Origin of the sequence: Paenalcaligenes niemegkensis, assembly GCF_022230885.1 — a bacterium.
In the GTDB taxonomy this organism is placed as follows: domain Bacteria; phylum Pseudomonadota; class Gammaproteobacteria; order Burkholderiales; family Burkholderiaceae_B; genus Paenalcaligenes; species Paenalcaligenes niemegkensis.
Genome location: NZ_JAKGCT010000004.1, coordinates 2,066,618 through 2,124,288, shown reverse-complemented (window position 1 = coordinate 2,124,288; position 57,671 = coordinate 2,066,618). Strand labels below are relative to the sequence as shown.

The following is a 57,671-nucleotide window of genomic DNA, read 5'->3' as shown; positions in this document are numbered from 1 at the left end:
AGTGTTAACTGCCTATGCCGCTCCACCCGTCCTCATGGTGGCCCAAACCTTTAATTGGGACACCATGTTCATGTTCACGCACTTTGGTTGGCGCGCTGCTACGGCGGTTATTATTAATGCGGCCCTGCTGACCTTTATATCGCGTGAGTCGCTCGTAGCCTCAGGAGCCAGTGCGCTTGAGGCAGAGCAGGCGAAGGCAGAGCGCTCATCGGTACCTCTTGGCGTGATAGCGATTCACTTGCTGTTTTTGTTGGGGGTTGTGCTGTCGGCTCACTATCCCATCATATTTCTGGCACTGTTAATGCTGTTTGTGGGTTACACCCAGGCGTATAGCGTTCATCAGAATCCTTTGATGATTCGCGAAGGTCTAATGGTCGGGTTTTTCCTGGCCGGACTGGTGGTGCTCGGCGGCCTGCAAAAATGGTGGTTACAAGATCTGCTAGGGGGCTTATCGCCAGCGGTACTGTTCTGGGGGGCGACGGCACTAACTGCCATTACCGACAATGCGGCGCTGACGTATCTGGGCTCTCTGGTCGAGGGCACCGGCGAACTGTGGCGCTATATGCTGGTAGCTGGTGCGGTAACGGGTGGTGGTTTGACAGTAATTGCGAATGCACCTAATCCGGCTGGCTTTTCTATCCTGAAAGGTACCTTCGCTAACGGCGCCATCTCTCCGCTGCGTTTACTTGGCTCGGCCGCCGTACCTACGATTATTGCTGCCGTTATGTTTTTGTTACCGACATCGTTTGTCTAAATCTGAACAGGGCCCGTTTTGAACGAAATGCAACGGGGCCGTGGACCGCTTTACTGCTCAAATCGTGCGGTAAGTTGGTAAACGGGCTAAAATTAGCGTTTTAGGGGTTTAACGCCAGACCGATTGCGGCTTTTGCGTTAAACCTTTGGTCTTTCCTATCGTCTTTAGGTTTAAGTCGTGCCTATTTATGCTTATCAATGCAGCAACTGCCATCACGAGCAAGATGTGCTGCAGAAAATGTCTGATCCGGTGCTTGAAGTTTGTCCCGCTTGCGGGCAGCACAGCTATGTGAAGCAGGTAACTGCAGCAGGTTTCAGACTCAAGGGAACCGGTTGGTACGTGACCGACTTTCGAGATAGCGGCAAAAGTGCGGGCACCTCAGAAAGTGCAGGTGCTGCAAGCAGCTCCGCCTCTACCGACAGTAGTTCAAGCTAAGTATCATGCGTTTTTTTAAGCGTTTCTTTATTACCGGGCTATTAATCTGGGTACCGTTAGTCATAACGTTCTGGGTTATTGCTTTGCTTATCAGCACCCTCGAAAGCTTTGTGCCGTCGTTTTTAGCTTCCGAGGCCCTGTTTGGGGTAAACATACCTGGTTTTCGAGTGGCGCTTGTGCTTGTTGTGGTGCTGGCAACAGGGTTGGTAACCGCCAACTTTCTAGGCCGTACCCTAATTGAGCACTGGGAACAGCTTTTAGGTCGTATCCCGCTGGTGCGTTCTATTTACAACTCAGTAAAGCAAGTCAGTGATACTGTGTTAGCACCTGACGGACAGGCATTTCGCGAGGCGGTGTTAATTGAATACCCACGCCGGCACGCCTGGACTATTGCATTTTTAACCGGGGCACCGGGCGGTGAAGTGGCTGAAAAACTAGTGCACGATTGCATCAGTGTCTATGTACCCACGACGCCTAACCCAACCTCGGGATTTTTTTAATGGTGCCGCGTTCCGACGTTATTAAGCTCGACATGAGCGTCGACGCGGCGCTTAAATATATTGTTTCGATGGGTGTGGTGGTGCCGGCAGAACGTCGTGCTCACAAAAGTAGTCTAGCCTTGCCACACGAGCCTGATGTAGAAGCGTCGGCGCCGCGTGACGAGCAGACCTGACCCCATCCTTTTATCGTTTACTTAGGGAGTCCTCCTAGATGCGTACCTGCTATACCGGCGAGGTCAACACCCAATATTTGGGACAAACCGTAACGCTTTTTGGCTGGGTACATCGCCGACGAGATCATGGCGGTGTTATTTTTATCGACTTGCGTGATCGAACCGGCCTGGCGCAGATTGTAGTAAATCCAGAGAATGCCGAAGCCTTTCCGGTTGCCGAGCGCATTCGCAATGAATATTGCTTACGCGTCACAGGCGTGGTGCAGGCTCGTCCAGAAGGAACGGTCAATACGGATCTGGCCTCAGGCGAAATCGAAATTGTCTGTACAGAAATTGAAATTCTGAACGCTTCTGTCACGCCCGCATTCCAGCTCGACGACGACAACCTGTCTGAGACCACCCGTCTTACGCATCGGGTTCTCGATTTACGTCGCCCACAGATGCAAAAAATTTAATGCTGCGCTACCGTGTGGCAATGGAAGTGCGTAAGTATCTGGACAGCCTGGGCTTTATCGACATCGAAACGCCTATGTTGACCAAAAGCACACCTGAAGGCGCACGTGACTATCTCGTGCCTTCCAGGGTAAATCCAGGCGAGTTTTTGCATTGCCGCAGTCGCCCCAGCTCTTTAAGCAGATGCTGATGGTCTCGGGCTTCGATCGTTACTATCAAATCACCAAGTGCTTTCGCGACGAAGATTTGCGTGCTGACCGTCAACCTGAGTTTACCCAAATTGATTGCGAAGTTTCCTTCCTGGACGAAGTTGAAATTCGACAGATTTTTGAGGACATGATCCGTCATGTCTTCACGACGGTTAAAAATGTAGAACTGCCTAAGCCTTTCCCCACCATGACGTGGGCTGAAGCCATGAAACGCTTTGGCTCTGATAAGCCGGATCTACGCGTCAGGCTGGAATTTACCGACGTAGCCGAGCTCATGCGCAGCGTCGACTTCAAAGTCTTCTCCGGTCCCGCCAATGATCCCAAATCGCGGGTTGTCGCTTTGCGGGTTCCTGGCGGCAGCGCCATGTCCCGTAGCGAAATTGACGCCTACACCAAGTTTGTGGGCATCTATGGCGCTAAAGGCCTGGCCTACATCAAAGTTAATGACGCTGCGTCTATTCCCGCCGGCTTGCAGTCACCCATCGTGAAAAATATCAGCAACGAGGTGCTTGCACAGCTGATCGAACGCACGGGTGCCGAGAATGGCGATTTGATCTTCTTTGGTGCCGATAAAACCCAGGTGGTAAACGACGCGATGGGGGCTTTGCGCATCAAGATCGGACATAGTGATCTTGGCCGTGCAAATGGTCTTGTCGAGGAAGGATGGAAGCCATTGTGGGTGGTCGACTTCCCAATGTTTGAGTACGATGAGGAAACGCAGCGCTATTACGCCGCTCATCATCCGTTCACAAGCCCCAAAAATGGGCACGAAGACTTGCTCGAAAGCGATCCTGCCAATGTATTGGCCAAGGCTTATGATATGGTTCTGAACGGCTGGGAGATGGGCGGCGGGTCGGTGCGTATTCACCGCGCAGATGTCCAGACTAAAGTCTTTGCTGCGTTGGATATTGGTGCTGAGGAAGCTCGTGAAAAGTTCGGCTTCTTGCTTGATGCCTTACAATACGGTGCGCCACCGCATGGTGGGGTGGCATTTGGGCTGGATCGCCTGATCACCATGATGGCGGGTGCAGATTCCATTCGTGACGTGATCGCTTTCCCTAAAACGCAGCGCGCTCAGTGTCTATTAACTCAGGCTCCGTCGGCTGTAGACGAGAAACAGTTAAAAGAGTTGCACATTCGTCTACGTCCGCAGGAAACGAAGCCCGCTTAGGGAGTTTACCGTGGCTGTAATACGGGTTGTGAGTTACAACATCCACAAAGGCCGTACGGCCACGGGGAACCGTGAGTCAATGGATGCCCTGAAGCTGGGGCTCTATGGCCTGTCACCTGACCTGCTTTTTCTTCAGGAAGTGCAGGGGCGCAATGATTTGCGCGCCACGCTTGATGCGCAGCACGAGCTCTTGGGGGCCGTGCTGCGCATGGATAACTGTTATGGGTGTAATGCCATTCGCGAGCACACCGATCACGGTAATGCGTTGCTGTCGCGCTTTCCCATTCTGTATTACGAAAACGAAGACATTTCCGATCACAGGCTTGAGCAGCGGGGCTTGTTGCATGCCGTGGTACAAGTGGAAGATCGCCATGTGCACTGCCTCGTTGTGCATCTGGGGTTGTTTTCTGGCGGTCGCTCCCGACAAATTATGGCATTGGTCGATCGTATCAATCGCATCGTTCCTGAAGATGAGCCGTTGTTGATTGCCGGTGACTTTAACGACTGGAACAATCGTCTGGCCCCTATCTTTGTAAAACAGCTCGGTTTATACGAGGTGTTCTCGTTTGCCCCTGAAATGTATGCCAGTTCGCGCTTTAAACTTCGCCAGCCCATGCAGTGGCTACGTGGGGCGCGCGGACAGCCTGATTATGATGTAAGCGCTCCGGTGCTGGGCGTGGATGGTAACGCACGTCTTAGTCTGCCGCCCCGTACCTTTCCTTCGGCTTTTCCGTTTTTGCGTCTTGATCGAATCTACCAGCGTGGTTTTGCTGTGCGCAGTGCGAGAGTGTTGCAGGGTGCGCCATGGAAGCAGATTTCCGATCATTCGCCTATTCTGACCGAGCTCGAACTGCCTTAGCGTGGCAAAAAAGCGATGCCTCAGGTGTGCATTACTTTTGTCTTAATGGATACGCGCTGTAGGGGAGTTGTTGGATCTCGTAGGCAACAATGGTAAAACCAGTTGCTAGAGGCAGCGCTCGTGCCCGGTTCAGATAGAAAGTCATAGTGTGACCTTATAGATCTCGTTGCAACAACTTGAGATTTTTTATATTTACGGTACATTAAGTATATACAACTAAATTGCATAACTCAGGAGGGTTGATTTGATGAAAACCAAAGCAGCAATTGCATGGAAAGCGGGCGAGCCGTTAACCATTGAAGAAGTCGACTTGCAAGGCCCACGTGCTGGCGAGGTTTTAGTCGAAATTAAAGCGACGGGTATCTGCCACACTGACCTGTACACTCTGTCCGGAGCCGATCCTGAGGGGCTGTTTCCCGCTATTCTGGGTCATGAAGGCGCAGGGGTCGTGATGGAAGTCGGCGCTGGTGTTACGTCGCTGAAGCCCGGTGATCACGTCATTCCCCTTTACACGCCAGAATGTCGTCAATGCAAGTCTTGCCTATCGCAAAAAACCAACTTGTGTACCGCTATTCGTGCCACGCAGGGCAAGGGTCTGATGCCTGATGGTACTTCGCGGTTCAGTATCGATGGCAAGCCCATCCATCACTACATGGGTACGTCTACGTTTGCAAATCATATTGTGGTCCCAGAGATCGCACTGGCAAAGATTCGTAGCGATGCACCGTTTGACAAGGTTTGCTACATAGGCTGTGGCGTGACGACGGGTCTGGGGGCAGTGCTCTTCACGGCAAACGTAGAGGCCGGTGCCAATGTGGTTGTGTTCGGGCTGGGCGGCATTGGCCTGAACGTAATCCAGGGCGCAAAAATGGTGGGCGCTGACAAAATTATCGGTGTCGATCTGAATCCCGAGCGTGAAGCCATGGCCCGACGCTTTGGTATGACCCATTTTGTTAACGCTGCAGAAGTTGAAAATGTAGTCGATCACATTATTCAGCTGACCGATGGCGGCGCCGACTACACCTTTGAGTGCGTCGGCAATACCAAGGTAATGCGTCAGGCACTTGAATCTTGCCATCGCGGCTGGGGCCAGTCTGTCATTATCGGCGTAGCCGAAGCAGGAGCCGAGATTTCAACCCGTCCATTCCAGCTGGTAACAGGCCGGGTCTGGAAAGGTTCGGCCTTTGGCGGGGCTCGTGGTCGTACTGATGTACCAAAAATTGTAGACTGGTACATGGATGGCAAAATCAACATTGATGATTTGATTACCCATCATCTACCGCTTGATCGCATTAACGAAGGCTTCGACTTGATGCAGCGCGGCGAATCGATTCGCTCAGTGGTCGTGTATTAACCACCAGGCATTACGCGTTTGTCTAGCACGGGTTGCGTAGGATAAGTCCAGGCAGCCCGTTTTTAATGGTGGCTTGACTCCTTTACCGGGGCCCAGCTCCTATTCGTTTTACAGGGAATTCACATGCTTAGTCAGTTGGAACTTATCAGCGAACACCGTTGTTTCGATGGATGGCAGCGCTATTATCAGCACCCATCCCAGACCATTGGCTTACCCATGCGCTTTTCAGTGTATCTACCGCCTCAGGCAGGTGCGGACGCAGCAAAAAATGCAGAAAGCGATGCCAATGTTATGGGGTCAGCCAAATTACCGGTGCTCTTTTTCCTGGCAGGCTTAACGTGTACCGAGGAAACATTTATGACTAAGGCGGCTGCCCAGCAGTATGCAGCCGAGCACGGTATTATCTTAGTTACGCCGGATACCAGCCCTCGTGGCGCTGGGTTTCCGGGCGAGGATGATGGTTGGGACTTCGGAACGGGGGCTGGCTTTTATGTAGACGCAACGCAGTCGCCCTGGAGCCAGCACTATAGAATGGAAAGCTATGTGGTCAGCGAACTTTACGACATCGCCACCACGCTTCTTCCAGGTGATGCTGAGCGGGTTGGTATCTTTGGGCATTCAATGGGTGGTCATGGGGCGCTTGTATTGGCGCAGCGTTATCCGGGCAAGTTTAAGTCTGTCTCGGCGTTTGCTCCTATTTCAGCGCCCACCCAATGCCCTTGGGGCGAAAAGGCCTTCAGCGGCTATCTAGGCAATGATAAGTCCACTTGGGAGGCTTATGATGCAAGCTTGCTTATGCAAAAGCAAAGCTCTGCACCGTATCCTGAAGGGATTCTCGTCGACCAAGGCCTGGCAGACCAGTTTTTGGCCGAGCAGCTTTATCCTGAAGCCCTGGAGGAAGCGTGCCAGAAAGTAGGGCAGCCTTTAACCTTGCGCCGACACGAAGGCTACGATCACAGTTATTATTTTATTTTGAGCTTTATTGCCGATCACATGAAATTTCATGCCGAACGGCTGTGACAGTTAACTTAAAATAAAGGGTTGCGGCGCATCTTCGGATGCGCTTCTTTTTTAAGACAGCATGGCAAGCGCTTCAAAAATACATACCAAAATTAAATACGAACGTTGGTAAGTAATGTGAATTTGATGTAAAAACGCCTAAAAAACTGAACTTTTTAGTGTAGAAACTATCCTACATGACGTACTTAAGGAACTTAGCACTCTATGGCTTTGAGTGCTAAAATTGAATTATAGTTTTAGTGCAGATGTTGCCCCCTTGTACCAGTGTGAGTGCGGGAGGCAACCTTTACAGGACCATTCATGACCCAAACTTCGCAATCCTTGGCCCTCGCTCCAGCGCATCAACTGGCTGCTGCGGTATCCAATCCGGGTGCCCTGGGCACAATTGAAGCCTATATTTCTGCAGTCAATGCTCAACCCATGCTCAGCCCCGACGAAGAAGTTGAACTGGGCCGCCGCCTACAACAAGGCGCCGACCTAGAGGCCGCACGTCGGCTCATCATGTCGCATTTACGATTAGTGGTGTCAATTTCTCGTCAATATCTAGGCTACGGTCTGCCCCATGCCGATCTTATCCAGGAAGGTAATATCGGGCTGATGAAAGCCGTAAAACGTTTTGATCCCGAGCGGGGTGTGCGCTTAGTCTCGTTTGCAGTGCACTGGATCAAAGCAGAAATTCACGAATATGTGGTGCGCAACTGGCGTCTGGTAAAAATTGCCACGACCAAAGCACAACGCAAGCTGTTTTTTAACTTGCGACGTATGCGCCCAGAAGATGGACAAACCTTGAATCCCGACGAGATCGATCATATTGCCCGCGAGCTCAACGTGCGTCCGCAAGATGTCAGCGAGATGGAACTTCGCATGTCTGGTGGGGAATTCGCTCTCGAGTCACAAAATGACGACGAAGACAATTTTGCTCCTATCGCCTACCTGTCTGACGAAGGTGAGTTCGAACCTTCTCAGGTACTTGCCGAGCGGGCAGTAAAGACGCTTGAAGGTGAAGGTCTGGAGTCCGCACTAGAACAGCTGGACCCCCGTTCGCGCCGAATCATTGAAACACGCTGGCTACAAGATGATAAAGGCCTGACCTTACACGATCTGGCAGCCGAGTATGGTGTCTCTGCCGAACGTATCCGCCAAATTGAAGTTGCCGCCATGAAGAAAATGCGCGGGCTTTTGCAGTCGGCGGCTTAAGATCAAAATGAAATTTTTTTTACACTTTAAATATTAGCCTTGCTGAACTTAAGCCAAGTGCATCTGACTAACTTATATCAACAGCGCAATCGCACTTCCCTGAGCATTGCGTTGTGGTGCATCTGCTTCGGCTTCTCCTCTTCCCCTCCCTATTGAAGCGGATGCTATTGGGACACCAGCATTGGTGTCCCTTTTTTTGCCCGACTTTGGTCTGACTTGTCTGTCTGCTATCTTGATTTCACCCGCCCCCGTGTTTTTGAACATAAACACGCTGCGGGGTAAGCGGTTTTTTAACTTGCTGTGGGCAGTAATTGCTTAATGTCTTGAGATATTTCCTCTGGCGTCGCATCGCCACGTAAAAGCACGCGGGCTTCGCCCTTGCCGTCCAGAATATAGAACGAAGATGAATGATCCATGGTGTATTGCTCGGGTGTGGGGCCAGGAACCTTGGCGTAGAAGGCCTTAAAAGACTGAGCTGTTTTGTGCAATTGGGCAGGCGAGCCAGTTAAACCCAGGAAGCGCTCATCAAAGGCACGTACGTATTCTGCAATGATTTCGGGGGTGTCTCGTTCGGGATCAACGGTAATTAATAGCACTTGGACCTTATCGGCATCATTTCCGAGGAGCTCCATAGCTGCCGCCAACTGGCTGAGCGCGGTGGGGCAAATGTCAGGACACTGGGTAAAACCAAAAAATACCACTACGACTTTACCGCTGAAACTCTCAAGCGTACGCAAGTTGCCTTCGCCGTCTACCATGGTCAAATCAGCACCTAAGTTCGAGCCGCTGATATTGCTGCCGTTAAACTGCATTTCTTCAGCACTTGGGCTGCAAGCGCTGAGAATAAATACCATGGCCGCTAAGGCGAAGATCTGTGCGTAGCTTCTTAAAGAAAACGTGGGGAATGCAGACATAGAGGCAGCTTATAGTAGTAATGGACCATCCGTTTTAGAGCAGCACTGCCCAATGGTCAAGTAAAAGCGCACCAAACAGCAGGGCAAGATAAACAATTGAATACTTAAAAACTTGCCTGGAAAGCTCGTCTGAATAGTTACGGTGCAAGCGCCATGCATAATGGATAAAGCGCCCGCTTAGCAGCACTGCTGCGATCGCGTACACAGGTCCGCTCATTCTGATGACAAAGGGTAAAAGGCTAGCTGCAAATAAAATCAGGGTATAGAGCAGAATATGCAGGCTGGTAAACGGTTTACCATGCGTAACGGGCAGCATGGGCAGGCCCGACTTCTCGTAATCACGTTGACGATACAGCGCCAGTGCCCAGAAATGGGGAGGCGTCCAAATAAAGATAATCAACACAAGAAGCCATGCCTCGGCGGGCACCGCGTTGGAAATGGCAGCCCAACCCAAAGCCGGCGGCATAGCCCCGGATAAGCCGCCGATGACGATGTTCTGTGGGGTCCTGGGCTTTAGCACGACGGTGTAAATAATAGCGTAGCCAATGAATGTGCAGGCGGTGAGCCACATCGTTAGCTCGTTGACGAACACATAAAGCACAATCATGCCGCTAAGGCCTACAAGCGCAGACATGCTAAGTACCTGCGAATTGCTGATGCTTCCGCTGGCGGTAGCACGGCGGGCGGTGCGCAGCATACGAGCGTCTACCTCGCGTTCAATTAGGCAGTTAATGGCAAAGGCTGCTGCAGCCAGTAGCCATATGCCGATGGTGGCAGCTACCACGATGATGGGATCAGGCAGGCCCGGACTGGCCAGAAACATACCGATAACGGCACAGAACACGGCCAGTTGGGTGACTCTGGGTTTAGTCAGCACCCAATACTGGCGCCAGAGCGAACTTGAACTAGCAGTTACGGTCGTCATACAGCGTACCCCTTGGCTAAGGTTTTAGAGTGCGATGTTCGGACTAGCAAGGTGACACAACACAGCACCATCCCTGCGGCCCCACCATTATGCAACACAGCGATAAGCAGAGGCCATTTGAAAAATATGGTGGTGAGCCCTGTAAAAAGCTGCAGGCACAGCAACAACAATAGCAGTCTGGCGGGTCCTTGCAAGGCGGGTTTCTCCCGTATTTTCCATGCCGTTGCCCCTACAAACAAAAACACGACGAAAGCGAAATTGCGGTGGCTCCAATGAATTGCTGTCAGGGCTTCCCGGGAGATCAGTTCGCCGCTGGGTAATTTGCCTAAGCCGCGGATTAAGGAGTAACCGCTGCTGAAGTCCATTGGCGGAAATACCTGGCCGTGGCACAGGGGAAGTCCATGCAGGCTAGTGCAGCGTAATTGGTGCTGACCCAGCCACCCAGTGCAATTTGCGCCATTAGCAGCACAAAGGATACGATCACGAGCGGGCGCCATCGTCGGTCTTCTGGTTGGAGGGTATCTGGAAGGCGTTCACGAGCAGCCAGCCATGTTAGTAGTGACAGTACCGTCATGCCTCCCAGCAGATGAGTAGTGACGATCACAGGCATGAGTTTATGGGTAACTGTCCAGGCTCCAAACGCGCCTTGTACGCACACAGCGATGAGCGCAACCCACGCAATGACTGGGGTACGCTCAGTGACATGCCGGTAGCGGGTTGCCATATAGACAATGATAATAATCAATAGGCCCAGCGTAGCCCCTACATAGCGGTGAATCATTTCTATCCACGCTTTGCCGTGACTGACGGGGCCCCAGGGCATGGCTTCATAGGCCTGCTGAATTAAGGCGTTGGCGCCTATAGGACTGAGCTTTCCATAGCAGCCCGGCCAGTCTGGACACCCCAGACCTGCGTCAGCCAGACGCACGAAAGCGCCGAACATAATAAGGTCTACCGTCAGAAACCATGTGAAAAACACAAGGCGCCGGTATCGCTTGCGTATGGCGTCATCGCTCATAAATTAGCCTACGCGTGAATGATAAAGTAGTTTGCTAATGTCTTTACGTACCTTCAGCGGATCGGCATCAGGAGGAAATTCCAGCATCAGGTTGCCCATCGGATCAATGACCCACATGCCTGTTCGCAAGTGCTCTGTTTGTTGTGCTGTCGAGAGGGACGGAACGAGTAGCGCGGCGGCAGTCTGGTCGTCAGTGCGTAAAATATGCGTGCCAGTGTAAGCTTCCAGTATCTGAGGGCTGGGCGTGGCTTCATCTGTAACCAGCCAGACTCGAGTTACACGATCTACGTTTTTGCCCTGGCTTGCGTGTGAATTACGCAAAATAAACAGTTTTCGCACGCAGGCTTCATCGCAATCGCCACTGTCTACGCTGACCAGTACCCACTTGCCTCGAAGTGAGTCCATGTCGAAGCTTTCGCCCTCTAGCGTGCGAAAAGAGGTGGGGGCCACGTCTAAAACGGGGCGCTGCTCAAGCAGCTGGCCGTAGTTTGAGCTTTCTGCCGGACGCAAGCCGATTCCGGGTACGAAGTACGCCAATGCTGCAAAGGCCACAGGTGCCACGCACACCAGGGCAATGAGAACGATAGGGGTGATTGAGCGTTTTGAAGTCTCGTTATGCATCTGTGTCTCTTGAAATCATCTTTGAACGGCGCGAACGCCAAAGCAGCAAGATGGCTGCTGCTCCGGCAATCGTTGCGAAGCTGAACCACTGTATGGCATAGCCACGATTTTGGTGTGCATCTAGATTGGGCTGTGGCCAGTCCTGAATCAAGCTAGGGTTTTCGCTAGGGGGGATACTTGCTGCTGCAGCAGAACATAAGGGCGCAGCCGCAAATTCGAAACCCGTTCCAGGTCGGCAATCTGAAGGTTCTGGACAGTGGGGATTCGTCCCCCAGCTGAGGGCAGGGTAGAGGGTAAAGACTCTGCTTCAGGACCCCACAGGCGCATGAGCTCATACATCCGGGGCACGTGACTGCGCAGCTCTCCTTGTATTGATACCGCTTCTTCAGCTTGAAGGGGAGGTAAAACGGGTTGGGATGTGGTGCGTGCCAGCCAGCCGCGAAGCACCAGTACCGCTTCGTTGTCATCGGAGTCTAATATCAGGGGCGTGGCTACCCAATATCCGGGTCTGCCTTGATAATTCCGATTTTCTAGGAGTACAGTTAAGTCTGGACGCCAATAGCCGGTTGCGCGTGAGGGTTGCCAGTTGTGTGTGTTGCCCGGGGCCGAACTCAGGTCTATCAGAGGCTGATTGCGGCCAGCTGTAATTTCTTCGGTCAAAGCAACACGTTCAGCGGCCCGGCTTAATTGCCACTTGCCCAAACTCATGCAAACGGCGCTTAGTGCCAATAAAAAAACAATTGCAGCAATGTTTTTTTTACTCATCCGTTGCAAGCCGTGACGTCATCATTGTGATTAGCTGGAGGCAATATGCATGTGCTGATCGTAGTAATGTTTTTCGTGATCATTCTGAGTATGGCGGTATCCCTTGTGTTCTTGTTAAAAGACAAGCAGGGCACCAATAACCTTGCTGTAGCCTTGACGTGGCGCGTGGGGCTGTCGATTGCATTGTTTCTTGGCGTGCTAGGCGCCCATGCCCTGGGGTGGCTGCCTAGCACTGGTTTTCCGTAACTTAGAACCAATATACGTATAGATACAAGCCCAGCCAGACCACGTCAACAAAATGCCAATACCAGGCGGCTCCTTCAAAGCCGAAGTGGTGTTTGGCACTGAAGTCGCCCCGTGCCAGGCGTATCCAGACTACGCTTAGCATGGTGGCGCCGACTATGACGTGAAAACCGTGGAAGCCTGTCAGCATGTAGAACAACGCACCGTACGACCCTGAGCTAAAACGCAGATTAAGCTCAGAGTAGGCGTGCACGTATTCGTAGCCCTGGCACAGAACAAACAGAAAGCCCAGGATTACCGTTAAGCCGAGCCAGCGAACGGCCTTGCTACGATCAGCCGCACGAACAGCGTGGTGTGCAATCGTTAAGGTTAGTCCTGAGGTCAGCAGCAAGGCCGTGTTGATTGTAGGCAGCCAAAAAGGGCCTACAGTTTCGAAAGGAGCGATAATTCCGGCGGGCCCGACGTTTGGCCAGGTTCCCGCAAAGTCAGGCCAAAGTAAATGACGGTGATCCAGATCGCTTAGCCAGGGTGTGGAAATCTCTCTCGTGTACCATAGCGCGCCGAAAAAGGCCGAGAAGAACATGACTTCCGAGAAAATGAACCACGCCATAGCCCAACGATAGGAATAGTCGACCCGGCTACTGTTTAGCCCTGCTTCCGATTCGCTGATGGCCTCGCCAAACCAAAGATACAGCGAAAGAAAGAAACAGAACAGGCCTGCGAAAAAACCCATTTCCCGCCGGGGAACTGGTTGATCCATAAAGCCGCCCCCAGCAGTCCTACCAGCATGGTCAGGCTGGTACGCACCGGGTGCGAAGATAGTCCAGGTACAAAGTAGTACGGTGCCTCTTTGGTCTGAACCATTGGTTGGGCGTCCATGCTCTTCTCCTTTGTTAAGGCATCGTCTTGATGCTGCCCTCGACGCTGGTAGGGTTAGCTTAAATAGCCAATAAATAGTCGTGCGATAAATACCAGAGCCACCACAAAAAAGACGGTGGCGATTAGCGCTACGGCAATAAGCACAAGGGGGTTAAGCGTAGCAATGTCGTCAGAATGACCTTTGCCTCGACGCACACCGAGAGCACCCCATGCAATGGCCTTCACCGTTTGTTTCAGGCTCATTTTTCGTCGTGTCAAGTCGCGCATATCATTATTCATAGCATCACCCTAAGAGACTGCCGCCACGCAGGAAAGTCCAGATCATAATGGCGACGACAATCACCGCAAGAATAAAACCAGTGATGCGGTTTCGTTTTCGTTGCTCCGGGGTCATGGCGAATCTCCTCGTAAACAGAACTTCAATCATTTAAAGGGAGGTGGCGTCTCGAAGGTGTGATGGGGCGCAGGAGACGGTACGGTCCACTCTAAACCTTCAGCATACTCCCATGGGTTTGCGGCTGCAGGCTCACCTTTGCCCATCGCAGCGCGAATGACGATTGCAATCAGTATGAGCTGTGAAAACCCAAACCAGAATGCGCCAAGAGTAGCGACCTGATGGAAGTCGGTGAACTGTGCTGCGTAGTCGGCGTAACGCCGGGGCATGCCTGCCAGCCCCAGGAAGTGCATGGGGAAGAAGGTGATATTGAAGGAGATCATGGTGAACCAGAAGTGAATCTTCCCCCACCGCTCGCTATACATACGTCCGGTCCATTTGGGTAGCCAGTAATAGGCTCCGCCAAACAGCGCGAATAATGAGCCGGCCACCAATACATAATGAAAGTGAGCCACGATGTAGTAGGTATCGTGTACAGCGATATCGATGGGGGCCACCGCCACAATCAGGCCCGTGAAACCGCCAATGGTAAAGACAAAGATAAAACCGATGGCAAACAGCATTGGCGTCTCGAAGCTTAAGGATCCCCGCCACATTGTCGCGACCCAGTTAAAGATCTTTACCCCCGTAGGAATCGCGATCAGCATTGTCGAATACATGAAATAAAGCTGGCTGGTGACCGGCATGCCCGTGCTGAACATATGGTGTGCCCACACCAGAAACGACAGAATGGCAATCGCCGCCGTGGCATACACCATAGATGCGTAGCCAAACAAAGGCTTACGAGAGAAGGCAGGGACAATGGCCGAGACAATGCCGAAAGCCGGCAAAATCATGATGTATACCTCTGGGTGTCCAAAGAACCAGAATATATGCTGATATAAAACCGGATCGCCGCCGCCGGCGGCATTAAAGAAGTGCGTATCAAAGTGACGGTCGGTCAGCAGCATAGTGACTGCAGCTGCCAGCACGGGCATTACAGCGATTAACAGGAAAGCCGTAATCAGCCATGTCCAGCAAAACAAGGGCATGCGCATCATGTTCATGTTGGGTGTACGCATGTTGAGTACGGTCACAATGATGTTGATGGCCCCCATAATCGATGAGGCCCCCAGAATATGCACCCCAAAGATGACAAAATCCATCCCGGGCCCCATCTGTAGCGACAAGGGGGCGTACATGGTCCAGCCACCAGCAGGAGCACCGCCGGGAACAAAGAATGAGACCGTAAATAAGGTGGCACCCACGGGAAGCAGCCAGAAGCTGAAGTTGTTCATCCGTGCAAAAGCCATATCCGAGGCGCCAATTTGCAGGGGGATCATCCAGTTGGCGAAGCCCACAAACGCTGGCATGATGGCGCCGAAGATCATGATCAGGCCGTGCATGGTCGTGAACTGATTAAACAGTTCAGGACGGAAAAATTGCAAGCCAGGCGAGAACAGCTCGGTACGCACCAGCAAGGCCAGCACACCGCCTTCCAGCAGCATGACAAACGAGAAGATTAAATACATCGTCCCGATGTCTTTGTGGTTTGTCGCAAACAGCCACCTTCGCCAGCCTTTGGGCGCGTGGTGCGCACCGTGATCGTGGTCGTGGGTGACCGAAGGGTTATCGGCAGTAACGGTGTTCATTCTTTGCTCCTTCCTCCATGGCTGAAGCGCTTAGGCTTCAGGGGGTATGCGCATTATTTCAGGCCTGATACTCAACTCAACGCAGTGCTTTCACATCACTGGGCTGCACTACGGGATCGGGCCCTTCGCCCGCATTACCCCAGGACTGCCGTGTATAGGTAATAACCGAGGCGATTTCCACGTCATTCAATTGGTCTCTGAAAGCTGCCATAGCCGTGCCCGGATGCCCGTTCAGCACCGTCAGAATTTGTTCTTTCATGGGCGCAAGTACATATTTTTCGTCGCCATCCAGAGCAGGAAATGTACCGGGCAGACCTTGGCCGTTAGCCTGGTGACAGGCAACACATGTCTTGGTATAGACTTCCTGGCCGCGGCTGACCAGTGCGTCTTCGTCCATGGTGTCTACGTTGCTGTCGTCTTGAGCGCTGCCGGCCTGGGTCTGGTCGGCTGCCCACTGCTCGTAGTCCTCTTGGGATACGACCTTGACGACAATCGGCATAAAGGCATGGTCGCGACCGCAGAGCTCAGCGCATTGACCACGATAGGTGCCAATTTTCTCTGCTGTGAACCAGGCGTCTCGCAAGAAACCAGGGATGGCATCTTGCTTGACCCCGAAGTCGGGAACCATCCATGCGTGTATGACGTCAGCCGCTGTCACTACAACACGAATTTTTTGTCCACCGGCACCACGAGGGGATTATCCACTTCCATGAGGTAGGTGTTGGATTTTGGCTCACGGTTTTCGATTTGAGCTCTGGGGGTAGAGAGATTCGAAAAGAAGCTGACCCCTGATGCAGGGCCATCAACATATTCGTAGCCCCAATTCCATTGGTAACCCGTAGCCTTGATCGTCAGGTCGGAACTGGTGGTGTCTTTCATGGCGACCACCGCTTTTGTAGCAGGTAGTGCCATGCCTATCACAATAATGAAAGGAATGACTGTCCAGGCGACTTCAACTCCCAGGTGTTCATGGAAGGTAGCTGGTTTAAACCCCTTGGACTTACGGTGCACAACGATGGAGTAAAACATGACTCCGAATACACCGAGGAAAATCACGGTGCAGATGACGAGCATCATCCAATGCAGCCATGCAATGTCGCGTGCCATTTGCGTGACTCCCGGAGGGAGATTTAGCTGGTTGACACGGGGCCCACCCGGCATATCTTCAACTTGAGCGCTGACAGTAGTGACAGCACAGAGGGCGATTAACCCTGTAAAACCTCTCCACATCTTCATGTAGTCCCTCGTTTTATGCTTGTTTATCACCATGAGCGGTGTACTGACTGCAACGGCAAGGAGAACGACTGGAAAATTACGGCTTGGTATTCATGTTCAGCTAGACACAAGGCCTGACTGTTTGGATTTTTATAGTTGGAGCTTCAGGGAAATTATAGCGAACAAGTTGAAAGCATCAAGGGCAGGGTATGCCCTACGATGCGGATAGTACAAATACATGGTTTGACTTGGCATCAGTTGGGTAGGCATGAACTACAATCCGGATCATGACAATTAAAACTACTAAATCGTTGTCGATAGCGCTGCAGAAGCGCTTTCAGGAATTGCTACTACTCACTCAAGAGTTGCCGCCTGTAGGCTGCCGCCCTCTGACCGTCTGCGGCCGGGTCTGTGGCTGGGCGCACGATGCCGCGGCAAATGTATTGTCCAGGCTTCCAGGTGTTGCTGTCGATGGCGAAGCCGTGCATATCGCGTCTAATCAGTCTCCTTCGGCGAAAGTTAATGCACGCTTAGCTGAGATTGCTGTCGCGTTAGATGCAGCAGGGTGTGTAAAGTCATGGAGAAACGAGCTGTTGGATGTAGTCGGTGAAGGCCAGCATTTAGGTGCTATTGAGCGGGGCGGTGTACGTCCGCTAGGGCTACTTACACAAGCTGTGCATCTGAACGCCTGGACACCCGACGGTCACCTGTGGGTGCAGAAAAGAGCTTCTCACAAATCAACAGACCCAGATAAATGGGATACTTTGGTTGGAGGCTTGTCCAGCGCTAACGAAGATTTACATGTGTCGTTAATACGCGAATGTGAGGAAGAGGCGGGGCTATTTATTGACCAGCTTCACGCTCTGGAGCCCATGCGCTTGATTTTACGCATGCACAGGCGTTTGCCTGAAGGCTATCAGGTAGAGAATGTGTGGGTAAATGACTGTGTCTTAGATGAGACTACGACACCTAAGAATCTTGATGGTGAAGTCAGCGAGATACGCTCAATCAGTATTGATGAGTATTGGGAAATGGCGCAGTTAGGTATGTTCACTTTAGAGGCCGAGATTGTCATACTGGACAGCATCCGTCGACGCATTGAGAATTCTAACGGTGGATAATTTGTTTTAATCCCTGGATCTGGCTCATATTATTAGGAGTACGACTATGCAAAACCCTTTTGACATACCGGGCATGATGGGGACAGGCGGCACCTCAGCGGACTCATCAAAGAACCCGTTGTTTGCGTCCTTGGAAATGATGCGGTCAGCATGGGAGACCATGGGCGCAGGTGGCTTCGGTAACGTGGCCGATTCTTCCGCTGCATTTTTGGCACCCGAAGAGCTTGAGAAACGAATTCGTGACTTGCGTGCCGTAGAGAACTGGTTGAAGCTTAACCTATCAATGCTGGAAAGCACGATTCAGGGTCTGGAAATTCAAAAAGCAACCATTTCAACGGTACAGGGGTTTGCACAGCGTGCCGCCGAAATGGCAAGCGCCTCTGCTGCTGCCGCTTCCGGCTCCGGCTCAAGCAAGGGTGCAGCTTCGACAGAGGATCCTGCCGATTCAGCAAAAGCATGGTGGTCGCTAATGCAGCAGCAGTTTGAGGCTATGGCTAATGCCACGGCAGCTTCTATGCAAAGTGCCCAGGCCATGGCGGACACCATGGCTTCATCGGTAGCAGACGTATCCGGCGATTCTACCTTTACGAAAGCCGCTGCAAAGAAATCGGCCAAGAAAGCCGCCAGCAAGGCGAGTGGTGCGTCTAAAAGCGCTTCAGCGGCAAAGAAAACAACCCGTCCTTCCAGTAAATAACGCGTGCCGTCTTTTTTAGGTAAAGTTTTATGTTGAATGTAGTTATATTGGCCGCCGGCTTAGGCAAACGTATGCAGTCGGCCTTGCCCAAAGTATTGCATCCTATTGCGGGCAAGCCCATGCTTGAGCATGTCCTCGACTCGGCCCGGCTGTTGCAGCCAGATCGTATCGTAGTGGTGGTCGGACACGGTGCCGAGACGGTAGAAGCAAAATTTGCCGGTCAGGACGATTTGCGATTTGTTATCCAGCAGCCCCAGCAGGGTACCGGGCATGCGGTGATGCAAGCCGTACCAGAGCTTCTGGGCGAGGGTGCTGCAGATACCACCCTTGTGTTGTATGGCGATGTGCCGCTGGTGCAGCCCGATACCTTGCAGGCCTTATTAGATGCTCGCCAAGAGGGGCTGGCTATTCTCACCGAACACGTGGCAGACCCTACCGGATACGGCCGTATTGTTCGTGATGAGTCCGGTTTTATTGCTCGCATTGTCGAACATAAAGATGCTTCGGACGTCGAGCGTGCGATCAATGAAGTCAATACCGGTATTCTTGCCGCGCCTACTTCCCGGCTCAAGCTGTGGCTGGATCGTCTCGATAACAGCAACGCACAAGGTGAATACTATTTAACGGATGTGGTTGGTTTTTCGGTTAGTGATGGCGTAGCGGTCAGCGCTGCACATCCTGCGCACTCCTGGGAAACGCTGGGCGTGAACAGTCGTGTTCAGCAAGCTCAGCTTGAGCGGGCATGGCAAGAAGAGCAAGCTCGACGATTACTAGAACAAGGTGTAACCATCGCAGATCCGGCGCGATTTGATCTTCGTGGAACCTTGAGCTGCGGCCGTGATGTATTTATTGATGTGGGCTGCGTGTTTGAGGGTGATGTGGTGCTTGGTGATGGCGTGCATATTGCTGCGCATTGTGTGCTTAGCAACGTCACGCTGGGTGAAAAGTCACGCATTGAGGCATTTAGCCATCTCGATCAAACAACGACGCAGTCTGACGTCAAGGTAGGCCCTTTCGCGCGTTTACGCCCGGGTACCCGACTAGGAGAAGGTGCGCAAATCGGTAATTTTGTTGAAGTGAAGAACAGCCATTTTGGGCCGGCCTCCAAAGCAAGTCATCTGTCTTACATCGGTGATGCTGTGTTGGGTGAGCAGGTCAATGTGGGCGCCGGCACCATCACATGCAACTACGATGGTGCAAACAAGCATCAAACCATTATTGAAGATAATGTGTTTATCGGTTCCGACACTCAATTGGTTGCACCGGTCCGGGTTGGCAAAGGGGCGACTATTGGCGCTGGCACAACCGTTACCCGTGATGTACCAGCCGACTCACTGACGATTTCTCGTAGTCCACAGAAAACGATAGATTCGTGGGTACGGCCCACCAAGAAAAAAGCGGAGTCTTAATTACTTTCGTGCTGCCCATAGAAACTGCAATTTCACCAGATGATGAAGACAATGTAAAAAAGGCGACACTGCCCGATGGCCTGCCTAAACCTCAGCGTATACGCGCTGCGGCAACGCTACTGTTGGCCATTGCCATTACTGTCTTGGATGCCACGATGTCCAATGTGGCATTGCCGACCATCGCACTCGAGCTGGACATCGAAGCCTCACAAGTGGTTTGGGTATCCATTGCCTACAGTTTGACGGTAGTAATGACCTTGCTGCCATTGTCTGCTGTTGCTGACAGAGTGGGACTACGCCGCTTGTTTGTTTTGGGCACCGTGGTGTTTTTAGTGGCATCCCTGGGGGCTGCGTATGCCCAAAGCTTCACGACCTTGCTTTGCGCTCGTATCGCTCAAGGTCTGGGTAGCTCGATGCTGATGTGTTTATTTGGTGGGCTGGTGCGCAACATTTATCCCGCTAAGCGTCTGGCGATGGGATTAAGCTTAAACGCCATGGTCGTGGCCATGACTGCCGTCATGGGACCTTCGATAGGTGCCTTTATCCTGAGCGTGGCGTCCTGGCGCTGGATATTCCTGATAACCGTACCTTTGTGCGCGCTCACGTGGCTGGGCATACGTTATTTGCCTGAAGCTCCGCGTACTCGTAAAGCCTTTGACTGGATAGCCTGTTTACTTAGTGCGCCGGTGTTTGGGCTTTCTATTCTTGGTCTTGACTTACTGACGTCCCAACCTCTTTGGGCGGCGGCTTGTCTAATTGTAGCGGCCCTCTGTGCCCGCTACCTGATTGCGCGTTCCCTGACACAAGACGCTCCCATCGTGCCAGTGGATTTATTGAAGATTACGGCGGTGGGCTATGCCGTACTGGCATCGTTGTTCTCGTTCGCTTCACAGATGGCAGCAATGATCGCCCTGCCTTTTTATTTCAGGCAAGTCCTGCATTACAGCTATGCAGACATTGGCGTGTTTCTGGGAGCGTGGTCCATAGGCGTGGCTATCATGGCTCCGGTTTCTGCGTACCTCTCGGCACGCTTGCCGGTGGCAACCTTATGCGCAGTAGGAGCCGGAGCAACGGCCGCGGGCATGACCGGCCTGTTAATGCTGGGTACCCAGGGGTCTTATATTTTGGTTATCAGTACGATGCTGGTCAGCGGTGTTGGTTTTGGCTTTTTTCAAACCCCAAACAATCGTGCTCTATTGGCTGGCGTTCCCCGCCATCGCAGTGGGGCTGCCGGCGGTATGCAAGCCACGACGCGTGTTTTCGGACAAAGCTTCGGCACAGCGCTAGTGGCACTGGTGTTCGGAGCCAGTGTCAGCAATGGGCCTTTTTAGGGGTGGTAGTGGCAATTTTTTGTGCTCTGATATCGGTGGGCGTTAATATTGCACGGCAGCTGAATCCTGCATCCGATCCCGATTTTTAATAATGGAGCTTCATGAAAATTCTGATGGTTAATCTGGAGAAGGGCTGGCGAGGTGGCGAGCGCCAAACTTTTTCTACTGCATCGGAACTGCACCAGCATGGATGCCAGGTTACATTGCTCGCCAGAAAAGGTGGGGCATTGTATGCCAGAGCCCGTCAAGCTGGACTAACTGTCAAAGAGATAGGGACGAACGCCGGGCTGGCAGTGTATCTGTTGATGCACCGAAACGCCTTCGACATCGTGCATGTGCAGACGGCGGGAGCATTGACAATGGTCGCCTTGGTGAAACCATTGTTGCGCGCCCGCGTGGTCTATACCCGGCGTACCAGTTTTCCTATCAAGTCACGCACCCACCTGAAGTGGAACCGTGTGGATGCTTTTGCTGCTATTAGTGCTGCGGCGGCAGAGCTCCCGCGAAGTCTGGGTATAGAGGTAAGTATCATACCCAGTGCGATGGAGTTTGTTCCCGCCGATGCAGAGCAAATTACGCAGTTTGCAGAAGACTATGAGCTATCGGGAAAGTATGTCATTGCTACCTGTGCTGCTTTCTCTCCAGAGAAAGACCCGCTGACATGCGTCAGGGCAATAAACGAACTGTGGAAGAAAAGGCAAGATTTTGTTTTTCTGCATTTTGGTGCAGATGGGCGAGAGTTTCAGGCCACCGAAGCTTTGGTTCATGAGCTAGGCCTTGAGCAGGTATACCGCATTGTGGGCTTTAAGCAGAATATTGAAGATATGTATCGCTTAATGCATGTTTTCCTGCTGACATCGATGTCCGAAGGTATGGGATCCAGTGTTCTGGAAGCTTTCCTGTACGGTGCTACTGTAGTTTCAACGAAGGTTGGCGGGGTACCTGACCTGATTGGAGACGATAGGGGAATTCTTTGTGAGGTGGGCGATTACCAGTCGATTGCCGCAGCATGTGATACTTTGCTGGAAAACGAAGCCTTAAGAACGGCACTTGCCACAGAGGCAGAGAAGCTGGTTTTGCAGGAATACAATGTGCCTCTTATGGCAGAACGTTATGTAGCGCTGTATCGGGCAACGTTAGGGCAGACAGAGTAAAACCTCGACATTGTCGGGTTTTGTTTCTGAAAAAAGGTGCAGGCGGCTACATAGAAAATTAAAATTTTCCAGGTGTTAAATTCCTTTGAGGAAAAATTTATGTGTGGAATTGTCGGAGCAGTAGCGCAGCGTAATGTGATACCAGCATTGCTGGAAGGCTTGAAGCGGCTTGAGTACCGCGGCTACGACTCGTGCGGTATTGCTGTGTATCAGCAGGACGCCTTGCATCGGGTGCGCAGTACAGACCGGGTGGCAGAGTTAGCTGCACAGGTGCACGAGCAGCAATTGCAAGCTGATACAGGTATCGCACATACGCGCTGGGCCACACACGGAGCTCCGGCTACGCATAATGCACATCCGCATTTTTCAGGCCATGAGTCAGGCGCTTCTCGCATTGCACTGGTGCATAACGGCATAATTGAAAATCATGATGTGCTGCGCGACGAACTGCGTAACATCGGCTATGTGTTTGAAAGCCAGACAGATACCGAGGTAGTGGCGCATTTAATTGACCATCTGTATCAGGGAGATCTACTGGCGGCTGTGCAACAGGCTTGTCTGCGGTTGCAGGGTGCTTATGCCTTAGCCGTGATCGCCAGTAATGAGCCACATCGCATGGTAGGAGCGCGCAATGGCTCTCCGCTGGTCGCCGGCCTGGGTGAAGGCGAAAATTTTCTGGCCTCTGACGCCTTGGCATTGGCAGGAGAAACCAGTCAGATCATCTACCTGGAAGATGGTGATGTGGTTGACCTGAAGATCGAGCATGTTCATATCTTTGACGCCAGCGGTGCACAGGTAGAGCGCGCGATTCATACGGTACATTTGCAATCTGGTGAAGCAGACTTAGGCCCCTATCGCCACTACATGCAAAAAGAAATCTTTGAGCAGCCTCGTGCGGTAGGCGATACTCTGCAAGACGTTGAGGCCATTACGCCTGAACTCTTTGGGGATAACGCTTCTCAAACATTCGAGCAAATAGATCGCGTCCTGATTCTGGCTTGCGGCACCAGTTATTATGCGGGGTTAACTGCGAAATACTGGATAGAATCCATCGCCCGTATACCGGTCAGCGTAGAAATCGCAAGTGAATACCGTTATCGCGACAGCGTACCCAATGCAGACACCTTAGTGGTAACCATCTCGCAGTCTGGCGAAACAGCAGACACCTTGTCCGCTCTCAAGCATGCACGCAGCCTGGGTATGGAAAACACCCTGACAATCTGCAATGTGGCTACGAGCGCTATGGTACGCGAGTGCAAGCTGGCCTACATTACCCGGGCGGGCGTCGAGATTGGCGTCGCCTCGACCAAAGCCTTTACCACCCAGCTGACGGCATTGTTTTTATTGGCTCTGGCCATAGCACAGGTTAAGAATCAGCTACCCGCAGAGAAAGAAGCCGTTTACTTAAAGTCGCTCCGCCATCTGCCCAAGGCTATTGCCTCGGTATTGGCGCTGGAACCCCAGGTTATTGACTGGGCTGAACGCTTTTCCAGTAAAGAGCATGCCTTGTTCTTAGGACGGGGCATGCATTATCCCATTGCCCTGGAAGGCGCATTAAAACTCAAGGAAATCAGCTATATTCATGCCGAAGGCTATCCGGCAGGTGAGCTAAAGCACGGGCCCCTGGCTCTGGTTACCGAAGCCATGCCAGTTGTGACCATTGCGCCACGCGATGAGCTGCTGGAAAAGCTGAAGTCCAACATGGAAGAGGTGCATGCCCGCGGGGGCGAGCTCTATGTGTTTGCCGATGCCGACACGAACATTGCTTCCAGCACAAACATTCACGTCATACGCATGCCAGAAAATTACGGGATGCTGTCTCCGATTTTGCATGCTGTTATCTTGCAGCTGTTGGCCTATCACACTGCGTGTGCCTTGGGTACGGATGTGGACAAGCCCAGAAATTTGGCGAAGAGTGTGACGGTTGAGTGAGGGCGGGGCGCTTATTATTAATCTCCACCTCACAGCCGTTGCTGCAGGTACTCCACAACGGCTTCTTGGTCCCCGGTAAACTGCACGCGTTGCGCTTTGCTTTGATACTGATATTTATACATGGGGTCGTAGTACTCATCTAAAAGCACTCGTATCCATTCGCTGTGCAAGCTGAAGTCTCCTTGTTGTTGCAGTGCCAGCGCTTGCTCCATGATGTAGGACAGGTGCCGGTAACGCTTGTCTCCCAGGCGTTTGGCTATACGTGACAGGCTATGGCGTAACCGCTCTGCAAACAGATGGAAGCCTTGCTGTTCACCGTATTGCTGGGTGAACTCAGCACAGAGTTCGTGCACGTAGTCACGCCGTATGCGCTCCACGCGATTTTCCACACTGTCTTCCAGCCAAATAACCGGAGCCTGCTGCATAGCTTGATGTAATGGGAAGGGAAGGTTACAGCTGCCAATCAACTGGCTTTCGTCTTCAACAATAAAACGCTGGTGACCTGCAGCGCGTTTTTGAGTACATCTATGGCCAGGCGGTTTTCAAAATCTATTTGCGAAGGTTGCGTCAGCACGTGTTTACCAAAGCTGGAGCCTCGATGGTGAGCATGCTTTTCCAGATCCAGACTGTGCGCCAGCTTGAGCAGTACATCTGTTTTACCAGCACCCGTAAGGCCGCCCAAGACAATGAACTGACATTCGGCGACGGCTTGCTCGATGGTTTGCAGCAAGAAATTGCGCATGGCTTTGTAGCCACCAATGACCCGGGGGTAGGTGATGCCGGCTTTTTCTTTCAGCCATTCTTGAGTGATTTGGGAGCGTAAGCCACCGCGGAAGCAATACAGGTAGCCATTTGGATGCTGGCGGCTAAAGTCGGCCCAGGCGGCAATGCGGTCTGCTTTGCTTTGACCAGCCACCAGTTGGTGGCCGAGTGCAACGGCGGCTTTCTGTCCCTGCTGTTTATAGCAGGTACCGATTTTCTGACGCTCTATGTCGTTTATTAATGGTACGTTAATGGTGCCGGGAAAGGCGCCTTTTTGATATTCAACGGGCGCCCGAACATCCATCATAGGGATATCGTGTAAAAACAGTTCGCGGTAATTGTGACTGTTATCTCGCATTATTTGCCTTCTGCCAAGTGAGCTGATTGGGCAATGAGTTTGCTAATGGTTGGACCATGATGAGCGGCGTAAAAAAGAAGCGAGACAGTAAGACAACTATTGTACTGGCTTGGCGAATAGCAAAAAGGGAAATGTGCGAGAAACGGGCCTAAATTTGATCGTTGTGGTCTAAGGGATTGAGGCAGCGGGTGTGATTGGGCTTAGTTGCTGCAGCAACTGGCGCATGGGGGCAAAAAGATCACTGGCAGCGACGCCGCGCCCGTCAACGGCGCAACGCTCTCCGGCACGGGCATGAACATAAACCCCAAGGCAACTGGCATCAAACAGTGACATGTCTTGTGCTACGAATGCAGCGATCACGCCGCCCAGTACATCGCCAAAGCCCGCTCCGGCCATGGCCGGATGCCCGTTGCGACATAGGCGTAATTGTTGGGAATTGGCTATCAGGCTATGGGCTCCCTTTAGCACGACAACCGCTTGAAAACGTTGCGCCAGTGTCAGCGCCGTCTGTTCTCGTGCCGCTTGCACCTGCTGTGTGCTGCAATTCAGCAGGCGCGCAGCCTCGCCGGGATGTGGGGTCAATATCCAGCGTCGCTTGCCACCCCAGCGGTTCGTGTCTTGAGCCAGTAAGTTCAGCGCATCGGCGTCCCAAATCTGCACCGTTTCGGTTTGTGCCACCGCGTTGAGTAAATCCTGTGCCCAGGCACCCTGGCCCAAGCCAGGGCCGATGAGGATCACCGAGGCTCGCTGCAACAGGGGCTGAAGATCCTGTGCATTATGTACTGCCTGAGTCATGATTTCGGGCTGGCGTGCCAGACTGGGGCTGACATGTTCTGCCATGGTGGCCAGGCTGACTAGCCCGGCGCCTAGCCGCAAGCTTCCCTGTGCGGCCAGCAACCCCGCACCACCCATTCCAGCACCACCTGCTACTACCAGTACATGCCCCAGCAGCCCTTTATGGCAGTCTCGTTGCCGGGGCGCTAGTTTTGGTAACGCCGTTTTAGTTAAAACGTGACTTGTTGGCATGTCTTTAACCCCTGAGTGCTGTGATGAAATTAGTAGTTCAGGTATCAAATTAGTATAGGGCCATGCAGCTTTTTTACGGTATCTGACGCCACGCAAGCAGGCTTTTCAGAACCATAAAATCAATAATGTCCATGATTTACCTTCTAGGCATCAGGGTGTTTTTTTATTCGGGTAATCATTTTTCCGCGATGCGTAAAAGAGCTGGCCACCGAGGGTATTGCTTAGGTTTTCTGCGGCATCCAGTATTGTTTTTTTCCATTCCTCTGTGCTTTCAGGGAAAAGCGTGTGGCGGGCCCCGACAGTGCAAGTGCTCCTTTAAGGCCTTCTGCACTGAAAACGGGAGCCGCAAGCGCTGCAATTTCTGCCTCCCGTTCACCGATTGACATCAGCACTTCCGGCGCCGGCATATTGGACGGTGTCGAATACCGGATCAGAATATGCCCGGCAGCCCCTTTATCTAAGGGTAAGAGTTCACCCTCACGTATATGGTCACGTAATTCTCTGTTTGAATCTGAGCGGTATAGACAGACACGCATATCGCCATCCAGGGCAAAGAAAGACGCGCCTTCACCTGTGATATTGACCAGGGTATCCAGTACAGGGGGGACGTGCTGATCCAGATTGAGTGAGCTCTTATAGACATGAGCCCAATTCAGTACGCGTGCACCTAACTGGTATTGACCATTACTAAGACGCACAACGCAGTGATGCTGAATAAGTGTGCCTAATTGACGCAGTAATGTGCTTTTGTACAAACCGGTACGAATAGAGAGCTCGTGAAGTGATACTGACGGCTCGTTAGTTTTAAAAGCATTAAGAACGAGGATGGCGCGCTCTACGGCCAAAACAGGTAATTGTTCATCCATCTTAGTAGTCACCCTTATACAAAAAAGAATCCAGGCATGCTATAAATTCTATTAGACAGACTAGAGTTCTGTCAAGCAGAATTTAAATAGAAGCGGAGACAAAGAAAAGGAATGCTATGCATATTGTGAAAAAGTTACTTTCAGCAGTCGTGGCAACCAGCGCGGTGCTCAGTACAGCGGCTGTGGCTGCCGAAGATGTTAATAAGTACCCCAGCCGGATGGTGACTATTGTGGCGCCATATTCGCCAGGCGGAGCGACTGATATGTTTTCTCGCACATTGGCGCAGGGGCTGCATGAAACCTTTGATGAGACAGTGATTGTTGAAAACAGGGCTGGCGCTTCGGGGGTTATCGGTGCCGAGCATGTATCCAGGGCAAAGCCCGATGGCTATACGCTGGTGGTGGGTGCGGTGTCGTTGCACGCTATTTTGCCTTCACTGATGCAAAAAATGGAGAAGGCCCAGGGAAATTTAACCCCGGTGGCCACACTGGCTAACTCGCCGTCTTATGTGGTGGTGTCCGCGAACAGTTCTGTGGAGACCATTGAAGACCTCATTGCCGTGCTAAAAGCAGAGCCGGGAAAATACATGTACGGTTCTGCTGGGCTGGGCACGTCACAACACATGCTGGCTGAGCTGTTCAAGCAGAAAGCCGACGTGGACGTGATGCATGTGCCGTATAAAAGCAGCGGTGAAATGGTATTGGATCTGATCGCCAACCGCGTAAACATGGCGGTTGAGCAAGGCCCAGCAATTTTAAGTCATGTCCGTAATGGAAGTTTGCGTATTTTGGCAACCACAGTCAGCGAGCGGACCGACGAGATGCCAGATGTGCCAACCTTGGGAGAATCCGTGTTACCTGGTTTTGAAGGGAATACCTGGTTTGCGGTGTACGCGCCTAAAGGAACGCCTGAGCCAATCGTTGAAAAGTTAAACGTTGCGATCAGTGAGGTTGTCCAGAAGCCAGAAGTAGAAAAAGTGTTGCGTTCACAGGGTGTCGTGCCGATGCGCTCGTCGGTAGCAGAGTTGGCAGCGATGGAAGCAGCCGATCGCGAGATGTGGCGGAACGTGATTAATGCTGGCGAGATCTCGATTGAGTAAAGGAGTTGCTAGGAATGCTTGAAAACACCACAGAAGTCAGAGCCGACTATAAGGAAAAAGTGTCCGGGGATGCGCTTTATGTAAACGATATAGTACGTCCGGGAATGGTGTATGCCCGTCTGTTACGCAGTCCGCTTCCACATGCTCGAATTCTTGGTATTGATAAAAGCGAGGCCGAGGCGTTGCCGGGCGTTGTGGGCGTTTTTTGTGGTGAAAATCTAGACGAGGCCTTTTGTAAGGAAATCAGATGGGGGCTGTACTTTAAAGACCGCCCGATTATCGCAAAGGACGTTGTCCGGTATGTCGGTGAACCGGTGGTGGCGGTGATTGCCGTTTCTGAGGCGATTGCTGAGGACGCCATTGAGCTTATCGACGTTGATTATGATGTGCTGCCGTCAGTGACGGAGATGCGCGAAGCGGCAAAGCCTGATGCGCCGTTATTGCATGACAGCTTCGATGCATTAAATAACTTTTATTTTCATGGTGGCCCCAAACCGGTCGAAGGCACCAACATTTGCCATGTGTATGAGTATGATCAGGGAGATGTTGATAAAGCGTTCGCTGAAGCGCATACCGTTATGGAGGAAGAGTTCAGCTTTCCTGGCGTTAACCACTACGCGATGGAGCCCCATGGGCTGATTGCCGACTATCGCGATGATCAGCTTGAACTTTGGAGCAATGGTCAGACACCCACTGCCATTCAGCGCGTTTGCTCAACGGTGTTTGGTATCCCCTTAGGCAAGATCCGCATTCATACACCGTATATTGGTGGCGGCTTTGGGGGTAAGGCGTCAGTGAAAATTGAGCCTCTTGCGGTGGCATTATCCAAGTTTGTGCGACGTCCAGTAAAGATGCAGTATGGGCTGGTCGAGTCGATGCTGACGTGCCGTCGGGTGGGCACCATTATTACGATGAAAACGGCCGTTGATGATCAGGGCAAACTGATCGCGCGCAGTATTGATGTGATAGGTAACTGTGGTGCCTATGCCGATACGGGGCCGGCGAGCACCACCAAGGCGGCTTTTCGGGCAATCGGTCCGTATACCTTTGAAAATTTACGGTTGCGGTCTCGTGCCGTTTACACCAACACGGTACCCGCCGCATCCTGCCGTTCGATTGGCGGACCGCAGGCTACCTGGGCCGCTGAGTCGCAAATCGATGAGTTGGCGCATGCGATCTCCATGGATCCTACCGAGTTCAGACGGCGAAACCTGGCCCCACGGCACGGTGTGATCAAAGCGGATCTACGCCCGATCGATGTCTGTGTTCGCGACGAGATGGAGCATGCACTGCGACTGATGGATGAGACGATGGGAGCTGTAACCGCTTCCAGTGTACGTGGCATGGCGGTGGCAGCAACAGATCCTGGCATTTTGCCGATTAGTGGTGCAATCGTTCGCTTGCGCTCAGATGGCCATATTACGGTTTCCGCCACCACAGCCGAGCTCGGTCAGGGTGCACGCGGTGTGCAGCGCTTGCTTGCTTCCCGTTATTTGAAGCAGCCCATTAGTGCCGTCACCGCTTTAGAACCTGATACGCAGTCCGCTCCTTACGATTGGGGTACCGGGGCAAGCCGCTCTACCGTCATGGTTGGGCTGGCGATTGAAGATGCGTGTGAACAAATTTCTCAGCAAGTTATCGAGGCGGCAACACTGGCTTTGGAGGTTGCCCCGGATGACGTGGAAATTGTTAGCGGTGGAGTGCAGGCAGCGGGTCAGTTTTATGACTTTGCAACGCTTTTGCAGCGTTTTCAGGGGATCAGCGCGGGTGAGTTCATTGCGATTGGTCGGGTAACGCCCTACAGCAAAAATGGCACATTACGCCAGGCCCCGCTGTTCTGGGAAACGTCAGCCGGCATTGTTGATATCGAGGTGGATGAAAGCACAGGCCATATCGATGTCAATGCGATTGCGTTGTGTGTGGATGCCGGCAAGGTTTTGAATCCCAAAGCGGCAATTGGCCAGGATGAGGGTGCCATTGTGCAAGGCTTAGGTCATACCTTGACTGAGCAGTATGTATACGAAGACGGACAGTTGATAAATGGGTCGGCCTTTGATTACAAGGTGCCAACCATTGAGCAGATACCCACGATGGTTTCACACACCATTGAAAACGGCGATGGACCCGGACCCTTTGGTTCTCGAGGAATGGGAGAAGGTGCCATTCTTCCGATCGCCCCTGCCATTGCGAATGCGATAAGAAATAAGTATGGGGTACGGATACGTTCGTTGCCGTTGACACCAGAGAAAGTCTGGCTGGCAATTAATCAAAAAGGAAAGGGAAATGAAATTTGAATCTCAAACCACGATTCAGTGCGAGAAAGAAGCCATTTGGTCGTTGCTGTTTGACGTAAGCCGGGTGGCAGAGCTGATTCCTGGGTGCAGCGATGTAGAGGAAATCGAGGTTTTAAAAGAATATTCCGCACTGATTAAACAAAAAGTGGGGCCTTTCCGTTTTGCCATGCCATGTGAAATAAGCGTCGATGAATATCTTGAGAATGAAAGAGTAGGCATTACGGCAACAGGTAAAGATAACAAAACTGCTACCAGTGTTTTTGTTCAAATGGTGCTGACCTTAAGTGATGAAGACGAGGGTGAAGGGGTCGTCATTGATGTGGATGCTGATATCCAGATCACAGGAAAACTCGCTACGCTGGGTCATCCGATTGTGAAACGAAAGTGCAATGACATTTTTAAAGAGTTTGATAAAAACTTGCATAACGAGCTGGAGATGATTGATGAAGCCAAGGAGGTTTGAATTTCATAACCCAGATCATTTAGATGAAATTTGGGAGTTGGCCGAGAAATATGAAGATGACTTTATGTTTTACGCTGGGGGCACCGAAGCAATCATTGGTTTAAAAGAGCGTGTTATTGATGTTGGGCATGTGATTAATGTCAAAAACATACCAGAGCTCAGCGCCATCCGTGTTGAAGACGGCGTGTTGCGAATTGGTGCTTTGGTTACGCACCAGGAAATCGCCGATTCCGAGCTTGTGCAATCGGTGTTGCCAAGTTATGCAGCGTTAAGTAATAACGTGGCCAATATCCGGGTACGCAATGCCGGTACCTTGGCTGGCAACCTTTGTTTTGCTGAACCCAATGCGGACCCACCCGCCATGCTGGCCGCGTTGAACGCCTATGTTGAATTATGCAGTTCTGACGGAAAGCGACAGGTGCACATTCGTGAGTTTTTTGACGGACCCTACACCACCGTTCGTGAAGACCATGAGTTTTTAAGCGAAATAGCAATTCCTGTGAGTGATAAGAATCAGTTCAGTGTTTATCGAAAAATTGTGTATTTAAATCGCCCTTCAGCTGGGGTTGCCGTTGTACGAAATACCGCTCAGCCCCATGGTAACTGGGAGGTTTGGGCAGGTTCCTTAACGGGTGTGCCTGAACGCATGAATCAGTTGTGTGCTTACCTGAACGATGGCCAGGCACTCAGCGAGGCCGGGTTACTGGAGGTAGCGCAACAGGACACGGTTGAGTGGGATGTGTTGGACGGAGTTTATGGCTCGGTCGATTACCGCAAGCATCTGGCGACGGTGTTAGCTGCCAGGGGCGTAATGGAGAGCATAGGATGACAAGTGTTGTAGAGACTTCCGTTCGGTTATCCGTTAACGGACAGGAAAAAGAAGTAACCGTTGAGCACCGTGATCTTTTGCTGGACGTGCTACGGGATCAACTACGGTTAACAGGTACTAAACGATCCTGTGATAGCGAAATTTGCGGCGTGTGTACTGTTTTGGTCGATGGCAAGCCGGTTTCCAGTTGCAGCACGCTGGCGATTGACTGTGCTGACCGGCGGATCCAGACCATTGAGTCGGGCGGGGATGATGCGGTTATTCAGGCGCTACAGCAGGCTTTTATTAAGCATGGGGCGCTGCAGTGCGGGTTTTGTACGCCGGGCATGATTATGACGGCTCGTTCGTTAATACAGAAAACGCCATTACCGACCGTAGAGGATGTGAAACATTATTTGCATGGAAGTATCTGTCGCTGTACGGGGTACCTGAAGATTGTTGATGCCATTATCGATGCGTCCAGGCAGTTACAGGCGAAGTCCGTCGAGTAGCGACTAGAGTCAGATTTCTGCGTCGTGTTTTTTATTGGCAGCGTGCCTAAAAACCCTGCCAAGGGGCACTTGCGTGCTGTCCAAATGTAAAGACTTTATTAAATCAGTGTAAGGAAGTGAATCATGGCTGTTAATTCAGGTGAGGCAAAAAAGGTCGCAGTATGTGGTGCCGGGATGGGAGGCCTTGCGGTGGCGCTGGGTTTGGCTAAAAAGGGGTTCCAGGTTGCCGTGTATGAGCAGGCCTCTACGCATCGTGAGTTAGGTGCAGGTCTTTGGATATCCATGAACGGCGCTCGCGTTCTGAACGATTTGGGTTTACGTGATGAGCTGACAAAAATTGACTTGCCACCAGAGGATCGGGTTGTGAAGTTATGGAGCACAGGTGAGGCCTGGTCAATCTACAACAAACAGGCGGCAAACAGCAAAGATCACACTCTGTATATGGTTTTACGCTACGAGTTACATCGGATTCTTGTTGAAGCACTGGAAAAATTGCAGCCCGGATGCATCCACCTCGGTCACAAGTGTGTTGGTTTCGAAGAAACAGACGACCATGTCGTTGTGAATTTCAGTAATCAACCTTCGGTAACCGCCGATGTGCTGATCGGTGCTGATGGTGTGCACTCCAAGGTTCGACATCAGATGTTTGGTGAGGTGAAGCAAAACTTTACTGACGCGATTGCCTGGCGAGGCCTGGTACCAATCGAGCGCATTTCACCTCAATACCAAGCCCCTGTTGCAACAACCTGGGTAGGCCCCACGGCTCATATCACATGCTATCCCGTGCAGCATAAAGGACGTCAGTTCTTTAGCTTTTCAGGGCAGGTTGATAGCGAGGTCTGGGAGCAGGAATCCTGGTCTGATCCCGGCAAACTGGAAGAGTGCTTGATGGATTTTGACGGCTGGCACGAACAGGTTATTGAAATGGTTAGTGGTGCCGACATTCTGTATAAGTGGGGTCTATTTACCCGTGCTGAACTGCCAACGTGGGTAGGTCAGCGTGTGGCATTGCTGGGCGATGCCTGCCACTCAATGACGCCTTACCTGGGACAAGGCGTAAACATGGCGTTTGAAGATAGCGCTGTGCTAACGAATGTATTGAGTAGTAATGAGGATGTGAGTGTGGCGCTTAGCGAGTACGACAGCCTGCGTCGTGAGCGTTGCTACAAGGTGGTCAAAGCGTCAATGGGCATGCTGGATGTATTCCATCACGAAGCATTGAAAGAAGAGCAAAGTGCCCGAGACTACATTGAAAGCCAATGGAGTCCTGAAAGAGTTCGTGAGCGTTATGACTGGATCGTTGGTTATAACGCGCTTGAGGTAGGGATTTAAATTTGGCATTTTGCCAAGACGCTTTTGATCATATAGATATAAGTGAATGTAAAAATGCAAAAACGAATTTGGGATGATCTGATTACGCAGCGAGAAAAAGACCTGTACCAGAAAACCGGTTTTGGTAAAAAATCGGGTCTTGGTGAGCGCTGCGCTTTGTTGGTTATCGATGCACAGCGGCGTACGATTGGCTCAAAATCACAGCCCATTGAAGAAGCGATTCAGGAGTTTCCCACAAGTTGTGGTGAATATGCCTGGAATGCATTGCCCCAGATTAAAGCTTTGGTGGATTTCTTCCATGAAAAAAACTGGCCAATCTTTTATCCCTATGTGGCTTACAAGAACGACTATGACCAAGGGCAGTTTGGTACCAAGGTGTCTGCAGTCATGAATGTACCTATCGAGGGGTACGAGTTCCCGACCGCTATCGAGCCTAAAAATGGGGCAATCAAGGTGGCGAAATATCACCCTAGCGCATTTTTCGGTACCAGTTTGGCGAGCTATTTAATTGAACGAAGGATTGACACCCTGATTGTTACCGGAGCGACAACCAGTGGTTGTGTACGTGGCACGGTGGTGGATGCCAGTTCACTTAACTATAAGGTGGTGGTGGTCGAGGATGCTGTATTTGATCGGGTGCCTTCCTCGCATGCCGTAAACCTGTTCGATATGGCCAGCAAGTACGCCGATGTGATGCCAGCCGAAGAGCTGATAGCGCTGCTGGACGATGTAAAGGTGTATGCATGACGACGCAGGCAGCACCCGTCGTTTATAAAACTTATACCCGTGCTCAGCTAGATCGCGAGTATGACAACGTCAGGAAGGTGCCGAATTTCGATTTTTCTACCTACCTGGCAGAGCTAAATCAAGCGAACGAGCTTGCCCGCACGCAATATAAAGAGAGCTTTAGTGCAGATGTGCCTTACGGCGATGGGCCTGATGAAACCATGGATCTGTTTTTAACCAATCCGGGCGGTCCACTGCACGTGTTTTTTCACGGCGGGTACTGGCGGATGTTGCATAAGAATGATTTTTCTTATGTGGCAAACGGCATAGTGGCGCATGGGCATAATCTGGCGATCATTAATTACTCGCTCATTCCCACGGTCAACATGGGCGAATTAGTTAAGCAATGTGTTAAGTCGGTTGAGTGGCTAATGGCGCAGGGACAGGCGATGCATTTTGACCCTGCGCGCATTTCAGTATCAGGGCATTCTGCCGGAGGCCACTTAGCGGCGATGATGGCTACACATTCGTTTCAGTACGAGCTGCAATCTATCTGCGCTATGAGTGGAATCTTTGACTTAAGCCCTATCCAGCTTTGTTTTTTAAACGATGTATTAGCGCTGACCGATGAAGAGGTGGCTACCTATAGTCCGGTACGGCGTAAACCTGTTTTCTCAGGAAAGTTACGTTTAATCACCGGAGCCCAGGAAGGGGCTGAGTACGAGCGCCAGGCTAAGGAGCTCGTGTCGAAATGGTCTGCTTTGGGTTTGAACTCAGATCTGGATTTTCCTGAAAAGCATGATCACTTCACACTGCGTGCGGCGTTGGGAAATCCTGATTCCGACATTACTAAAGCCGTTCTGTTTTTGTAAATACAGATAGGAAGGGACAATAAATGGTAAAAAAATCACTGTTTGATGCCTGGGCGCATCTACTTAATTTAAGCAAACTGAAGAAAGGTGAGACTGTTGCTATTCTTGTTGGCGACATCACCCACCCGGAACATTTGGCAGCAGTCAAATCAGTGCTGACCATGCAAGGGCACGTCTATTATGTGATGGAGCTGGGTGAGGCGCCAAGCATGGGCTTAGCCGGAGACTCCACCGCGGCGTATGCACCGACAGCGCTGGCTTCCAATCCAGTAGCCATTGATGCGTTGACGAAATCCAGCTTTATTGTGGATTTGATGGGCATGTACCGTGGCGGCGAGCAGAAACAGATTCTGGATGCAGGCTCCCGCATTTTGCTGGTTAAAGAAGGTCCTGAAATATTTATCAGGATGATACCGCAGCAGGAAGATAAGGCTCGAGTCATCGAAGCAGTCGAACTCATTAAAAAGTCACAGGTGATGCAGGTTACATCCGAAGCAGGAACCGACCTGGTGGCATCATTTGGGAAATACGACTACCTGGCCCAGTATGGTTTCTCCGATGAACCAGGCCATTGGGACCATAGTCCTAGCGCTTTTGCGGCGGCATGGCCTACCGAGGAATCGGTGCAGGGACGGGTTGTACTGAACGCTGGCGATGTGATTTTGCCCTTTAAGTACTACTTGCAAACGCCCATTAACCTGGACATTAAAGACGGCTATATCACGTCGATTACGGGTGGTTTTGATGCCAAGTATTTGCGCGAGTATATGGCCTCTTTTAACGATCCCGAAGCCTATGCCGTATCGCATTTAGGGTGGGGTCTGCATGACCGTGCGCACTGGACAGGTCTTGGCATGTACGACAAGCGCCAGACAAACGGAATGGAATCTCGCTCCTTTGCCGGGTGCTTCATGTTCTCTACCGGCCCCAATATCGAAGGAGGTGGTACCCGCGAAACCGAATGTCATCTGGATATTCCCATGCTTGATTGCACGGTGAAAATGGATGACGTGCTGGTCGTGGAAAAAGGGCAGCTAGTTAAGCGTTAAGACAAAACGCAGCGCACAATATAGTCCGCACGTTTTTTGGGTAATGAGAAATTATTCAAAAGATCGACAAAAAGATCAGCATAGACGAGGAGCAGTCGCAAACATGAAAAATTTATCCCAAAAAGATTGGCCATCCGCCTTATTTCTTTTAATTATCGGCTTGGGTGCAGTGCTAGGTAGCATGGACTACAACATGGGTAGCTTGGCTCGTATGGGGCCTGGATACTTTCCCACGCTATTAGGAATGTCCTTGGTATTAATGGGGCTGCTCCTGCTGGTCGGTCCCAGAGGAGAGGAGTCAAAGCTGAAAGGCAGCTGGCGTGGCAGGTTGCGACCGTGGGGATGCGCCATAGCAGGCATGCTGGGCTTTGTCATTTTAGGGCAGTACGGTGGTTTTATGGTCGCCACTTTTGCGTTGATTTTTATCTCTGCATTTGGAGATAGCAATAATACGTTTAAGGGCAATCTGTCTTTAGCGGTTTTAATTACCGTGGCCACTGTAGGACTTTTTCATTTTGGCCTGCGGCTGCAACTTCCTCTTTTCGTCTGGGGTTAAATGATGATAGAGAACTTAACGCTAGGCATACAGACGGCTTTCCATCTGGAAAACTTTATGTACGCATTTCTTGGTGTGTTTATAGGAAATCTGGTCGGCGTTTTGCCCGGGATCGGGACCTTGGCCGCCATTTCCATGATCTTGCCTATTACCTATGGGTTAAGCCCCATTGCCGCCTTAATGATGCTTGCCGGACTGTATTACGGGGCAAGCTTTGGGGGGCAACCACTACTATTCTGTTAAATCTTCCGGGTACGCCTGTGCATGCGGTGGTCTGTGTGGATGGCCATCCCTTAGCCAAAAAGGGGCGTGCTGGACCGGCTATTTTTATTGCTATGATTGCTTCCTTTATCGGAGTGTCAGTCGGAATAGTTTTAATGGCGTTGCTCAGCCCCCTGCTGGCGGATGTTGCCTTCATGTTTGGGCCGCAAGAATATTTCACCCTGATGTTAATGGGCTTGCTGGCCGCCTCTACTTTGACATCTGGTGCTCCCCTTAAAGGGATTGCTTCTGTTTTTATTGGTCTGCTGTTTGGCGTAGTGGGTACGGATGTCATGACAGGCGTATCCCGGTTTGATTTTGGTATTTCTGCTCTGCAGGACGGTGTTTCCTTAGTTGTTTTAGCGACGGCGCTATTTGGTATTGCCGATGTATTGGCAAACGCTGGAAAGCTGGGTGATGGCAGTTTTATTACGAATACCAAAATAGACCGTAATAGTATTCGTCTCGAAAAGGGCGAGTTAAAGCAATCCGCCAAACCTATGCTGAGGGGGTCTGCAATCGGCTCGGTGTTAGGTGTCTTGCCAGGAGCCGGCGGCACGCTTGCAGCATTTATGTCGTATGCCATTGAGAAAAAACGTCTAAAACACCTGAACGTTTCGGTAAAGGAGCAATGGAAGGGGTATCGGGACCCGAATCAGCAAATAGCTCGGCAGCCATTACAGCGTTTATTCCTACCCTGACGTTGGGTATACCGGGGATGCGGTTATGGCATTAATGCTGGGAGCATTGATGATTCATAACATCACTCCTGGCCCGGCTATTATGGTAGAGCACGCCGATTTGTTCTGGGGCCTGATTATTAGCTTCTGGATAGGGAACTTTATTTTAATGGTGTTAAATGTTCCATTAATTGGTATGTGGGTGAAGCTATTAAAAATACCCTACCGTATTATTTTCCCGGTAATTTTGCTGTTAATCAGTATTGGTGTGTTTAGTGCTAACAATAATATATACGACGTGGTGATCGTTTTAGCAGTGGGGATTTTCGGCTTTTTAGCCTCGAGACTGGGTTTTCAGCCAGCACCTATGTTGCTCGGTTTTGTGCTAGGTCCAATGGTAGAGGAACACTTTAGACGTTCCTTGCTTATGTCTCAGGGGGATCTGTTGGTATTTTTTAAACAACCAATTAGCGCTGTATTTTTATCAATAAGTTTATTATTACTAGCTTTTGTGGCGTATGGAATGGTGAGGAAATCACTGAACAAAGATAAGGAGCCGCGGGTACAAGCCGCATGATATACGTTACCTGAACGAAGCAGGTAGCAATCCAAGTGGAGAGTTTTCTTTGAAAACTCTCCACTTTTTTATGAGGTCAGCCGAGTACGTATGCTTAATTACCATTAAAGCTCCGATTCTGGGGGCAATACAAGAAGGCTTACCGTTTGAAAGCTGTTTGGGCTTAAATGCATTTAAGTTAAGCGGCGAGCTAATTTTGCGGTCGTACCTGTTGCAGGCGGGAGAGACCGACCTTGACGCAATAGGTGTCGTTAGACAATGAGCATGGTAACGATATGCTGCGTGATAAGGGAGGGTTAGCTATCCAGGGCTCACAGCAGCCTTGATTGTTCAGGGAGCTCATAAAGTGGTGGGCTTTGATTATGGCTCTGCTTGGCAAGCTATCGAACTACGCCAGAGCGTTTTGGTTGTAATTGGGCGGGATTTACCTTCCGATAAAATTAAAGAGCAGTTTCAGCAATTATTTGTTGAGCATCATTGATCGAGGCTTTAAATTCTCAGCAGATACTAGCTATCCTGATCATTTGGTAAGCTGTTTTTTAGCCTATGCACACTATTACTGAGATGCATTTGCATAGCGCTACTGGCTAATAAAGGGTTTTGATTGTCTATGGCTCGAAAAATCTCTATATGCTCTTGATGAACACGGTTTAAATATTGTTGAATGACATCTTGGCTGTTATTTTGAATTTTAATGCGAGTCCTAGGGATAACGGCTTGTCCCAAATAAGACATGAATTTTGTAAAGTATTTGTTTTTGGTTGCATTAGCAATAGCCAAATGAAATTGAAAATCAATGTCTGCCGTATTTTCTTTGGCTTCTAATGCACTCTGAAAATCATCTAACGTTTTTTGCATTATCTCCAGATCAGCAGTTGTGCGGCGTAAAGCCGCAATACTTGCTGCTGCTGACTCAAGGCTTTGACGTAGCTCCATGACGTGAATGATGTCATGCAAGGTTTCCAGTGAGTCAGGGCTAATGTGAAAATTAAGAGTAGAGTTCGGCTCTAGCACAAAGGAGCCGATACCATGCCGTGTTTCAACCAACCCGGAAGCTTGAAGGTGTGAAATAGCTTCTCGTATGACAGTACGGCTGACTTTCATTGTCTCAATGAGTTCAGACTCAGTGGGTAACTTATCACCTCGTGCTAGTTTTCTGCTTTGAATTAACTCAGTGAGCTCTTGAATTACCTCTTGGGTAAGGCTCTGGGTCCTGCGGCGCGATGGTGGAGGTGTGGTTTGATTCATCATTGCTAAAACCATAATAAGTATTAGAAAAATAGGTTTTATTTAGTGATTTAGGTTAAATAAATTTTCTATTTTTTGTTGGTTGTATTTAAATAGGCGAGAGAAAAAATACCTGTTAATACAATTGCTCCGCCGAAAATCTGATTAAATCCGAATATTTGTTCAAGAAAAATCCAACCAAGAAAAAGGGAAGCTACGGGTTCTATGTTCATGGCAGGAGAGTTAGTGGCCATGTTGAGTTTAGGCGCAAACACGAATAAACCAATGAAAGAACAGGTATAGAGAAGCCCAACGAGCACAAGGGCTGACCAGCCTTTAGCGTTAAGGGGAGCTCCATCCCTCCTTCGATTACCGAGGTTGATGACAGAAATAAAATTAAAATTAAAACGATGCCAATAGTATAAATACTGCGTACCGGTCCGGCTAGTGAGACCAGCTTATGTTCGGTGATCCATAATGCGGTCGCAAAGCAGCAGGCTGCGCCAAAAGCAAAGCCGATGCCTACAAACCAGTGATAGTCTAGTAGGCTGTCTTTTGCCAGCCAAGAGGGCACATCTAAAACCCAAACCAAGCCCATCAATATTGCGCCCATAATCAACATAGATTGTTTTGTTGGTTTTTTCCTCCTAACCCCCAAGTCATCAACGCCAGTAAGATTGGAAATACGTTGGCCACCAACAACGCAATAGCGACAGGGAGCCTAGCCACTGCGGAGAACACACACAAGCTTTGCAAGGTAATCAGAGCTCCTAAGACAACTTGCCATGGACGCAGCTTCTTGGGTATGTGTAGAGATCGTTTTTGCAGTGCCAATAGAAAAGCCAATGTGAGAAAGCTAAGGCTGGCACGGAAAAAAATTGCAGTCAATAAGCCTGTTCCATTATCGAACGCAACTCGTGCCGCAACGTGATTTGCTGCAAAACCGCTGCCGAGGCATAAGATGATAGCAATCGAAATATGGCGAGGAAAAAAGCGGATTGCTCGGGGGTCATAGCGGCCCTGTTGAATGAGGCATTGGAAAAGTGCCTTTGACACCGGGATCAAGTTTGAATAGCGCGACAGAGCTCGCTTTTTCACCTTCTTTTTGAAGATGAGTGACATATAGCGTGCCTAAGTCATAATTGCCGAAACAGAGTTTGGTAGGTGTGGGAGTCGGTACATATACAGAACGTTCTAATACGCCATTTGGAGTAAACCGATGTATTACTCCGGCATCTATGCCACATATCCAGTAGCCGTCTAACTCGTCGATTGCGGCACCATCAGGACGGCCTTGACCTTCTTTTAGGGTGGCAAATAAGGTGCGTCCGGTAAGGATCCCTGCTTCCAACGCAAAGTCGTAGGTATGAATGGTTTTACAACTTGGGTGAGAGTCGGAAAGATAGAGCTTTGTTTGATCAAGATTGAAAGCAAGTCCGTTGCCTACTTTTAAACCGCGAACATGAGTGTGCAACTGGGACGGGGCGAGTGGATCCCAACATAATAAAGAGCCGTTTGCCGGATTGTCAGGGCTGAGAAGTAAGTTCTCTTCCACAGACGTCACCCAAATACGCCCTTTGGCATCCATGGCTGCGTCATTTAAACGCATCGACGAGATGGGGGTGTCGAAGGGAGCCAATAATAGCAGTTGAGCCTGTGTGGCACCCCAAGTTAGTTGGGTTCGATAGATACCCTTTTTGCCACAAACAAGCCATTGCCGTTTATAGTCAGGAAAAAGAGCGACAATGGGCTCCGTCGTTTCCCATGACGTATGTGTATGAGTGGCAGGGTTATATGCATGGATTCTATTTGCACTAATGTCCACCCAATATACACATCCATCACGATTGACCCATATTGGGCTTTCTCCAAGCTGAGTTGGGCTAGTGACTGCAACTTCGGCGTTAATGGCACCTGGTTTGGGTGAGTCATAGGGGCCTAAGGCAGTAAAACCACCTCCTTGGTATCGCCGTTGGGGGTGCCCGGGGGAGGCAATGGCTGAGTTGCTATTTCAGCTTTGAAAGAGTCAGTACTACTCAGGGGGTGAAAAGGAATTTTTTCGGTCCCTTCCGTGGACCACCAGCGAGGTGTATTGGCCGAAACGCCATAGATAAGCTGACAGCCGATATTGGGTGTTGTTAGGCCTGCATGTATTAGTTGTGTTAAGTCGTCATAGCTTAACCAAGTAGACAGCATACGATGATCTTTAGGTTGAGGAAAACTCGAACCAATACGAATGCATAAGCTTTCAATTCCCCAGCGATCATAATAATAATTGGCTAAATCCTCAGTAAAGGCTTTAGATATTCCATAAAAACCATCAGGCCGTCGTTGAGAGTGAATACTCACGGTTTCATCTTGAGGGTAGAAGCCCGTTACGTGATTTGAGCTGGCAAAAATAATACGTGTAATGCCATGTTGGCGGGCGGCCTCGTACACATTGTAGGATCCCAATATATTTGCCTGCAGAATGGGCTCAAAGGGACCTTCAAGTGAGATGCCACCGAAATGCAGAATAGCGTCTACCCCTTCGCATAAGTGCAGAACAGCTGCTGTTTGACTTAAATCGCAGGCAATAAACTCTTCATCATTTGTTAAGTTATGGATAGGAGTGACATCGCTGAGCCGTAACCGAGTGCAAATATTGGCTAAGCGCGGTCGTAATGCTTTTCCTAGACTTCCTGCAGCACCAGTGAGCAATAAGGTGTGAATAGGCGAAGTCTTCTGAATAGTGTGTAGGTTTGCCATGTCGTTAGTTGTCGTATGACTGTATTTGTTTTTGTCATCCATTTACTACTAAAACGGTGGAAAATGGTGTTTATTTGAGTCTACACCGTTGTTAGTGCTCTTATTATGGTGTTAACCCTAGGTTTGCTTTTACTTATCAAGTTGTATGATGACATCTAAGTTAACTGCATCTTGTTGGCCAGCAGCCTCCCGTCATGTGTAAAGGAAGATAATGAAGCGTTTTGATAACTACATCAACGGTGAGTGGATTACCGGTACAGAATATAAGCAAAACACTAGCCCTTCTGATGTATCAGTTGTAATCGGGGAGTATGCACAAGCTACTGCAGGACAGGTTCAAGATGCGACTCAAGCAGCAAGAAAGGCTTTTCCAGGTTGGGCGGTTAGCTCGATTCAGAAAAGGGCTGATGCGCTGGACAAAATAGGCAGTGAGATATTAGGACGTAGTGGTGAACTGGGTCGATTGCTTGCCCAGGAAGAAGGGAAAGTGTTGGTCGAGGCCGTCGGTGAAGTAACACGAGCAGGAAATATTTTTAAATATTTTGCAGGCGAGTGTTTACGCTTAACGGGTTCTATCCTTCCATCTGTGCGGCCCGGCGTGAACGTAGAGGTGGTGCGAGAGCCGGTCGGTGTAATTGGTCTGATTACACCTTGGAATTTTCCTATTGCTATACCTGCCTGGAAAATCGCTCCTGCTTTGGCATATGGTAATTGCGTTGTATTCAAACCGGCAGATCTTACACCCGGATGTGCATGGGAATTGGCCAAGATTATTGCGGAAGCTGGTTTACCCGCTGGTGTCTTTAATCTTGTTATGGGGAAAGGGCGCGAAGTAGGCAGCGCTATTGTCGAATCAGCAGAGGTTGATGCGGTTAGCTTTACTGGCTCTGTTGGGGTGGGGCGTGAAATTGCAGTGCGCTGCGTAAGTCGACAAGCAAAAGTGCAGCTGGAGATGGGGGTAAAAATCCGCAAGTGGTGCTAGATGATGCTGATTTAGAGCAAGCGGTAGAGCTCAGTCTGCAAAGCGCCTATTTTTCAACTGGGCAGCGCTGCACGGCGTCGAGCCGTTTGATCGTGACAGAGGGTATATATGATGAATTTAAAGAAAAACTATTAAAAAAATGCTCGCACTGCGTGTAGGGGATGCATTGGATTCAACTACGCAGATTGGCCCGGTCGTATCAGAAGCTCAGCTATTAAGTAACTTAGAGTATGCGCGAATAGGAGTGCAGGAAGGAGCGACGCTTCATGGAGGTGAAGCTTTGGAGTTGGGTACGAAAGGCTTTTATCAGCGTCCTGGATTATTTGTAGAGTGCGAGCCAGAAATGCGTATTTGCAAAGAAGAGATTTTCGGTCCCATAGCCAGCTTGCTTAAAGTGCAAGACTATGACGAAGCCCTGGCAATGGCAAATGACACACCCTTTGGGTTAGCCGCTGGTATTGCTACCCAGTCTTTAAAGTATGCGCAGCATTTTAAGCAACATTCTCAGGTAGGCATGGTGATGGTTAATCTGCCGACTGCAGGTGTTGATTATCACGTGCCTTTTGGGGGGCGCAAGGGATCGTCATATGGCCCCCGCGAACAAGCAAATTATGCAAGAGAATTCTATACCGTTGTGAAAACAGCTTATGTAGCTTAAGACTATATTTATAGTAAAAAACCAGGCAAATAAAAATCAAGGTTAAGGAGACAGCGATGAAAATTAAACAGAAAAAACCTCAGGCCGTAGCTGCTGGAATAACTAAAAAATGGACAGCAGTTTTTCTATTGAGCAATTTTTTAGTGGCAGGAAGTTTTGCCGTAAACGCTAAAACTTTGCGATCAGCAGATGTACACCCTAATACCTATCCAACAGTAATGGCCGTTGAATTCATGAGCGATCGCCTAAAAGAGCTCACAGATGGTGAACTGGATATTAAAGTATTTGCCTCTGGTCAGTTGGGTAATGAAAAGGCAACGATTGAGCAAACCCGTTTCGGTGTGATTGATATGAACCGAATTACGCTGGGTGAGGTAAACAATCTTGTAGAAGAAACGTTGGTTCTATCTTTACCATATACCTTTCGATCTGTTGAGCATATGCGCAATGTGGTAGACGGGCCTATTGGTAAAGAAATGCTGGAAGCGCTTGAACCACACGGTTTGATCGGCCTTACTTTCTTTGATGCTGGTACGCGAAATATTTATAACTCTAAGCGTGAGGTTCATAACTTAGAGGATTTAAAAGGCCTAAAAATCAGGGTACAGCCTTCAGATATATTTCTAGATATGGTGAACGCATTAGGAGCTAATGCCGTTCCCATGGGATTCAATGAAATGTACTCAGGCTTGCAGACCGGGGTGATTGATGGTACCGAGCAAAGCTGGCCAACGTATGAGTCTACCAATCACGTTGAGGTGGCTAAGTACTATTCATTGACTGAGCATTTAATGTTGCCGGAAACCTTGGTGATATCAAAGAGAACCTTTGACAAGTTAAGTGACTCACAGAAAGAGGCGGTATTTCAAGCAGCCGACGAGGCAAAGTTCAAAATGCGCGAGCTTTGGGATGAGCGGGAAAAAGAATCAGAGAGGATTGTGCGTGAAAAAGGAGCGGTCGTTACTGTGGTGGATAAAGCTCCGTTCATAGCAGCAGTAGCTCCAGTGCAAGAAAAGGCGTTAAAAAATGAGCGTTTAAAAGCCATCTTTGATCGTATTCAAGCTGTCGAGTAACGAGTGTTCGATGCATTTGCATCTAAAAGGATGCAAATGCCCCTTGAGGGTACAAGTATGAATGCGATGACTAGCAGTGCAGATATAAAGCAAAAGTGTAAGTTGCTGCAGGGCTTGGAAATAATTAATGCGGTGGCTCGATGGATTTCTCGTGTGTCGTTGCTCGTGATGACTGTCATTATTGGATGGCAGGTATTTGCACGTTATGTGTTGAATGACTCACCTAGCTGGAGCGAGAGCACATCAGTTTTATTAATGGGGTGGTTTGTACTCGTTGGTGCCGGAGCTGGGGTAAGACATAGGGATCATTTGGGTTTTGTGGTGGGGTTGATTCTAATGCCACCAAAGCTACGGCGATGGATCTCTGCTTTTGGGCATTTGCTTGTAGCGATATTCGGTTTCGGTATGGCATTCTTTGGTATGGACTTGGTTATTGGTACGTGGAATGTAATCATGCCAGGAAGTTTTCTTCCTCAAGGTGCGCATTATTTCCCCTTAATCGTTGGTGGCGTACTAATTTTTATTTTTAGTTTAGAGAAGTTAGTTGAAGAGCTCCAAAATAAAGAGGAGAACATTTCATGGAACAATTGATTTTGTTCGGTGTTTTTCTGCTTTTAATGGTGATGGGCATTCCAGTCGCCTTTGCTTTAGGAATATCGGCTCTAAGCACAGCTTTATATATGGGTTTGCCTCCATTAATCGTTTTTCAGCAAATGAGTGAGGGCGTTAGCTCTTTCTCCATGATTGCTATACCGCTCTTTATCTTTGCCGGTGAGCTAATGATGCGCGGTGGTGTAGCGGACAAAATGATTAACTTCGCAAGTAGTTTGGTAGGGCATATGCGAGGAGGATTAGGGCAGGTCAATATCATGTCGTCCGTATTCCTGAGTGGCATCTCAGGATCACCTATTGCAGACGCTTCGGCAATTGGCGGAATTATGGTCCCTCAGATGGTGAAAAGAGGGTATGCACGAAGCTATGCGGTGAACGTCACTATTAGTAGTGCTGTTATTGCACTAATGATTCCACCTTCTCCCAATTTAATTTTGTATGCGATCGCTGGTGGTGGCGGCATATCTATTGCTGATCTGTTTACCGCTGGTATTATTCCAGGCTTGTTACTGGCTCTCGCCTTATTAGTTACTGCTTATATACAAGCCATAAAAAAGGGTACCCGGCAGAACCTTTTGCTGGTTTTTGGTTTATCTTCCAGGCATTAATTGCAGCGATTCCTGCAATCGTCTTGATTTTCGTGATTTTTGGTGGCGTAAGGTTTGGTATTTTTACGCCGACTGAGAGTTCTTGCATTGCGGTTTTGTATGTTTTTTGCGTAATGCTCGTAATTTATAAAGGTTCTTCATTTCGCATACTGATTGAGGCCGTTAGCGCTGCTGCCCGAACAACAGCAATGGTGTTATTCATTATTGCAGCAGCTGCGGCTTTTGGTTGGTTTATGGCTTTTTTACAAATTCCTAATATGGTAATTGGGGGTATGAGTCTTGTTTCTGAAAGCCCGTATGTAGTGATGGCACTGATTTTAATTGCTTTGCTCTTGTTGGGGACTTTTATGGACTTGTCTCCTATGGTCATTATTTGTACTCCAATATTTTTACCTGTAGCGATAAATTTTGGCATTGATCCAGTTCATTTCGGGATCGTAATGATTCTTGCCGCAGGCATTGGTTTGTATACCCCACCTGTTGGAACCTTGTTGTTTGTGGGCTGTGCCATTGGGAAGGTAGGGGTAGGAGAGGTTTTAAAAACTATCTGGCCATATTATCTGGCGAGCTTAATGGTGTTATTGATCGTGGCGTATATTCCGTGGTTTTCACTTTGGCTCCCAGCTCTATTCCATTAAATATTGAGAGTTTTTGACATGAGTATTACCCATCAACCGCTTAATCCGCATTTAGGGCAAACAGTATTTATTACCGGGGCAGCGGGAACCATCGGAAAAGCGGTGGCGCTGGCTTTTTCGCAGTTAGGTGCAAACCTGGCTGTGATGGATCGGGTGGCCCCCGAAGTGTTAGGTAATTTAAAGGCTGAGCTATTAGCGGCGGGTGCTGGAAAGGTTTGTGAAATTCACGGTGATCTGGCTGATGTTCAGGCTCACGAGCGATGGGTGCATCAAATCGAAGAAGAATTAGGGGATATCCACTGCTTAATTAACAATGCGGGCGTAGGAGCTCCCCGCAGGGCTGACATGCTGGAACTAACGCCAGAAGCCTTTGACGCTGTAATGGATATTAATGTGCGGGGCACTTTTTTCCTTACCCAAAAAGTAATGACACAGATGTTGCAACAAAAGCAGATAAGCCATCCGCGCTCGATTATTAATGTGTCATCGATTAGCGTCGACGTGGCTTCTACGGAGCGGGCGGAGTATTGCCTGTCAAAATCGGCCTTAGGGATGTTAACCAAGTTATTGGCTTTACGTTTAGCTGATGCCAATATCCCTGTTTTTGATTTGCGCCCGGGGATTACGCATAGCGGTATGACGAAGCCAGTAGAGGCTCGCTATGACAAGTTAATAGCCGAAGGTCTTGTTCCTATCGGGCGATGGGGAGAGGGTGAAGACATGGCGGATATCGCTATCAGCCTGGCGAGTGGAAAATTTGCGTTCGCTACAGGGACCGTAATCCAGGCGGACGGTGGTTTGACTATCCCGCGCTTATAAAGAATACATTTTTGACATGGTGGAGACCATAGATGAGCTTAGACAAAAAATTGGTGCGCGTAGGCGTCGATATTGGTGGAACCTTTACAGATGTAGCCCTGGAAGTAGGTGCCGCACTTTTTACGACTAAAGTGCTGACTGATTACAGTGCTCCTGAACGTGCGATTCTGGCTGGGTTAAACCAGATACTGGAGCAGGCGGGTTGTACGTTTGGTGATATTGACGTGATTATTCACGGTACTACCTTGGCAACAAATGCACTGATTGAACGCCGAGGTGTTCCCACAGCGTTAATTACCACGGAAGGATTCCGGGATGTCATTGAAATGCGAACGGAAAATCGTTTCGAGCAATATGACCTCAATATTGTTCTGCCACCTGCCTTAATTGACCGCGAGCATCGCTATGTTTTGAGAGAACGTATGGATGCGCATGGCAAGACATTAATTGCGCCAAGTCCTGAAGATATTGAAACATTAATTAGTGAGATTGAGAAAAAAGGCTATGAAAGTGTTGCCATTGGTTTTTTGCATAGCTATGCGAATGGCAAGCACGAGCAGCAAGTCAGGGATGCACTCCAAGCACGATTGCCGCAGTTAAGTGTCTCGATTTCTTCAGAGGTGTCTCCGCAAATTCGGGAGTACGAGCGTTTTAACACCGTATGTGCGAATGCTTATGTCAAACCGTTGATCAAGTCCTACCTTTCCCGCCTGGTTCAAGAGCTAAAAGGCCAAGGCGCTGTATGCGATGTGTTTATGATGCATTCGGGTGGAGGCATCATTTCCGTAGAAACAGCTGCTGAGTTTCCAGTGCGGCTTGTAGAGTCTGGGCCTGCTGGTGGTGCTATTTTCGCCGCCTATATTGCTGAGCGTTATGGTTTAGAGTCGGTCTTGTCGTTTGATATGGGTGGTACGACGGCCAAGGTTTGTCTAATAGAAAACTACGCACCTAAGACTGCGAAGATTTTTGAAGTTGCCAGAACTTATCGTTTCAAGAAAGGCAGTGGCATGCCTATTTCCATACCTGTAGTTGAAATGGTTGAGATAGGAGCGGGTGGTGGCTCCATTGCGAGTGTGGATGGCATGAATCAAATTCGTGTTGGTCCGCGCAGTGCGGGTTCAGAACCGGGACCAGCATGTTATCAACGTGGCGGTGAAAGCCCCACAGTAACCGATGCCAACGTTGTGTTAGGCAAGCTAGATCCCGATTACTTTGCAGGTGGGCAAATGAAGCTTGACGCCGAGCTGGCTAAGCGCGCGATCAAGAAAGACATTGCTGACCCGTTAGGCTTGTCAGAGACTTCTGCTGCTTACGGGATTGTTGAAGTGGTTGATGAAAATATGGCGAACGCCGGACGCGTGCACGCCGTAGAGAGTGGCTATGATCTTGGCGGCTTTACCATGATCACATTTGGCGGGGCAGGGCCGGTGCATGCCGCGCGTTTATGCGAAAAAATGGCTATTGATGCCTTCCTTGTACCTTATGGCGCAGGGGTCGGATCGGCACTAGGATTTTTACGAGCACCATTTGGTTTCGAGTCTGCGCGTAGCGGATTTATGAAACTGACTGTCTTCGCTGCTGATAAAGTGAACCAGTTGCTCGCTTCCATGGAGCAAGAAGCTACTAGTTTTGCGCGACAAGGGTTGAAGAACGTGGACCCTGTCTTAGAGCGAGTGGCCTATATGCGCTATGCAGGGCAAGGTTGGGAAATCCCAGTCCAGGTGCCTGTAAGGGACTTTGCCCAAGAAGATAGTGCATTCCTTAAAAATGAGTTTGAGAAAGCGTATGTGCGCTTCTTTGGTCGAGCCATTGATGGCCTGGATGTGGAGATTGTAAGCTGGTCCGTACGTGCATCCAGCTCTCCTGCTGAAGTGAAGAAAATCAAAAAGGTTGAGCAAACTCAGCTAGCTGTTTCCGAAGGAAGCCGTTTGGTATTTGAGTCCAAATTAGAAAAGTTTGTCGAGTCTGGAATTTATAACCGTGATCGCCTTAACGTAGGGGATCAGGTAACAGGGCCTGCCATTATTGTTGAGCGGGAAACCGCCACGATGATTCCCTCTACGTTTATTGCGACAGTACAGACAGATCTTTGCCTCTTTGTTGAAATTGATAAGCAAGCTAAATAAGGTGGTCACGATGTCAGTCAAATCGAATCATATTCATAGTCAAGTTATGTGGAACCGCCTTATTTCGGTGGTTGAAGAGCAAGCCCTAACTTTAATACGCACAGCATTTAGCACCAGCGTTCGCGAAGCGGGCGATCTGTCTGCTGGTGTTTTTGATGAACAAGGGCGCATGTTGGCACAGGCCGTTACGGGGACTCCCGGTCATGTAAATGCGATGGCGGAAGCGGTAGGGCACTTTATGCGCGCCTTGGGTGTAGAGTCTATGGCCGAGGGAGACGTCTATATTACGAATGACCCGTGGAAAGGAACGGGACATTTGCATGATATTACCGTGGTATCTCCTGTGTTTCGTAAGCAAAAACTGATAGGTTTTTTTGCGTGCACGGCCCATGTGGTGGATATCGGCGGTAGAGGCTTTGGACCCGATGGTCGCGAGGTGTACGAAGAGGGTCTATTTATACCCATTATGCGTTTTGCCATTAAGGGAGAGGTCAATCGCGATCTGATTAATATCGTTCGTAACAACGTACGTGAGGCAGATCAGGTCGTAGGCGATATTTATGCCTTGGCAGCATGCAATGAAATTGGGGATCGCCGTCTTCAAGAAATGATGAGCGAGTTTAAGCTAGAGAACTTGGACGAGCTTGGCGAGTACATCTTAGAGAATAGCCGTATTGCTACATTGGCGAAAATCGCTGAACTTCCTAAAGGCAGCTTTAGTAATGAGATGCGTGTAGATGGCTACGAGAAGCAAATTACGATGCGCGTAAAGTTAACTATAGGGGAGGATCGCGTCGTAGCCGACTACGAAGGCACGTCAGGCGTAAGTGAGTATGGCATTAATGTGCCGTTGATTTATACCAAAGCATATTCTTGCTATGGCTTGAAATGTGCGATTGCCCCTGAGATTCCTAACAATGCGGCGTCCTTGGCACCGTTTGACGCTGTGGCGCCGGAAGGTTGCATTTTAAACGCTCAGCACCCTAGTCCTGTGGCCGTGCGCCACGTATTGGGGCACTTCATTCCCGATGTGGTGCTAGGCGCTTTACATCAGTTTTTGCCAAATCGTATTCCGGCAGAAGGCGCTGGTACAACCTGGAATATTCAAATTGGTGTGGACGCTAAACACAATGGACAGGGCAAGAAAGACTCAAGTCAGATTCTTATGTTCAATAGTGGCGGAGGCGGTGCCAGGCCAGAGTATGACGGCTTAAATGCGACCGCGTTTCCAAGTGGCATTCATACTATGCCAGTGGAGGCAACTGAGCAGGTCGGACCAATTGTGGTATGGCGCAAAGAGTTGCGGCCGGACTCGGGCGGAGCTGGGAAATGTCGTGGGGGCCTGGGGCAAGTGGTAGAGATCTCTGCAGCAGAAGGTTACACCATGGCGTTTAATGCCATGTTTGATCGAATCTTAAATCCCGCACTTGGCCGCGAGCAAGGGGGAAAGGTTCAGAAGGTAGTGTGCAGTTAAGTGATGGAACGGTTCTTCAAGGCAAAGGCTCACGAGTCCAGGTGCCGGAAGGTCAGAGGGTGAGGCTGACATTGCCTGGTGGTGGTGGCTATGGTGATGTTGAAGAGCGGGATCGTGCAAAAGTGATGAATGATGTTCGTAATGGCTACATCTCTCTAGATGCCGCCCGCGGCGTATACGGTATTGACGTTTAAGTTGGTTTAGACCTTGAAAACCGAGTGCGGTTTTCAAGTTTATTTAGCAAATCCCTAGTAACTCAGTGGCTCACAATTTAAGTCATAAATGTAGCCAAAGTCATAAGATGACATATGAGTTGGGGCGAGCGTATTTAATTGATTCAGGAGTTGTTATGAGCCCTCAGGAGCTAAAAACGGTTTTGTCTTCCGGTTTGCTGTCTTTTCCAGTGACGGACTTTGATGAAAATTTGGAGTTCAATCGTAATTCTTATATTGAGCGCTTAGAGTGGTTAGCACCTTATGGAGCTAGTGCGTTATTTGCTGCAGGAGGCACTGGTGAAGGCTTCTCTTTGTCTATGGATGAGTATGCAGATGTGATACGTACAGCGGTAGATACGTGCAAGGGTAAGGTGCCAATCTTGGCAGGTATCGGTGGCAATACTCGCCAAGCGATTCAGATGGGGGAGATTGCGCAGGAATGTGGTGCTGCCGGTGTGATGCTAATGCCGCACTATTTGACTGAAGCCAGTCAGGATGGCGTGGCGCAGCATGTGCATCAAGTTTGTCAGGCCCTGACCATTGGTGTAGTGGTCTATAACCGGAACGTATGTGAACTTAACGCTGATCATATGGAGTTCCTGGCCGACCGTAACAGTAATCTGATCGGGTTTAAGGACGGTATCGGCAAAATTGAGCTGATGTCAGGTGTACGGCGCCGTTTAGGTGATCGCTTGACTTATCTTGGCGGTTTGCCTACCGCTGAGGTGTATGCCGCTGCGTATAGAGCTTTAGGTGTACCAGTGTATTCTTCAGCTGCCTTTAACTTTGTCCCCCGCACGGCGATGGAGTTTTACACAGCGGTTTCTACCGGTGATACAGAAACAATGAATCGCTTGTTGGACGACTTCTATTTGCCGTACGTGAAAATTCGCAATCGGGGAGAAGGCTACGGTGTGAGTATTGTAAAAGCAGGTGCTCGTTTGGTCGGGCATGGCGCTGGTCCAGTACGAGCTCCTTTGCTTGAGTTAAGCGGCGAAGAAGAGGAAATGCTGTCGGAGCTAATTACTAAGCAGGGTACTCAATAAACTAAAGTGTGGACGCCCTTTCAGGCTACTTCATAGTGGCTTGAAAGGATGCCTCTAGATGTAGGAGAGCACCCGTGATGTATATCGACAATGCTGAGGTTAGGCAGTTATTGGTTCCACAGCAGTTGGAACAAGTATTAGAAACGGCTTACTTATCCTGGCAGCAGGGACATGTGGCAATGCAGCCCAGGTTCAGAACCGAGGTGGATGGGTTTAGGTTGGTTTCAATGGGGGCAGTCATCCCTGAGCTCGGATATGCTGGAAGCAAGCTATATAGCTCTTACATGGGAAAACTGTGTTTTAGAGTCGTATTATTCAGCACCAAAACGGGTGGAGCTGTTGCCACCTTAGAGTCAAACGAGATGACTCCTATTCGAACTGCGGCCAGCAGTTTGATTGCGGCAAGACGCTATGCGAACCCCCAAGCCCATACGCTTGGTGTTTTCGGACTTGGCCCTCTTGGGCTTGAGCATATCAGGCAGTTTGTGGCGGCTTTCCCGATTCAGAGGGTCTATGTATGTGATCCTTATCTTTCTACGAATGAAGTGAAACAGAAGCTGTTTGACTTGCAGGTGGAAATTGAGCATGTCAGTGCTGAGACTGCAGTATTAAAGAGTCAAATTGTAGTGACTGCCACTCGTTCACTAGAGCCCGTTTTTGATGGTGATCATTTACAAGCAGGCAGCTTTGTGGCCGCAATTGGGTCATGCCTGTCACATGCTCAAGAAATTGATGAAAAAGTGATTGAGCGTGCGGCTAAAGTTATTGTTGAATGGCCCGAGCAGACCTTAAAAGATACTGGGGATTTGGTATTGTTTCCTGATCAGAAGAGTCTGCTAAGCAAACTTGAGGCTCTAGCAGATACGATTCAAAAACCGGCTATAAGCTTTAATAGTTCGGACATCATTGTTTATAAGGCGGTTGGTATTGCCCTAACTGACATTGCAGCAGCAGCTCTAGTATTGCAGCAGAAGAGGTCAATGTCAGAGGCGAATACATGAGCTAAAACAATGTTGCCAGGAATGGGTTAAAGACAAGCTGTTGTATAGCCTTGCTTATTTATTTACTAGAGCAGGAATAAAAAAGGATTCTATTTTTAACGACATTGTAACTAAATAAAATGAGAAAAATCTAAACGTATCTATCATCGTGGAAATATTGGTAGTCATAAATAGATTCTTTCGCGATGTTTTTAGCAGGAGACAACGATGAAAAATTGTGTTTTACAGAAAGCCAACTTTTTACGGCATTAAATAAGAAATAAGGAGAGAGGACTTGAGAATAAAAATCATCCCCACAGCAGCGTCTTTGCTTTTACTAATGGCTAGCTCGTTAAGCCATGCCACAGTGACCTTGTACGGAGTGATCGACACTGGCATAGGCTATGACCAGAATAAGGGCAACAGCAGCTATAGCCAGAACCGCACAGACGCCACAAGGTTTAAAGTCTCACGCATAGGCTTGAACAACGGTGTCCATTTTGGCAACCGCTGGGGGCTACGAGGGACTGAAGACCTAGGCAACGGCCTGCGCGCTAACTTTATGCTGGAAAACGGCTTTGACGTGCGAACCGGCCAAGCTACGCAAGGAGGGCGTCTGTTTGGACGCCAGGCGACACTAGGTTTGTCCGACGACAACTGGGGTCAGATCGATCTGGGCTTGAAAAACAACATGGCAACCGAGTACTTCAGTATGGCCCATCCCTTGGGTAGTGGTAGCGGCATTGTCGGTTTTGGCTCCACGTTCAGCGTCGCCAACACGGTCCGCTATGACAATCAAATCCAGTATCAGACGCCCACGATACATGGCGTACAGTTCGGTATCGGGTATTCATTTAACATTAACGGCGAGCAGCATTGGGATGCCCGGCAGCCTGATGGAACCAATACCAAGGACGATAATATCCGCGCCGTGACAACGGGGCTACGCTACAACCAAGGCCCGTTAAGTGCCGCGCTGATCTATGACCAGTTGCATATCAACACGCGCGTGGGCGGTGGCGCCAGCCCTGATGTAGAGAAAACACGCGTAAGTGCCTGGGCAGCTGCTGCCAGTTATAGCTTCGACGTCGTCAAAGTGTTTATGGGCGTTGGCCAGACTCGAGATGGCTTATTTGCAACTCACGTTTTCGGGATAAATCATGTCAGTTCCGCGCTGCCATCTTTTGCGGCCTTGCCAGGCCTGCGTATTAACTCCTATTCGCTTGGCGCCACGATACCGCTAGCCGGCGGCCGTTTCTCGCTAGGCTGGACCATGGCAGATCCTCGAAACCTTCCGGAAAGCATCACTGGAGCAAATGCAACGGCGAAACGCCAGCAGGTATATTCACTCGGCTACAACTATGACTTATCCAAACGCACCATGGTGTATGTCTATGCAGGGTACGCCCGTCATCAGACTTTCCTGCCTGATGCGCGCGCCACTCAGCTAAATGTCGCCTTCAATCATAAGTTCTGATGCGGAAATAAATAGAGCTCCACTATTACAGTTTTTAAGGAGCGTGCTTGTTACTCTGAATATGTCATTAAACAGAAGGAGTAAAGGCATGAGTCTAAAAGCATCTATGGCCGTGGCAGTATTGACAGCAGGGGGTTTGTTAGTAGGGTGCTCTACGCCTACAGAAATCACGACGACTGATGGTCAAACGGTAACGAGTCCTGACAGGCCGCAGGTTAACGACAAAGATGACTTTATTACCTATGAGAAAGACGGTAAAGAAGTAAGGGTGAATAAAGACGAGGTACGAAGAATGGAAGAGGTTAAATAGGGGCTTCAAAAAAGCTGTTCCAGTGGAGCACTGGGACAGCTTTATATAGGAAGAGACGGGTGGTCTTAACGCTCTTTCTGCATGACTTTTAAAGTGTCAATAATGCCAGTTAGTGCCTGATCCCACACTTTCTCATCCTGAGCAAAACAGATACGGAAATGGCCGGTTCCGCCTAATCCAGACTGATAACCAGGGTTAACAATTACTCCGGCATCATTTTGCAAGCGTAGGGCGACCTCTTGATCAGAGGCTTCAAAAGCTGTAATTCGAGGATACATATAAGAAGTACCACCGGGAGTAATGACATCGACTAGCCCTGACTGTCGCAGTCGATCGACGCCCGTGTCCCGTAACGCCTGATATTCTTGAATGCGTGCACTAATCAACGCCTCGTCATCTGATAACCAATGCTTTAATAGATGCTGAGCATAAGCAGGCGCACGTAGAGCGGCTACACTTTGCACATCTTCCATACGATCTATTAAGAAGGCCGGGCCAACGGCTACGCCTAACCTATAACCACTCATAGACTCTGTTTTTGATGGGCCCAAAACAGTTAATGTTCGTTCTTTCATCCCTTCTAGAGTGGCTATATGTAAAAAAGGACGATTGTCGTAGATTAGACGAGAATATAATTCATCGGCAATTATGAAGACATTGTACTTTTGGGCCAGCTGCGCAATGGCTTTAACCGTTTCAGGTCCATGAATTATGCCTGTAGGGTTGTTAGGGTTAGAGAATAGAAATACTTTTGCCCCTTTTTGGAAGGTTTCTTCAAGTTTGTCTATATCTACACTAATGGTCTCTTTGTTGCGCCACAGTAAAGGGATTGTAGTAACTTCGGCTCCAAAATAACGCATCATACGATGATTCGTTAAGTAGTCAGGATCCATAACTGCGACCTTATCCCCAGGCTGTACCAATGAAGCTAAGGCAGTATAAAGAGCCCCTTGAGTGCCTGGGGTCAGCATAAGCTCGGTGCCGGGATCAAACTCTAAGCCCAAAAACCTTGATAAATGAGGATGCAGCGTTTCACGCACTGCACGGTCTCCCCGATACGACGTATATGTATATGAGCCACCGCCTTGAGTAGCTTCTGTAAAGACTTTAATAGCCCAGTCAGGCGCTGGAAAGCGTCTGGTATCAGCATAGGTCAGATCAATTAACGAGGTATGTTTCCAGGTGTTTTGCTCTAACTCGCGCTCTGCCGCTCTTAGGCTTTTTCCTAGCTTTTCTTGATGCTCGGGTAACTCTAAACGATGAATTCGCTCCGTGGTATGGGTGACGCTACCTAACTCACTCATGATGGGTTTCCTTTTTTGTATTTAGGAGATGAATGGGATTTATCACTAAGCTGTTGCTCCTCGACAATATTTAAGAGGGTGAGGCAACCATCATTTATATGCATTTCAATCAGTTCACGAACGCGAACGGCCTGTCTTTCTTTAATATGACGGACCATTCTGTAGTGCTCGAGTATGGATTTGTGGACGTTAGTATGTCGATCTTGAGCGTAGAAATGAACGTATCTATCGCTAAGGTTGCGTAAACGATCTACTAAACTACAAGCGTGCTCATACCCTGAATAACTATAAAAAATAGTGTGAAACTGTCGATCCAAGCTGACATATTTTTCTATGTCTTTTGCTTCTACAGCAGACTCTTGATCTTCGATGAGGTGCTGAATAGTTTGAATACCAGCTTCATCGATTTTTGTTGTAGCGACTTCCCCAAGCATACTTTCCAGAGCACACCGGCTAGCGTAGATATCTATCAACATAGTGGTGGAGAGCGGAGTAACAATTACGCTACTGTGTGATCCCCGGCTAGTTAAGAGGCCGTCCGCTGTGAGCTGTACTAATGCTTGCCGTAGAGGCATGCGACTGATATTGAGCTCGTTAGCTAGCCAGACCTGATCAATCCTCTGTCCAGGAGCTAAGCGCCCTGTGGATATCCAACTACGTAGGGTTTCAATAGCCCATTCACATTTAGTGGAAGGAGTGGGAGAAAGTTGGTTCGTCGTATTCACAACTACCTCAAGCTAAAAGTTAATAACACCGAATCA

The 57,671-nt window shown here is 49.7% G+C and carries 48 protein-coding genes and 10 pseudogenes (1 of these 58 cut by a window edge); 39 read left to right on the top strand and 19 right to left on the bottom strand.

What is annotated here, in order from left to right; translation table 11 throughout:
• The 8 genes and pseudogenes from L1889_RS14370 to rpoH form a co-directional block, all read left to right on the top strand.
• A protein-coding gene (locus L1889_RS14370) for a putative Na+/H+ antiporter (protein WP_238665672.1) crosses the window boundary here: on the top strand, positions 1-754 show its 3' portion. 530 nt of this gene lie to the left of the window's left edge; 754 of the gene's 1,284 nt are visible here — the last part of the coding sequence; its start codon lies beyond the left edge, outside the window; its stop codon occupies positions 752-754.
• A gap of 177 nt (positions 755-931) precedes the next feature.
• A complete protein-coding gene (locus L1889_RS14365; RefSeq protein WP_238665671.1) occupies positions 932-1,189 on the top strand; it encodes an FmdB family zinc ribbon protein in 258 nt (85 codons plus the stop codon).
• 5 nt (positions 1,190-1,194) lie between these two features.
• Positions 1,195-1,862, top strand: a pseudogene (locus tag L1889_RS14360) (DUF502 domain-containing protein).
• 38 nt (positions 1,863-1,900) lie between these two features.
• Positions 1,901-3,695, top strand: a pseudogene (gene aspS, locus L1889_RS14355) (aspartate--tRNA ligase).
• A 10-nt stretch (positions 3,696-3,705) separates the two neighbouring features.
• Positions 3,706-4,554, top strand: coding sequence for an endonuclease/exonuclease/phosphatase family protein (locus tag L1889_RS14350; protein ID WP_238665670.1), 849 nt, complete (start codon positions 3,706-3,708; stop codon positions 4,552-4,554).
• A gap of 247 nt (positions 4,555-4,801) precedes the next feature.
• Positions 4,802-5,908 carry an S-(hydroxymethyl)glutathione dehydrogenase/class III alcohol dehydrogenase gene (locus L1889_RS14345; protein ID WP_238665951.1) on the top strand — a complete coding sequence of 369 codons (1,107 nt, stop codon included), beginning with the start codon at positions 4,802-4,804 and terminating at the stop codon, positions 5,906-5,908.
• 123 nt (positions 5,909-6,031) lie between these two features.
• Entirely contained in the window at positions 6,032-6,928 is an 897-nt protein-coding gene (fghA, locus tag L1889_RS14340; protein WP_308217651.1) for an S-formylglutathione hydrolase, read from the top strand.
• 300 nt (positions 6,929-7,228) lie between these two features.
• Positions 7,229-8,125 (top strand): RNA polymerase sigma factor RpoH, encoded by an 897-nt coding sequence (gene rpoH, locus L1889_RS14335; protein ID WP_238665669.1) that lies wholly within the window; start codon positions 7,229-7,231, stop codon positions 8,123-8,125.
• 290 nt (positions 8,126-8,415) lie between these two features.
• Here the strand turns inward: rpoH and L1889_RS14330 are convergent, their stop codons facing one another.
• The 5 genes and pseudogenes from L1889_RS14330 to L1889_RS14310 form a co-directional block, all read right to left on the bottom strand.
• The gene (locus L1889_RS14330) at positions 8,416-9,039 is read right to left on the bottom strand and encodes an SCO family protein (protein WP_372871646.1); all 624 of its coding nucleotides are present in this window, start codon (positions 9,037-9,039) and stop codon (positions 8,416-8,418) included.
• Between the two features lie 34 nt (positions 9,040-9,073).
• Positions 9,074-9,964, bottom strand: coding sequence for a heme o synthase (gene cyoE / locus L1889_RS14325; protein ID WP_238665668.1), 891 nt, complete (start codon positions 9,962-9,964; stop codon positions 9,074-9,076).
• A pseudogene (locus L1889_RS14320) lies at positions 9,961-10,982 on the bottom strand (COX15/CtaA family protein). Before L1889_RS14320 ends, cyoE begins: the two are co-directional and overlap by 4 nt.
• A gap of 3 nt (positions 10,983-10,985) precedes the next feature.
• Positions 10,986-11,603 (bottom strand): SCO family protein, encoded by a 618-nt coding sequence (locus L1889_RS14315; RefSeq protein WP_238665667.1) that lies wholly within the window; start codon positions 11,601-11,603, stop codon positions 10,986-10,988.
• 147 nt (positions 11,604-11,750) lie between these two features.
• Positions 11,751-12,368 (bottom strand): SURF1 family protein, encoded by a 618-nt coding sequence (locus tag L1889_RS14310; RefSeq protein ID WP_238665666.1) that lies wholly within the window; start codon positions 12,366-12,368, stop codon positions 11,751-11,753.
• Positions 12,369-12,413: 45 nt separating this feature from the next.
• Between L1889_RS14310 and L1889_RS14305 the strand changes: the two genes are divergently transcribed.
• Positions 12,414-12,614, top strand: a complete 201-nt coding sequence (locus L1889_RS14305; protein ID WP_238665665.1) for a DUF2909 domain-containing protein — start codon at positions 12,414-12,416, stop codon at positions 12,612-12,614.
• Position 12,615: 1 nt separating this feature from the next.
• Here the strand turns inward: L1889_RS14305 and L1889_RS14300 are convergent.
• The 5 genes and pseudogenes from L1889_RS14300 to coxB all read right to left on the bottom strand — a co-directional run bounded on the left by L1889_RS14300 (position 12,616) and on the right by coxB (position 16,751).
• Positions 12,616-13,490 (bottom strand): annotated as a pseudogene (locus L1889_RS14300) (cytochrome c oxidase subunit 3).
• Between the two features lie 54 nt (positions 13,491-13,544).
• Positions 13,545-13,769, bottom strand: a complete 225-nt coding sequence (locus tag L1889_RS14295; RefSeq protein ID WP_238665664.1) for a DUF2970 domain-containing protein — start codon at positions 13,767-13,769, stop codon at positions 13,545-13,547.
• A gap of 4 nt (positions 13,770-13,773) precedes the next feature.
• A complete protein-coding gene (locus tag L1889_RS14290; RefSeq protein ID WP_238665663.1) occupies positions 13,774-13,884 on the bottom strand; it encodes a cytochrome oxidase small assembly protein in 111 nt (36 codons plus the stop codon).
• A 29-nt stretch (positions 13,885-13,913) separates the two neighbouring features.
• Entirely contained in the window at positions 13,914-15,515 is a 1,602-nt protein-coding gene (gene ctaD / locus L1889_RS14285) for a cytochrome c oxidase subunit I (protein WP_238665662.1), read from the bottom strand.
• Positions 15,516-15,591: 76 nt separating this feature from the next.
• Positions 15,592-16,751, bottom strand: a pseudogene (coxB, locus tag L1889_RS14280) (cytochrome c oxidase subunit II).
• Positions 16,752-17,017: 266 nt separating this feature from the next.
• Here coxB and L1889_RS14275 point away from each other — a divergent pair.
• The 6 genes from L1889_RS14275 to glmS all read left to right on the top strand — a co-directional run bounded on the left by L1889_RS14275 (position 17,018) and on the right by glmS (position 24,371).
• A complete protein-coding gene (locus L1889_RS14275) occupies positions 17,018-17,851 on the top strand; it encodes an NUDIX hydrolase (protein ID WP_238665661.1) in 834 nt (277 codons plus the stop codon).
• Positions 17,852-17,897: 46 nt separating this feature from the next.
• Complete coding sequence (locus tag L1889_RS14270) at positions 17,898-18,545, top strand: PhaM family polyhydroxyalkanoate granule multifunctional regulatory protein (protein WP_238665660.1); 648 nt, start codon at positions 17,898-17,900, stop codon at positions 18,543-18,545.
• A gap of 29 nt (positions 18,546-18,574) precedes the next feature.
• On the top strand, positions 18,575-19,954 hold the full coding sequence (gene glmU, locus L1889_RS14265) for a bifunctional UDP-N-acetylglucosamine diphosphorylase/glucosamine-1-phosphate N-acetyltransferase GlmU (RefSeq protein ID WP_238665659.1): 1,380 nt from the start codon (positions 18,575-18,577) through the stop codon (positions 19,952-19,954).
• The gene (locus L1889_RS14260) at positions 19,918-21,285 is read left to right on the top strand and encodes an MFS transporter (RefSeq protein WP_308217650.1); all 1,368 of its coding nucleotides are present in this window, start codon (positions 19,918-19,920) and stop codon (positions 21,283-21,285) included. The genes glmU and L1889_RS14260 overlap by 37 nt, the downstream gene beginning before the upstream one ends.
• Before the next feature lie 101 nt (positions 21,286-21,386).
• Complete coding sequence (locus L1889_RS14255) at positions 21,387-22,439, top strand: glycosyltransferase family 4 protein (protein WP_238665658.1); 1,053 nt, start codon at positions 21,387-21,389, stop codon at positions 22,437-22,439.
• A 99-nt stretch (positions 22,440-22,538) separates the two neighbouring features.
• Positions 22,539-24,371: a glutamine--fructose-6-phosphate transaminase (isomerizing) gene (glmS, locus tag L1889_RS14250; protein WP_238665657.1), complete on the top strand. Its 1,833-nt coding sequence runs from the start codon at positions 22,539-22,541 to the stop codon at positions 24,369-24,371.
• 29 nt (positions 24,372-24,400) lie between these two features.
• On the opposite strand, the pseudogene mnmH reads toward glmS, so the two are convergent.
• From mnmH to L1889_RS14235, 3 genes and pseudogenes are all read right to left on the bottom strand, one after another.
• Positions 24,401-25,491, bottom strand: a pseudogene (gene mnmH / locus L1889_RS14245) (tRNA 2-selenouridine(34) synthase MnmH).
• Between the two features lie 168 nt (positions 25,492-25,659).
• On the bottom strand, positions 25,660-26,517 hold the full coding sequence (locus tag L1889_RS14240; RefSeq protein WP_238665656.1) for an NAD(P)H-hydrate dehydratase: 858 nt from the start codon (positions 26,515-26,517) through the stop codon (positions 25,660-25,662).
• 221 nt (positions 26,518-26,738) lie between these two features.
• Positions 26,739-27,383: an IclR family transcriptional regulator gene (locus L1889_RS14235; RefSeq protein WP_238665655.1), complete on the bottom strand. Its 645-nt coding sequence runs from the start codon at positions 27,381-27,383 to the stop codon at positions 26,739-26,741.
• 116 nt (positions 27,384-27,499) lie between these two features.
• On the opposite strand from L1889_RS14235, the gene L1889_RS14230 reads away from it, so the two are divergent.
• The 12 genes and pseudogenes from L1889_RS14230 to L1889_RS14170 form a co-directional block, all read left to right on the top strand.
• The gene (locus L1889_RS14230; RefSeq protein ID WP_238665654.1) at positions 27,500-28,483 is read left to right on the top strand and encodes a Bug family tripartite tricarboxylate transporter substrate binding protein; all 984 of its coding nucleotides are present in this window, start codon (positions 27,500-27,502) and stop codon (positions 28,481-28,483) included.
• 14 nt (positions 28,484-28,497) lie between these two features.
• On the top strand, positions 28,498-30,777 hold the full coding sequence (locus L1889_RS14225) for a xanthine dehydrogenase family protein molybdopterin-binding subunit (RefSeq protein ID WP_238665653.1): 2,280 nt from the start codon (positions 28,498-28,500) through the stop codon (positions 30,775-30,777).
• A complete protein-coding gene (locus tag L1889_RS14220; protein ID WP_238665652.1) occupies positions 30,767-31,240 on the top strand; it encodes an SRPBCC family protein in 474 nt (157 codons plus the stop codon). The genes L1889_RS14225 and L1889_RS14220 overlap by 11 nt, the downstream gene beginning before the upstream one ends.
• Positions 31,221-32,069 (top strand): FAD binding domain-containing protein, encoded by an 849-nt coding sequence (locus L1889_RS14215; protein WP_238665651.1) that lies wholly within the window; start codon positions 31,221-31,223, stop codon positions 32,067-32,069. Before L1889_RS14220 ends, L1889_RS14215 begins: the two co-directional genes overlap by 20 nt.
• The gene (locus L1889_RS14210) at positions 32,066-32,560 is read left to right on the top strand and encodes a (2Fe-2S)-binding protein (protein ID WP_238665650.1); all 495 of its coding nucleotides are present in this window, start codon (positions 32,066-32,068) and stop codon (positions 32,558-32,560) included. The genes L1889_RS14215 and L1889_RS14210 overlap by 4 nt, the downstream gene beginning before the upstream one ends.
• Positions 32,561-32,683: 123 nt before the next feature.
• Positions 32,684-33,892, top strand: coding sequence for an FAD-dependent oxidoreductase (locus L1889_RS14205; protein WP_238665649.1), 1,209 nt, complete (start codon positions 32,684-32,686; stop codon positions 33,890-33,892).
• A 54-nt stretch (positions 33,893-33,946) separates the two neighbouring features.
• The gene (locus L1889_RS14200; protein WP_238665648.1) at positions 33,947-34,639 is read left to right on the top strand and encodes an isochorismatase family protein; all 693 of its coding nucleotides are present in this window, start codon (positions 33,947-33,949) and stop codon (positions 34,637-34,639) included.
• Positions 34,636-35,490, top strand: coding sequence for an alpha/beta hydrolase (locus L1889_RS14195; protein ID WP_238665647.1), 855 nt, complete (start codon positions 34,636-34,638; stop codon positions 35,488-35,490). The genes L1889_RS14200 and L1889_RS14195 overlap by 4 nt, the downstream gene beginning before the upstream one ends.
• Positions 35,491-35,513: 23 nt before the next feature.
• Positions 35,514-36,539 (top strand): 2,5-dihydroxypyridine 5,6-dioxygenase NicX family protein, encoded by a 1,026-nt coding sequence (locus L1889_RS14190; protein WP_238665646.1) that lies wholly within the window; start codon positions 35,514-35,516, stop codon positions 36,537-36,539.
• Between the two features lie 103 nt (positions 36,540-36,642).
• The gene (locus L1889_RS14185; protein ID WP_238665645.1) at positions 36,643-37,095 is read left to right on the top strand and encodes a tripartite tricarboxylate transporter TctB family protein; all 453 of its coding nucleotides are present in this window, start codon (positions 36,643-36,645) and stop codon (positions 37,093-37,095) included.
• 3 nt (positions 37,096-37,098) lie between these two features.
• A pseudogene (locus tag L1889_RS19275) lies at positions 37,099-38,613 on the top strand (tripartite tricarboxylate transporter permease).
• Positions 38,614-38,914: 301 nt separating this feature from the next.
• Positions 38,915-39,094 (top strand): annotated as a pseudogene (locus tag L1889_RS14170) (GTP-binding protein); the annotation flags it as partial.
• A 26-nt stretch (positions 39,095-39,120) separates the two neighbouring features.
• Here the strand turns inward: L1889_RS14170 and L1889_RS14165 are convergent.
• The 4 genes from L1889_RS14165 to L1889_RS14150 form a co-directional block, all read right to left on the bottom strand.
• On the bottom strand, positions 39,121-39,864 hold the full coding sequence (locus L1889_RS14165; RefSeq protein WP_238665642.1) for a FadR/GntR family transcriptional regulator: 744 nt from the start codon (positions 39,862-39,864) through the stop codon (positions 39,121-39,123).
• A gap of 65 nt (positions 39,865-39,929) precedes the next feature.
• Positions 39,930-40,223 carry an EamA family transporter gene (locus L1889_RS19270; RefSeq protein WP_372871767.1) on the bottom strand — a complete coding sequence of 98 codons (294 nt, stop codon included), beginning with the start codon at positions 40,221-40,223 and terminating at the stop codon, positions 39,930-39,932.
• 626 nt (positions 40,224-40,849) lie between these two features.
• Positions 40,850-41,749: an SMP-30/gluconolactonase/LRE family protein gene (locus L1889_RS14155; protein WP_308217682.1), complete on the bottom strand. Its 900-nt coding sequence runs from the start codon at positions 41,747-41,749 to the stop codon at positions 40,850-40,852.
• A 29-nt stretch (positions 41,750-41,778) separates the two neighbouring features.
• Positions 41,779-42,630, bottom strand: coding sequence for an NAD-dependent epimerase/dehydratase family protein (locus L1889_RS14150; protein WP_308217648.1), 852 nt, complete (start codon positions 42,628-42,630; stop codon positions 41,779-41,781).
• A 169-nt stretch (positions 42,631-42,799) separates the two neighbouring features.
• Between L1889_RS14150 and L1889_RS14145 the strand changes: the two are divergent.
• The 12 genes and pseudogenes from L1889_RS14145 (at position 42,800) to L1889_RS14090 (ending at position 55,606) form a co-directional block, all read left to right on the top strand.
• Positions 42,800-44,228: pseudogene (locus L1889_RS14145) on the top strand (aldehyde dehydrogenase family protein).
• A 56-nt stretch (positions 44,229-44,284) separates the two neighbouring features.
• On the top strand, positions 44,285-45,301 hold the full coding sequence (locus L1889_RS14140; RefSeq protein WP_238665639.1) for a TRAP transporter substrate-binding protein: 1,017 nt from the start codon (positions 44,285-44,287) through the stop codon (positions 45,299-45,301).
• Between the two features lie 57 nt (positions 45,302-45,358).
• Positions 45,359-45,892 carry a TRAP transporter small permease gene (locus tag L1889_RS14135; protein ID WP_238665638.1) on the top strand — a complete coding sequence of 178 codons (534 nt, stop codon included), beginning with the start codon at positions 45,359-45,361 and terminating at the stop codon, positions 45,890-45,892.
• Positions 45,880-47,159 (top strand): annotated as a pseudogene (locus L1889_RS19265) (TRAP transporter large permease). Before L1889_RS14135 ends, L1889_RS19265 begins: the two are co-directional and overlap by 13 nt.
• Positions 47,160-47,177: 18 nt before the next feature.
• Positions 47,178-47,978 (top strand): 3-ketoacyl-ACP reductase, encoded by an 801-nt coding sequence (locus L1889_RS14120; protein WP_238665636.1) that lies wholly within the window; start codon positions 47,178-47,180, stop codon positions 47,976-47,978.
• 32 nt (positions 47,979-48,010) lie between these two features.
• Positions 48,011-50,104, top strand: coding sequence for a hydantoinase/oxoprolinase family protein (locus L1889_RS14115; protein WP_238665635.1), 2,094 nt, complete (start codon positions 48,011-48,013; stop codon positions 50,102-50,104).
• 10 nt (positions 50,105-50,114) lie between these two features.
• A complete protein-coding gene (locus tag L1889_RS14110) occupies positions 50,115-51,578 on the top strand; it encodes a hydantoinase B/oxoprolinase family protein (protein ID WP_308217647.1) in 1,464 nt (487 codons plus the stop codon).
• Entirely contained in the window at positions 51,569-51,772 is a 204-nt protein-coding gene (locus L1889_RS18890) for a hypothetical protein (RefSeq protein ID WP_308217646.1), read from the top strand. Before L1889_RS14110 ends, L1889_RS18890 begins: the two co-directional genes overlap by 10 nt.
• A gap of 155 nt (positions 51,773-51,927) precedes the next feature.
• A complete protein-coding gene (gene kdgD / locus L1889_RS14105; RefSeq protein ID WP_238665634.1) occupies positions 51,928-52,839 on the top strand; it encodes a 5-dehydro-4-deoxyglucarate dehydratase in 912 nt (303 codons plus the stop codon).
• Between the two features lie 77 nt (positions 52,840-52,916).
• Positions 52,917-53,840 carry an ornithine cyclodeaminase family protein gene (locus L1889_RS14100; protein ID WP_238665947.1) on the top strand — a complete coding sequence of 308 codons (924 nt, stop codon included), beginning with the start codon at positions 52,917-52,919 and terminating at the stop codon, positions 53,838-53,840.
• A gap of 274 nt (positions 53,841-54,114) precedes the next feature.
• On the top strand, positions 54,115-55,296 hold the full coding sequence (locus L1889_RS14095) for a porin (protein ID WP_238665633.1): 1,182 nt from the start codon (positions 54,115-54,117) through the stop codon (positions 55,294-55,296).
• An 88-nt stretch (positions 55,297-55,384) separates the two neighbouring features.
• A complete protein-coding gene (locus L1889_RS14090) occupies positions 55,385-55,606 on the top strand; it encodes a YgdI/YgdR family lipoprotein (protein WP_238665632.1) in 222 nt (73 codons plus the stop codon).
• 65 nt (positions 55,607-55,671) lie between these two features.
• On the opposite strand, the gene L1889_RS14085 is transcribed toward L1889_RS14090, so the two are convergent.
• Entirely contained in the window at positions 55,672-56,910 is a 1,239-nt protein-coding gene (locus tag L1889_RS14085; protein WP_238665631.1) for an aminotransferase class I/II-fold pyridoxal phosphate-dependent enzyme, read from the bottom strand.
• Complete coding sequence (locus tag L1889_RS14080; protein ID WP_238665630.1) at positions 56,907-57,635, bottom strand: GntR family transcriptional regulator; 729 nt, start codon at positions 57,633-57,635, stop codon at positions 56,907-56,909. Before L1889_RS14080 ends, L1889_RS14085 begins: the two co-directional genes overlap by 4 nt.
• Between the last annotated feature and the right edge of the window lie 36 nt (positions 57,636-57,671).

What these genes read in the sequence shown, in the direction of transcription:
- rpoH (WP_238665669.1), top strand. Translation starts at nt 7,229, where the DNA reads ATGACCCAAACTTCGCAATCCTTGGCCCTCGCTCCAGCGCATCAACTG.
- L1889_RS14210 (WP_238665650.1), top strand. Translation starts at nt 32,066, where the DNA reads ATGACAAGTGTTGTAGAGACTTCCGTTCGGTTATCCGTTAACGGACAG.
- L1889_RS14310 (WP_238665666.1), bottom strand. Translation starts at nt 12,368, where the DNA reads ATGAGTAAAAAAAACATTGCTGCAATTGTTTTTTTATTGGCACTAAGC.
- L1889_RS14140 (WP_238665639.1), top strand. Translation starts at nt 44,285, where the DNA reads ATGAAAATTAAACAGAAAAAACCTCAGGCCGTAGCTGCTGGAATAACT.
- L1889_RS14085 (WP_238665631.1), bottom strand. Translation starts at nt 56,910, where the DNA reads ATGAGTGAGTTAGGTAGCGTCACCCATACCACGGAGCGAATTCATCGT.
- kdgD (WP_238665634.1), top strand. Translation starts at nt 51,928, where the DNA reads ATGAGCCCTCAGGAGCTAAAAACGGTTTTGTCTTCCGGTTTGCTGTCT.
- L1889_RS14110 (WP_308217647.1), top strand. Translation starts at nt 50,115, where the DNA reads ATGTCAGTCAAATCGAATCATATTCATAGTCAAGTTATGTGGAACCGC.
- L1889_RS14215 (WP_238665651.1), top strand. Translation starts at nt 31,221, where the DNA reads ATGAAGCCAAGGAGGTTTGAATTTCATAACCCAGATCATTTAGATGAA.
- L1889_RS14115 (WP_238665635.1), top strand. Translation starts at nt 48,011, where the DNA reads ATGAGCTTAGACAAAAAATTGGTGCGCGTAGGCGTCGATATTGGTGGA.
- L1889_RS14240 (WP_238665656.1), bottom strand. Translation starts at nt 26,517, where the DNA reads ATGCCAACAAGTCACGTTTTAACTAAAACGGCGTTACCAAAACTAGCG.
- L1889_RS14120 (WP_238665636.1), top strand. Translation starts at nt 47,178, where the DNA reads ATGAGTATTACCCATCAACCGCTTAATCCGCATTTAGGGCAAACAGTA.
- L1889_RS14100 (WP_238665947.1), top strand. Translation starts at nt 52,917, where the DNA reads ATGTATATCGACAATGCTGAGGTTAGGCAGTTATTGGTTCCACAGCAG.
- L1889_RS14090 (WP_238665632.1), top strand. Translation starts at nt 55,385, where the DNA reads ATGAGTCTAAAAGCATCTATGGCCGTGGCAGTATTGACAGCAGGGGGT.
- glmU (WP_238665659.1), top strand. Translation starts at nt 18,575, where the DNA reads ATGTTGAATGTAGTTATATTGGCCGCCGGCTTAGGCAAACGTATGCAG.
- L1889_RS14230 (WP_238665654.1), top strand. Translation starts at nt 27,500, where the DNA reads ATGCATATTGTGAAAAAGTTACTTTCAGCAGTCGTGGCAACCAGCGCG.
- L1889_RS14295 (WP_238665664.1), bottom strand. Translation starts at nt 13,769, where the DNA reads ATGAATAATGATATGCGCGACTTGACACGACGAAAAATGAGCCTGAAA.
- L1889_RS14270 (WP_238665660.1), top strand. Translation starts at nt 17,898, where the DNA reads ATGCAAAACCCTTTTGACATACCGGGCATGATGGGGACAGGCGGCACC.
- L1889_RS14195 (WP_238665647.1), top strand. Translation starts at nt 34,636, where the DNA reads ATGACGACGCAGGCAGCACCCGTCGTTTATAAAACTTATACCCGTGCT.
- L1889_RS14205 (WP_238665649.1), top strand. Translation starts at nt 32,684, where the DNA reads ATGGCTGTTAATTCAGGTGAGGCAAAAAAGGTCGCAGTATGTGGTGCC.
- L1889_RS14165 (WP_238665642.1), bottom strand. Translation starts at nt 39,864, where the DNA reads ATGATGAATCAAACCACACCTCCACCATCGCGCCGCAGGACCCAGAGC.
- L1889_RS14255 (WP_238665658.1), top strand. Translation starts at nt 21,387, where the DNA reads ATGAAAATTCTGATGGTTAATCTGGAGAAGGGCTGGCGAGGTGGCGAG.
- L1889_RS14185 (WP_238665645.1), top strand. Translation starts at nt 36,643, where the DNA reads ATGAAAAATTTATCCCAAAAAGATTGGCCATCCGCCTTATTTCTTTTA.
- L1889_RS14225 (WP_238665653.1), top strand. Translation starts at nt 28,498, where the DNA reads ATGCTTGAAAACACCACAGAAGTCAGAGCCGACTATAAGGAAAAAGTG.
- glmS (WP_238665657.1), top strand. Translation starts at nt 22,539, where the DNA reads ATGTGTGGAATTGTCGGAGCAGTAGCGCAGCGTAATGTGATACCAGCA.
- L1889_RS14315 (WP_238665667.1), bottom strand. Translation starts at nt 11,603, where the DNA reads ATGCATAACGAGACTTCAAAACGCTCAATCACCCCTATCGTTCTCATT.
- L1889_RS14135 (WP_238665638.1), top strand. Translation starts at nt 45,359, where the DNA reads ATGAATGCGATGACTAGCAGTGCAGATATAAAGCAAAAGTGTAAGTTG.
- fghA (WP_308217651.1), top strand. Translation starts at nt 6,032, where the DNA reads ATGCTTAGTCAGTTGGAACTTATCAGCGAACACCGTTGTTTCGATGGA.
- L1889_RS14150 (WP_308217648.1), bottom strand. Translation starts at nt 42,630, where the DNA reads ATGGATGACAAAAACAAATACAGTCATACGACAACTAACGACATGGCA.
- L1889_RS14235 (WP_238665655.1), bottom strand. Translation starts at nt 27,383, where the DNA reads ATGGATGAACAATTACCTGTTTTGGCCGTAGAGCGCGCCATCCTCGTT.
- L1889_RS14275 (WP_238665661.1), top strand. Translation starts at nt 17,018, where the DNA reads ATGACAATTAAAACTACTAAATCGTTGTCGATAGCGCTGCAGAAGCGC.
- cyoE (WP_238665668.1), bottom strand. Translation starts at nt 9,964, where the DNA reads ATGACGACCGTAACTGCTAGTTCAAGTTCGCTCTGGCGCCAGTATTGG.
- ctaD (WP_238665662.1), bottom strand. Translation starts at nt 15,515, where the DNA reads ATGAACACCGTTACTGCCGATAACCCTTCGGTCACCCACGACCACGAT.
- L1889_RS14290 (WP_238665663.1), bottom strand. Translation starts at nt 13,884, where the DNA reads ATGACCCCGGAGCAACGAAAACGAAACCGCATCACTGGTTTTATTCTT.
- L1889_RS14200 (WP_238665648.1), top strand. Translation starts at nt 33,947, where the DNA reads ATGCAAAAACGAATTTGGGATGATCTGATTACGCAGCGAGAAAAAGAC.
- L1889_RS14305 (WP_238665665.1), top strand. Translation starts at nt 12,414, where the DNA reads ATGCATGTGCTGATCGTAGTAATGTTTTTCGTGATCATTCTGAGTATG.
- L1889_RS14190 (WP_238665646.1), top strand. Translation starts at nt 35,514, where the DNA reads ATGGTAAAAAAATCACTGTTTGATGCCTGGGCGCATCTACTTAATTTA.
- L1889_RS14345 (WP_238665951.1), top strand. Translation starts at nt 4,802, where the DNA reads ATGAAAACCAAAGCAGCAATTGCATGGAAAGCGGGCGAGCCGTTAACC.
- L1889_RS14330 (WP_372871646.1), bottom strand. Translation starts at nt 9,039, where the DNA reads ATGTCTGCATTCCCCACGTTTTCTTTAAGAAGCTACGCACAGATCTTC.
- L1889_RS14220 (WP_238665652.1), top strand. Translation starts at nt 30,767, where the DNA reads ATGAAATTTGAATCTCAAACCACGATTCAGTGCGAGAAAGAAGCCATT.